At 75.0% G+C, this 54697-nt stretch carries 53 protein-coding genes and 1 pseudogene (2 of these 54 cut by a window edge); 24 read left to right on the top strand and 30 right to left on the bottom strand.

Going from position 1 to position 54697, the window contains the following annotated elements:
• Positions 1–541, bottom strand: partial view of an isocitrate lyase/phosphoenolpyruvate mutase family protein gene (locus AB0F68_RS18245; RefSeq protein ID WP_357339273.1) — the 5' portion only. 248 nt of this gene lie to the left of the window's left edge; only the first 541 of its 789 coding nucleotides appear in the window; the start codon lies at positions 539–541; its stop codon lies off the left edge, out of view.
• A gap of 53 nt (positions 542–594) precedes the next feature.
• Here AB0F68_RS18245 and AB0F68_RS18240 point away from each other — a divergent pair.
• Positions 595–1374 (top strand): annotated as a pseudogene (locus AB0F68_RS18240) (PLP-dependent aminotransferase family protein); the annotation flags it as partial.
• A gap of 133 nt (positions 1375–1507) precedes the next feature.
• On the top strand, positions 1508–1996 hold the full coding sequence (locus AB0F68_RS18235; RefSeq protein ID WP_357339271.1) for an aminotransferase class I/II-fold pyridoxal phosphate-dependent enzyme: 489 nt from the start codon (positions 1508–1510) through the stop codon (positions 1994–1996).
• A 339-nt stretch (positions 1997–2335) separates the two neighbouring features.
• Here the strand turns inward: AB0F68_RS18235 and AB0F68_RS18230 are convergent, their stop codons facing one another.
• The gene (locus AB0F68_RS18230) at positions 2336–3877 is read right to left on the bottom strand and encodes a DHA2 family efflux MFS transporter permease subunit (protein ID WP_357339269.1); all 1542 of its coding nucleotides are present in this window, start codon (positions 3875–3877) and stop codon (positions 2336–2338) included.
• A gap of 79 nt (positions 3878–3956) precedes the next feature.
• Here AB0F68_RS18230 and AB0F68_RS18225 point away from each other — a divergent pair, with 79 nt between their 5' ends.
• The 3 genes from AB0F68_RS18225 to AB0F68_RS18215 all read left to right on the top strand — a co-directional run bounded on the left by AB0F68_RS18225 (position 3957) and on the right by AB0F68_RS18215 (position 7192).
• The gene (locus AB0F68_RS18225) at positions 3957–4352 is read left to right on the top strand and encodes a helix-turn-helix domain-containing protein (protein ID WP_357339267.1); all 396 of its coding nucleotides are present in this window, start codon (positions 3957–3959) and stop codon (positions 4350–4352) included.
• Between the two features lie 80 nt (positions 4353–4432).
• Positions 4433–4978 carry a helix-turn-helix domain-containing protein gene (locus AB0F68_RS18220; RefSeq protein ID WP_357339265.1) on the top strand — a complete coding sequence of 182 codons (546 nt, stop codon included), beginning with the start codon at positions 4433–4435 and terminating at the stop codon, positions 4976–4978.
• Positions 4979–5011: 33 nt separating this feature from the next.
• A complete protein-coding gene (locus AB0F68_RS18215; RefSeq protein WP_357339263.1) occupies positions 5012–7192 on the top strand; it encodes an MMPL family transporter in 2181 nt (726 codons plus the stop codon).
• Between the two features lie 20 nt (positions 7193–7212).
• On the opposite strand, the gene AB0F68_RS18210 is transcribed toward AB0F68_RS18215, so the two are convergent.
• A complete protein-coding gene (locus AB0F68_RS18210; RefSeq protein WP_357339261.1) occupies positions 7213–8469 on the bottom strand; it encodes an erythromycin esterase family protein in 1257 nt (418 codons plus the stop codon).
• Between the two features lie 81 nt (positions 8470–8550).
• Between AB0F68_RS18210 and AB0F68_RS18205 the strand changes: the two genes are divergently transcribed.
• The gene (locus AB0F68_RS18205; protein WP_357339259.1) at positions 8551–8742 is read left to right on the top strand and encodes a DUF2795 domain-containing protein; all 192 of its coding nucleotides are present in this window, start codon (positions 8551–8553) and stop codon (positions 8740–8742) included.
• On the opposite strand, the gene erm is transcribed toward AB0F68_RS18205, so the two are convergent.
• Both erm and AB0F68_RS18195 read right to left on the bottom strand, forming a co-directional pair.
• Positions 8726–9556, bottom strand: a complete 831-nt coding sequence (erm, locus tag AB0F68_RS18200) for an ErmE/ErmH/ErmO/ErmR family 23S rRNA (adenine(2058)-N(6))-methyltransferase (protein WP_357339257.1) — start codon at positions 9554–9556, stop codon at positions 8726–8728. The two genes, AB0F68_RS18205 and erm, sit on opposite strands and share 17 nt — an antisense overlap.
• Before the next feature lie 448 nt (positions 9557–10004).
• A complete protein-coding gene (locus AB0F68_RS18195; protein ID WP_357339255.1) occupies positions 10005–10901 on the bottom strand; it encodes a Gfo/Idh/MocA family oxidoreductase in 897 nt (298 codons plus the stop codon).
• 163 nt (positions 10902–11064) lie between these two features.
• On the opposite strand from AB0F68_RS18195, the gene AB0F68_RS18190 reads away from it, so the two are divergent.
• Positions 11065–11469: a hypothetical protein gene (locus AB0F68_RS18190; protein WP_357339253.1), complete on the top strand. Its 405-nt coding sequence runs from the start codon at positions 11065–11067 to the stop codon at positions 11467–11469.
• A complete protein-coding gene (locus AB0F68_RS18185; protein WP_148430358.1) occupies positions 11462–11866 on the top strand; it encodes a hypothetical protein in 405 nt (134 codons plus the stop codon). Before AB0F68_RS18190 ends, AB0F68_RS18185 begins: the two co-directional genes overlap by 8 nt.
• Before the next feature lie 45 nt (positions 11867–11911).
• Here AB0F68_RS18185 and fabG read toward each other — a convergent pair whose 3' ends face one another.
• Positions 11912–12670, bottom strand: a complete 759-nt coding sequence (gene fabG / locus AB0F68_RS18180; RefSeq protein WP_357339250.1) for a 3-oxoacyl-ACP reductase FabG — start codon at positions 12668–12670, stop codon at positions 11912–11914.
• Between the two features lie 55 nt (positions 12671–12725).
• A complete protein-coding gene (locus tag AB0F68_RS18175) occupies positions 12726–14378 on the bottom strand; it encodes an alpha-amylase family protein (RefSeq protein ID WP_357339248.1) in 1653 nt (550 codons plus the stop codon).
• 71 nt (positions 14379–14449) lie between these two features.
• Here AB0F68_RS18175 and AB0F68_RS18170 point away from each other — a divergent pair, with 71 nt between their 5' ends.
• Together AB0F68_RS18170 and AB0F68_RS18165 are read left to right on the top strand one after the other, a co-directional pair.
• Positions 14450–15049 carry a DUF1349 domain-containing protein gene (locus AB0F68_RS18170; RefSeq protein ID WP_357339246.1) on the top strand — a complete coding sequence of 200 codons (600 nt, stop codon included), beginning with the start codon at positions 14450–14452 and terminating at the stop codon, positions 15047–15049.
• Between the two features lie 91 nt (positions 15050–15140).
• Positions 15141–15803 carry a DedA family protein gene (locus tag AB0F68_RS18165; protein ID WP_357339244.1) on the top strand — a complete coding sequence of 221 codons (663 nt, stop codon included), beginning with the start codon at positions 15141–15143 and terminating at the stop codon, positions 15801–15803.
• A gap of 13 nt (positions 15804–15816) precedes the next feature.
• Here AB0F68_RS18165 and AB0F68_RS18160 read toward each other — a convergent pair whose 3' ends face one another.
• The 4 genes from AB0F68_RS18160 to AB0F68_RS18145 form a co-directional block, all read right to left on the bottom strand.
• Positions 15817–17382, bottom strand: a complete 1566-nt coding sequence (locus AB0F68_RS18160) for a cellulose binding domain-containing protein (RefSeq protein ID WP_357339242.1) — start codon at positions 17380–17382, stop codon at positions 15817–15819.
• 132 nt (positions 17383–17514) lie between these two features.
• Entirely contained in the window at positions 17515–18939 is a 1425-nt protein-coding gene (locus tag AB0F68_RS18155; protein WP_357339240.1) for a carbohydrate-binding protein, read from the bottom strand.
• Positions 18940–19015: 76 nt separating this feature from the next.
• On the bottom strand, positions 19016–19759 hold the full coding sequence (gene yidC / locus AB0F68_RS18150) for a membrane protein insertase YidC (RefSeq protein WP_357339234.1): 744 nt from the start codon (positions 19757–19759) through the stop codon (positions 19016–19018).
• 96 nt (positions 19760–19855) lie between these two features.
• Positions 19856–20125 (bottom strand): DUF6412 domain-containing protein, encoded by a 270-nt coding sequence (locus AB0F68_RS18145; protein ID WP_357339348.1) that lies wholly within the window; start codon positions 20123–20125, stop codon positions 19856–19858.
• 311 nt (positions 20126–20436) lie between these two features.
• Here AB0F68_RS18145 and AB0F68_RS18140 point away from each other — a divergent pair, with 311 nt between their 5' ends.
• The 3 genes from AB0F68_RS18140 (at position 20437) to AB0F68_RS18130 (ending at position 24511) form a co-directional block, all read left to right on the top strand.
• On the top strand, positions 20437–21585 hold the full coding sequence (locus AB0F68_RS18140; RefSeq protein WP_357339230.1) for a glutamate--cysteine ligase: 1149 nt from the start codon (positions 20437–20439) through the stop codon (positions 21583–21585).
• Positions 21586–21624: 39 nt separating this feature from the next.
• Positions 21625–23004, top strand: a complete 1380-nt coding sequence (locus tag AB0F68_RS18135; RefSeq protein ID WP_357339228.1) for an FAD-dependent oxidoreductase — start codon at positions 21625–21627, stop codon at positions 23002–23004.
• An 85-nt stretch (positions 23005–23089) separates the two neighbouring features.
• On the top strand, positions 23090–24511 hold the full coding sequence (locus AB0F68_RS18130) for a WGR domain-containing protein (RefSeq protein WP_357339226.1): 1422 nt from the start codon (positions 23090–23092) through the stop codon (positions 24509–24511).
• Between the two features lie 43 nt (positions 24512–24554).
• On the opposite strand, the gene AB0F68_RS18125 is transcribed toward AB0F68_RS18130, so the two are convergent.
• Positions 24555–24719, bottom strand: coding sequence for a hypothetical protein (locus AB0F68_RS18125; RefSeq protein ID WP_357339224.1), 165 nt, complete (start codon positions 24717–24719; stop codon positions 24555–24557).
• An 88-nt stretch (positions 24720–24807) separates the two neighbouring features.
• Between AB0F68_RS18125 and AB0F68_RS18120 the strand changes: the two genes are divergently transcribed.
• Positions 24808–25680, top strand: coding sequence for an aminoglycoside phosphotransferase family protein (locus AB0F68_RS18120; protein WP_357339222.1), 873 nt, complete (start codon positions 24808–24810; stop codon positions 25678–25680).
• A gap of 41 nt (positions 25681–25721) precedes the next feature.
• On the opposite strand, the gene AB0F68_RS18115 is transcribed toward AB0F68_RS18120, so the two are convergent.
• A complete protein-coding gene (locus tag AB0F68_RS18115) occupies positions 25722–26315 on the bottom strand; it encodes an NAD(P)H-dependent oxidoreductase (protein ID WP_357339220.1) in 594 nt (197 codons plus the stop codon).
• 114 nt (positions 26316–26429) lie between these two features.
• Between AB0F68_RS18115 and AB0F68_RS18110 the strand changes: the two genes are divergently transcribed.
• Positions 26430–27263: a helix-turn-helix transcriptional regulator gene (locus tag AB0F68_RS18110; protein WP_357339218.1), complete on the top strand. Its 834-nt coding sequence runs from the start codon at positions 26430–26432 to the stop codon at positions 27261–27263.
• Here AB0F68_RS18110 and AB0F68_RS18105 read toward each other — a convergent pair.
• A complete protein-coding gene (locus AB0F68_RS18105) occupies positions 27189–28091 on the bottom strand; it encodes a DNA-formamidopyrimidine glycosylase family protein (RefSeq protein WP_357339215.1) in 903 nt (300 codons plus the stop codon). The two genes, AB0F68_RS18110 and AB0F68_RS18105, sit on opposite strands and share 75 nt — an antisense overlap.
• Positions 28092–28229: 138 nt before the next feature.
• Between AB0F68_RS18105 and AB0F68_RS18100 the strand changes: the two genes are divergently transcribed.
• Entirely contained in the window at positions 28230–28940 is a 711-nt protein-coding gene (locus tag AB0F68_RS18100) for a DMT family transporter (RefSeq protein WP_357339213.1), read from the top strand.
• Positions 28941–29058: 118 nt separating this feature from the next.
• Here the strand turns inward: AB0F68_RS18100 and AB0F68_RS18095 are convergent, their stop codons facing one another.
• The gene (locus AB0F68_RS18095; protein ID WP_357339211.1) at positions 29059–29421 is read right to left on the bottom strand and encodes a helix-turn-helix domain-containing protein; all 363 of its coding nucleotides are present in this window, start codon (positions 29419–29421) and stop codon (positions 29059–29061) included.
• Positions 29422–29525: 104 nt separating this feature from the next.
• On the opposite strand from AB0F68_RS18095, the gene AB0F68_RS18090 reads away from it, so the two are divergent.
• The 3 genes from AB0F68_RS18090 (at position 29526) to rocD (ending at position 32368) form a co-directional block, all read left to right on the top strand.
• Positions 29526–30164: an NAD(P)H-binding protein gene (locus AB0F68_RS18090; RefSeq protein ID WP_357339209.1), complete on the top strand. Its 639-nt coding sequence runs from the start codon at positions 29526–29528 to the stop codon at positions 30162–30164.
• Positions 30165–30338: 174 nt separating this feature from the next.
• The gene (ddaH, locus tag AB0F68_RS18085) at positions 30339–31154 is read left to right on the top strand and encodes a dimethylargininase (RefSeq protein WP_357339346.1); all 816 of its coding nucleotides are present in this window, start codon (positions 30339–30341) and stop codon (positions 31152–31154) included.
• Positions 31154–32368 carry an ornithine--oxo-acid transaminase gene (rocD, locus tag AB0F68_RS18080; RefSeq protein WP_357339342.1) on the top strand — a complete coding sequence of 405 codons (1215 nt, stop codon included), beginning with the start codon at positions 31154–31156 and terminating at the stop codon, positions 32366–32368. The genes ddaH and rocD overlap by 1 nt, the downstream gene beginning before the upstream one ends.
• A 60-nt stretch (positions 32369–32428) precedes the next feature.
• Here the strand turns inward: rocD and AB0F68_RS18075 are convergent, their stop codons facing one another.
• On the bottom strand, positions 32429–33577 hold the full coding sequence (locus tag AB0F68_RS18075) for an FHA domain-containing protein (RefSeq protein WP_357339207.1): 1149 nt from the start codon (positions 33575–33577) through the stop codon (positions 32429–32431).
• A gap of 238 nt (positions 33578–33815) precedes the next feature.
• Between AB0F68_RS18075 and AB0F68_RS18070 the strand changes: the two genes are divergently transcribed.
• A complete protein-coding gene (locus tag AB0F68_RS18070; RefSeq protein WP_357339205.1) occupies positions 33816–34595 on the top strand; it encodes a hypothetical protein in 780 nt (259 codons plus the stop codon).
• Positions 34596–34643: 48 nt separating this feature from the next.
• On the opposite strand, the gene AB0F68_RS18065 is transcribed toward AB0F68_RS18070, so the two are convergent.
• From AB0F68_RS18065 to AB0F68_RS18045, 5 genes are all read right to left on the bottom strand, one after another.
• Entirely contained in the window at positions 34644–35696 is a 1053-nt protein-coding gene (locus tag AB0F68_RS18065) for an acyl-CoA desaturase (protein WP_357339202.1), read from the bottom strand.
• A gap of 122 nt (positions 35697–35818) precedes the next feature.
• Positions 35819–39652, bottom strand: a complete 3834-nt coding sequence (locus AB0F68_RS18060; RefSeq protein WP_357339200.1) for a hypothetical protein — start codon at positions 39650–39652, stop codon at positions 35819–35821.
• A 47-nt stretch (positions 39653–39699) separates the two neighbouring features.
• Positions 39700–40020: a divalent-cation tolerance protein CutA gene (gene cutA / locus AB0F68_RS18055; protein ID WP_357339198.1), complete on the bottom strand. Its 321-nt coding sequence runs from the start codon at positions 40018–40020 to the stop codon at positions 39700–39702.
• Positions 40021–40075: 55 nt separating this feature from the next.
• On the bottom strand, positions 40076–41098 hold the full coding sequence (locus AB0F68_RS18050) for a 1-acyl-sn-glycerol-3-phosphate acyltransferase (RefSeq protein ID WP_357339196.1): 1023 nt from the start codon (positions 41096–41098) through the stop codon (positions 40076–40078).
• The gene (locus AB0F68_RS18045) at positions 41098–41931 is read right to left on the bottom strand and encodes a patatin-like phospholipase family protein (RefSeq protein WP_357339194.1); all 834 of its coding nucleotides are present in this window, start codon (positions 41929–41931) and stop codon (positions 41098–41100) included. Before AB0F68_RS18045 ends, AB0F68_RS18050 begins: the two co-directional genes overlap by 1 nt.
• 176 nt (positions 41932–42107) lie before the next feature.
• On the opposite strand from AB0F68_RS18045, the gene AB0F68_RS18040 reads away from it, so the two are divergent.
• Positions 42108–43547 (top strand): serine/threonine-protein kinase, encoded by a 1440-nt coding sequence (locus AB0F68_RS18040; protein ID WP_357339192.1) that lies wholly within the window; start codon positions 42108–42110, stop codon positions 43545–43547.
• 3 nt (positions 43548–43550) lie between these two features.
• On the opposite strand, the gene AB0F68_RS18035 is transcribed toward AB0F68_RS18040, so the two are convergent.
• The 9 genes from AB0F68_RS18035 to AB0F68_RS17995 form a co-directional block, all read right to left on the bottom strand.
• Complete coding sequence (locus tag AB0F68_RS18035; protein ID WP_357339332.1) at positions 43551–44612, bottom strand: glycosyltransferase family 4 protein; 1062 nt, start codon at positions 44610–44612, stop codon at positions 43551–43553.
• A 120-nt stretch (positions 44613–44732) separates the two neighbouring features.
• A complete protein-coding gene (locus AB0F68_RS18030; protein WP_357339190.1) occupies positions 44733–45404 on the bottom strand; it encodes a BON domain-containing protein in 672 nt (223 codons plus the stop codon).
• A gap of 133 nt (positions 45405–45537) precedes the next feature.
• Entirely contained in the window at positions 45538–47049 is a 1512-nt protein-coding gene (locus tag AB0F68_RS18025; protein ID WP_357339188.1) for a trypsin-like peptidase domain-containing protein, read from the bottom strand.
• 63 nt (positions 47050–47112) lie between these two features.
• Complete coding sequence (locus tag AB0F68_RS18020) at positions 47113–48669, bottom strand: ATP-binding protein (protein ID WP_357339186.1); 1557 nt, start codon at positions 48667–48669, stop codon at positions 47113–47115.
• Positions 48666–49367, bottom strand: a complete 702-nt coding sequence (locus AB0F68_RS18015; RefSeq protein ID WP_357339184.1) for a response regulator transcription factor — start codon at positions 49365–49367, stop codon at positions 48666–48668. Before AB0F68_RS18015 ends, AB0F68_RS18020 begins: the two co-directional genes overlap by 4 nt.
• 73 nt (positions 49368–49440) lie before the next feature.
• Positions 49441–50064: a PadR family transcriptional regulator gene (locus AB0F68_RS18010; protein WP_357339182.1), complete on the bottom strand. Its 624-nt coding sequence runs from the start codon at positions 50062–50064 to the stop codon at positions 49441–49443.
• A complete protein-coding gene (locus tag AB0F68_RS18005; RefSeq protein WP_357339180.1) occupies positions 50061–50900 on the bottom strand; it encodes a DUF4097 family beta strand repeat-containing protein in 840 nt (279 codons plus the stop codon). The genes AB0F68_RS18010 and AB0F68_RS18005 overlap by 4 nt, the downstream gene beginning before the upstream one ends.
• A gap of 110 nt (positions 50901–51010) precedes the next feature.
• The gene (locus AB0F68_RS18000; RefSeq protein ID WP_357339178.1) at positions 51011–51925 is read right to left on the bottom strand and encodes a lysophospholipid acyltransferase family protein; all 915 of its coding nucleotides are present in this window, start codon (positions 51923–51925) and stop codon (positions 51011–51013) included.
• Positions 51922–52698, bottom strand: coding sequence for a GNAT family N-acyltransferase (locus AB0F68_RS17995; protein WP_357339176.1), 777 nt, complete (start codon positions 52696–52698; stop codon positions 51922–51924). The genes AB0F68_RS18000 and AB0F68_RS17995 overlap by 4 nt, the downstream gene beginning before the upstream one ends.
• A gap of 172 nt (positions 52699–52870) precedes the next feature.
• Between AB0F68_RS17995 and AB0F68_RS17990 the strand changes: the two genes are divergently transcribed.
• From AB0F68_RS17990 to AB0F68_RS17980, 3 genes are all read left to right on the top strand, one after another.
• On the top strand, positions 52871–53527 hold the full coding sequence (locus AB0F68_RS17990) for a hypothetical protein (RefSeq protein WP_357339174.1): 657 nt from the start codon (positions 52871–52873) through the stop codon (positions 53525–53527).
• A 164-nt stretch (positions 53528–53691) separates the two neighbouring features.
• Complete coding sequence (locus AB0F68_RS17985; protein WP_357339172.1) at positions 53692–54630, top strand: ATP-binding cassette domain-containing protein; 939 nt, start codon at positions 53692–53694, stop codon at positions 54628–54630.
• Positions 54627–54697, top strand: partial view of an ABC transporter permease gene (locus tag AB0F68_RS17980; protein WP_357339169.1) — the start only. It continues 754 nt past the right edge of the window; 71 of the gene's 825 nt are visible here — the first part of the coding sequence; the start codon lies at positions 54627–54629; its stop codon lies off the right edge, out of view. The genes AB0F68_RS17985 and AB0F68_RS17980 overlap by 4 nt, the downstream gene beginning before the upstream one ends.

Raw genomic sequence — 54697 nt, 5'->3', positions numbered from 1 at the left:
CGGCCCCGGCCGCCCGGTAGCGGCGGGCCCGGCGCACCGCCTCGGCGAGCCGCCCCGACGCCGGCCCGTACGCCCGCAGGTGCACGTCGACCCGGGCGTTGAGCACCAGGTCGACACCCGCCGCCCCGGCGGCCGCCCGGATCCCGGCCAGCAGGTCGGCCTGCTCCTCGACGTCGTGCAGCGCCCCGGTACGCGGGTCGGAGTCCTCGATGTTGCAGCCCACCGCCCCGGCCGTCAGCAGCCGCTCGACCAGCTCGGCCGGGCGCAGCGCGTACCCCCGTTCCAGGTCGGCGGTGACCGGGACCGGCACCGCGGCGGCGATCCGGGCGACCGCGGCGAACATCTCGGCCACCGGCGTGGCCTCGCCGTCGGCGTGGCCGAGCGACTCGGCGACCGCGGCGCTGCTGGTGGCGACGGCCGGGAAGCCCGCCGCGGCCACGGCCCGGGCGGACCCCGGGTCCCAGGCGTTCGGCAGGATCAGCGGCTCCCCGGGGCGGTGCAGCGCGCGCAGCGCGGCGGCCCGCCGGCTCAGCTCGGTCATGCGCTCAGTGTCGCCGCGCCGGCGGCCCGCCCGTAAGCTCCAATTCCGTGCCGATGGACTGGGCCGATCTCGGCGTCGACCTGCACCTGGAGCTGGACGCCAGCGGCGGCCGGCGGGCCGGGCTGGAACGGGCGCTGCGGGACGCCATCCGCGACGGCCGGCTCGCGCCGGCCACCCGGCTGCCGGCCACCCGCACCCTCGCCGCCGAGCTGGGCCTGTCCCGGGGCACGGTGAGCGCCGCCTACGACCAGCTGGTCGCCGAGGGTTGGCTGGTCGCCGGGATCGGCGCGGGCACGGAGGTCAGCGGGCTGCGCCGGGCCGCGCCGCCGCCGGCCGCGCCGCCGCCCGGGGCCCCGACCTTCCGGTACGACCTGCGCCCCGGCAGCCCCGACGTCGGGCTCTTCCCGGTCACTGCCTGGCTGCGGGCCACCCGGCGGGCGCTGGCCGTCGCGCCCGCCGAGGCGTACGGCTACGGCGATCCGCGCGGCCGTCCGGAGCTGCGCCGTTCGCTCGCCGGCTACCTGGGGCGGGCGCGGGGCGTGCTGGCCGACCCGGAACGGATCGTGGTCACCACCGGCTACGTCCAGGCCCTGGTGCTGCTCACCGGCGTGCTCCGGGACGCCGGCACCCCGACGGTGGCCATGGAGGACCCCGGACTGGCGTTCCACCGGGAGGTGGTCCGCCGGCACGGCGGCACCGTGCTGCCGCTGCCGGTGGACGGGCTCGGCGCCCGCACCGACCTGCTCGGCGCCGGGCCGCTGGCCCGGGTGGGGGCCGCCGTGGTGACCCCGGCGCACCAGTTCCCGACCGGGGTGACCCTGCACCCGGCCCGCCGGCACGCACTGGCCGAGTGGGCCCGGGCCACCGGCGGCCTGGTGATCGAGGACGACTACGACGGCGAGTTCCGCTACGACCGGCAGCCCGTCGGCGCGGTCCAGGGCACCGGCCCCCGAGCAGGTCGCGTACGTGGGCACGGCGGCGAAGACGCTCGGACCGGCGCTGCGGCTGGCCTGGCTGGTGCTGCCGGCCCGCCTTGTGGAGCCGGTGGTGGAGGCCAAGCGCCACCTGGACCTGCAGAGCGAGACGATCGGCCAGCTCGCGCTCGCCGAGCTGATCGGCGACCACGGCTACGACCGGCAGGTCCGCACCGTCCGGCGCCGCTACCGGCAGCGGCGGGACCTGCTGCTGAACCGGCTGGGCGACCGGTCGGCCGTGGCCGGGGTGGCGGCCGGCCTGCACGCCACCGTCCACCTGCGACCGGGCGGCCCGACCGAGGGGGCGGTGCTGGCTGCGGCCGCCGCGCGCGGGCTCGCCGTAGGCGGGCTGGCGATGCACCGGCACCAGCCGGAGAGCGGACCTCCCGGCCTGGTGGTCGGCTACGCCCGCCCGCCCGCGCACGCCTACCCGGCCGCGGTGGACCTGCTGGCCGGCGTGCTGCGCGACCTCGACGCCTGACCGGTGGGGCGCGGCGGAGCACCCGGCACTGCCGCTCTCCTGGTGCCGGCCCGGTGTGACTCCCGGCCGACTACGAACTTGATGTTGTGAACGACTCACCGTGCCGCCAGCCGCCCTGCCCCCGCCCGGACCGGCCAGGGTCCGGCCCGGCCCGGCCAGGGTCCGGCCGATTCATCCACGACATCAAGTTCGTAGCGGGCGAAGGTGACCCCGCCGCCGCGTCCATGACGCCCCGGGCTCAGTACCCGCTCGATCTTGGCGAGTTTCCGTTCGTCACGAACGGCAACTTGCCAAGATTCGCTCGCGGCACCTGCGGAGGGGGCATCGACGCCCGAGGAGTCAGTGGGCGGGGCAGGTCACGGTGCTTGCTCCGGCAGGCTGCGCGGCAGGGGTGGGGTGCGCGGCGGGGCTTGGGAGCGCGGCGGGGCTCGGGAGCGCGGTCGCGTTCGGGAGCGCGGCGGGCGTGGGGAGCGCGGCGGGGCTGGGGCGGCGGGTGGGCCGGGCGGTGAGGAGGGCGACCAGCAGGGCGGCGGTGACCAGGGCGGCGGCGACCGCGAAGGCGGACCGGTAGCCGAGGGCGAGGGCGGCGACCTGGTCGGTGCCGGCGGCGCGCAGCGCGTCGGTGCGGCTCGCCGCCAGGGTGGCCAGCGCCGCCAGCCCGAGCGCCCCGCCGACCTGCTGGGTGGTGTTGGCCAGCCCGGAGGCGAGCCCGGCGTCGGCGGGCTCCGCGCCGGCCATGGCCAGGGTGGTGACCGCCGGCAGGGTGAGCCCGCCCGCGACGCCGAAGACCAGCAGCGCCGGGAGCACGTCGGCGGCGTAACCGGCCGCCACCGGGAGGCGGGCCAGCAGCAGGAATCCGGCCACGGCGAGCACCAGCCCGGCGACCAGAACGGTGCGGGCGCCGAACCGGGCCATCAGCCGCCCGGCCAGCCCCAGCGAGACGGCCGCGATCGCCAGCGGGGTGGGCAGGAAGGCGAAGCCGGTGGCGGCCGGGTCCAGCCCGAGGACGAGTTGTAGGTGCAGGGCGAGCAGGAACTGGAAGCCGAAATAGGCGGCCACCATGAGGAACTGGGTGACGTTGGCGGCGACCAAGCCGGGCGCGCGCAGCACCCGGGGCGGCAGCAGTGGGGTGGCGGCGCGCCGCTGCCGGGCGGCGAAACCGGCGAGCAGCGCCGCGGCGAGCGCGCCCGCGCCGAGGGTGCGCGGCGAGGTCCAGCCGTGCTCGCCGGCGCCGACGATGGCCAGCACCGCGGCCATCAGCCCGGCCGTGGCCAGCACTGCGCCGAGCAGGTCCAGCCCGGCCCGCAGCCCGGGGCCGCGGTCCGGCGCGATCAGGCGTACGGCGCCGGCCACGATCGCCACGCCGATCGGCAGGTTGATCAGGAAGATCGACCGCCAGCCGGCCAGGTCGGTGAGGACGCCCCCGACGAGCAGGCCCAGCGAGGCGCCGGCGGCGCCGGTGAAGCTGAACACGGCGATGGCCCGGGCCCGCTCGGCCGGCTCGGGGAAGGTCCGGACGATCATGCCGAGGCTGACCGCGGTGGTGAGCGCGCCCCCGACGCCCTGCGCGAACCGGGCGGCGACCAGCGCCCCCGGCCCGGTGGCGACCGCGCAGAGCAGCGAGGCGAGGGTGAACAGCGCGACCCCGGCCAGGAAGACCCGCCGCCGGCCGAGCAGGTCGCCGAGCCGCCCGGCGAGGAGGAGCAGCCCGCCGAAGGCGACCAGGTACGCGTTCACCACCCAGGCCAGTCCGGCGGCCGGGAAGCCGAGGTCGGCCTGGACGGCCGGCAGCGCCACGGCGACGATGCTGCCGTCCAAAATGATCATCAGGCTGCCGGCGCAGAGCACGAGCAGCGCGGGCCAGCGGTTGGTCCCCGTCATCGGAACGCCTCCTTGGTGCACGGTTTGTTACTGAGGCCATCGTCTGTGACCATGAGGCGGAGCGGAAGGAGGCACTTTGATGTCCCAGGGGAACAGGTGTGTGTCCATCCAGGCCGAGCAGGCGCGGGCCTGCACCGTGCGGGAGGCGCTGGACCGGGTGGGCGGCAAGTGGAGCATCGGCATCCTGATCGCCGCGTCCCAGGGGCCGATCCGCTTCACCGAGCTGGAGCGGCAGGTGGAGGGGATCAGCCGCCGCATGCTCACGCTGACCCTGCGCAACCTGGAGCGGGACGGCCTGCTGCACCGCCACGTCCACCCCACCGTGCCGCCCCGGGTCGAGTACACCGCCACCCCGATGGCCCAGGAGCTCTACGAGTCGCTGGTGGCGCTGACCCGGTGGGCGGAGCGGCACCGCGAGGGGATCAGCGCGGCGCGGGCGGCGTACGACCGGGAGCACGGCGCGCCGGCCGGCTGAGCACCCCTGTGGTGAAGGCCACGCAATCCGTCTGACCGATCGGTCAGGTGCTGACCGATCGGTCAGGCATGCTGGAGGGCATGGCTCGAGCGGTACCGGAGACCCACAGCGAGATCCTCGCGGCGGCGGCGCGACGCTTCGCCGTCACCGGCTACAAGGGCACCTCGCTCCAGGACATCGCCCGGGCGGTGGGCTGCTCCAAGGCGACCGTGCTTTACCACTTCGCCAACAAGGAAGCCCTGCTCTGCGAGCTGATGGCACCCGCGATCACGGTGCTGGAGGCACTCGACGCCCGGCTCGCCGGCACCACCGGCGCTGCCGCCCAGCAGATCGCCGGCGAGGGCTTCGTCGACCTGGCGGTGCGCTTCCGGCGGGAGATCGCGCTGCTTCGGGGCGAGTTCCCCGACCTGCTCCAGCAGCCCGCGTTCACGCACATCCAGCAGATCTCCGAACGGCTCATCGCGGCGTTCGCCGGCCACTCCGACCGGCCCTCCGCACGGATCGCCGCGTTCGTGGTGCTCGCCGGCATCGCCGAGACCTGCGCCGAGTTCATCGACATCCCCGACGACGAACTGCGACCCGCCCTGCTGGCCGTGGTCCGGCGGGCCCTCGAACCCGTCACCTGATCCCCGTTCCGACCCCGAGGACAAGGAAACCTCATGGCGACCCTGCTGTACCGGCTCGGCCGGGCATCGTTGCGCCGACGGCGACTCGTCGCCGTCGTGTGGCTCGTCGTACTCGTCGGCCTCGGCCTCGCCGCGGCCACGCTGAAGGGCCCGACGGCGAGCAACTTCACCATGCCGGGCACCGAGTCGCAGAAGGCGATCGACCTGCTCGCCGACCGGTTCCCGGCGGCCAGCGGCGCCACCGGCACCATCGCGGTCAAGGCGCCCCAGGCCGGCCAGCTCACCACGCCCGAGGGGCGGGCGGTCGTCAAGCAGGTCACCCAGGAGGCGGCCACGCTGCCCGGGGTGGTCGGCGCGGTCGACCCGTACCAGGCGCAGGCGCTGACCCCGGACGGCCGGTACGCGCTGATCCAGGTGCAGTTCCAGGGCCGGGCCGACGACGTGACCGACGCCCAGCGCGACGCGTACGAGAAGGTCGGCGCGCAGGCCGAGGCGCAGGGCTGGCAGATCGCCCCCGGCGGTGAGGTGCTGAACGCCGAGCCGGAGGTCGGCTCCACCGAGGCGCTCGGTGTGCTGGTCGCGGCGATCGTCCTGATCCTCACCTTCGGCTCGCTGGTCGCGGCCGGCATGACCATGCTGAACGCGCTGATCGGCGTCGGCGTCGGCATGGCCGGCCTGTACGCGCTCAGCGGCGCGGTCGAACTGACCAGCACCGCGCCGATCCTGGCCCTCATGCTCGGCCTCGCGGTCGGCATCGACTACTCGCTCTTCATCACCTCCCGGCACCGGCAGAACCTGCTCGACGGGCTGTCCCCCGAGGAGGCGGTCGGCCGGGCGGTCGGCACCGCCGGCTCCGCCGTGGTCTTCGCCGGCGCCACCGTCGTGGTCGCGCTCGCCGGCCTGGCCGTGGTGGGCATCCCCTTCCTCACCGTGATGGGCCTGGCCGCCGCCGGCACCGTCACCGTGGCCGTGCTGGTGGCCATCACGCTGGCCCCGGCCCTGCTCGGCTTCGCCGGCCGCAAGGTGCTCCCCCGCAAGCTGCGCGGGCGGGACGCGGTGGCCTCCCCGGCCACCGGCTCGGAGGACCGGTCGGGCTTCGGCTTCCGCTGGGCGCACTGGGTGACCCGGCTGCGCATCCCGGTCATCCTGGTCGGCCTGCTCGGTCTCGGCCTGCTCGCCGTGCCCGCCCAGGATATGCGGCTGGCGCTGCCGGACGCGGCCACCGCCGCCGAGGGCACCCCGGCCCGGGCCAGCAACGACCTGATCCGGGAGGGCTTCGGTCCCGGCTTCACCGGCCGGCTCGCGGTGGTCGTCACGGCCGACTCGCCGCAGGCCACCCGGGCCGCCCTGCCGCAGGTCACCGCGCTGATCCAGAAGACCGACGGGGTGCTGGCGGTGGCCCCGCCGCAGCTCGACCAGACCGGCCGCACCGCGCTGCTCGGGGTGATTCCGAAGACCGGGCCGACCGACGCGGCCACCGAGACGCTGGTGCACGACATCCGCGCGCAGGTCGGCGGCATCCAGAACGTCGACGTGCTGCTGACCGGTGTCACGGCGATCGGCATCGACGTGTCGGAGAAGCTCTCCGACGCGCTCCCGGTCTACCTGCTGCTGGTGGTGGGCCTGTCGGTGCTGCTGCTGATGCTGGTGTTCCGGTCGATCCTGGTGCCGGTGAAGGCGGCGCTGGGCTTCCTGCTCACCGTGGCGGCCACCTTCGGCATCACGGTCGCGGTCTTCCAGCAGGGCCACCTGGCCGACCTGGTCGGGCTCGACACCCCGGGCCCGCTGGTCAGCTTCCTGCCGATCCTGCTCATCGGCATCCTGTTCGGACTGGCCATGGACTACGAGGTCTTCCTGGTCTCCCGGATGCGCGAGGACTTCGTGCACGGCGACACCGCCCGGCAGGCCACCATCAACGGCATGGGCCACGGCGCCCGGGTGGTCACCGCCGCCGCGCTGATCATGATCTCGGTGTTCGGTGGCTTCGTCTTCCTGGACGACCCGGTCATCAAGTCGATGGGCTTCGCGCTCGCGATCGGCGTCGCCATCGACGCGTTCGTGGTCCGGATGACCATCGTTCCGGCGGTGATGTCGCTGCTCGACAACGCCGCTTGGTGGCTCCCGCGCTGGCTCGGCCGGATCCTGCCCAACGTGGACGTCGAGGGCGAGGGCCTGCGCGCCCACCTCGCCGAGCGCGAGCCCGCCCAGGTGTGATCGGGGACCTGCCCGGCCGGTCAGACGCCGGCCGGGTAGGTCTCCATCTCGCCGGGCGTGGTCAGCGCCGGCAGCGGGTGCAGCGCGGTCGCCTCGTCGCACCAGATGAACGAGTCGTAGCGCTCGCCCAGCCGGGTCGGCACGTAGTTGCCCCAGGACTCGAAGCTCGGGTCGTAGACCACCCCGATGGCCCGGTGGTCGGTCGTCCCGGTCACCCACTCCGGCTGGTCCTCGCCGCCGAAGACGAGCACCGCGCGTTCCGGCATCAGCTCGTGCAGGCGCCGCTCCACCGAGCCCTCCCGGGCCGGCGGCACCGTCATCGCCTCGGCGGGCGAGCCCCAGCGCGGCGCGGCGACCACCGTGCCCCGGTAGCTGCCGAAGCCGACCAGCACCACCGCGTCGCGGCCGTGCCGCTCCCGGCCCAGCTGGCCGATGTTCACCAGCCCGTCCGCCGCCATGTCGGTGGCACGGGCGTCGCCGACGTGGGTGTTGTGCGCCCAGACGATCCCGCGCGCCTGCGGGCCGTAGCGGTCGAGCAGCCGGTCCAGGGTGTCGGCCATGTGGATGTCGCGGATGTTCCAGGACTCCGGGCCGCCGCTCACCATGGCCCGGTAGTAGCGCTCCGCGCCGGCCACCACCTCCGCGTTCTGCCAGGCCGCGAAGCGGTCCGCGCCGTCGGTGGCGGCCTGTTCCCGGGTACGCGCCAGCAGCCGGACCACCTCCTCCTCACAGCGGGCCGAGACGAAGCGGCTGGCCATCCCGTAGTCCTCGACCCGCTTGCCGTACGGCTCGAAGCAGCGGTACGCCTCCTGCGCCGCCTCCAGCGAGGCCGGGTCCTCCTCGCCCAAGTAGTCGAAGATGGCCTGCATCGACTCCCAGAGGCTGTAGACGTCCAGCCCGTGGAAGCCGGCCCGCTCCCCCTCGGGGCGCTCCAGGTTCCACGCCCGCAGCCAGCGGCAGAACCGGGCCACCTCGGCGTTGGCCCACATCCAGGTCGGCCAGCGCTCGAAGCGTTCCAGCGCGGTTTGGGGATCGGCCAGCCCGCCCAGGGCGCCCACCACCGAGCAGTTCACCCGGTCGCAGTCCGGCCAGTCCCCCTCCACCGCGACGAAGTCGAAGCCCTGTTCGGCGATGAGCCGCCGGGTCAGTTGCTCGCGCAGCCGGTAGTAGTCGTAGCTGCCGTGCGTCGCCTCGCCGATCATGACGATCCGCGCGTCCCGGACGCGTTCGAGCAGCGGGTCGAAGTCGCTCGGCGCGCCGAGCCGCTGTACCAGCATGCCAGCGGCTACCCGGGACCCGTCCGGGCAAACGGTCAGGCCGGCGGGCATGGCGCCCGGCCCAGCGGGTAGCCCGCCGGCATGACCGTCACCGGGGTGCAGTTGCAGGAGTTCCTGGCCGGGCTCGACTACCCGGTCTCCCGTGCGGACCTGATCCGCTGGGGCCAGGAGAACGGCGTCAGCACCGAGATGTTGCAGATGCTCAAGGCGTTGCCGGCGGAGGAGTTCAACAACCCCGCCGAGCTGGGTGACGCGCTCAACACCCTGGTCTGAGCCCTGCCCTCCCGGGGTCCACCGCGTGCAGCAGCCGGAACAGCACCAGCCACTGTTCGGGCCAGACCAGCCCGACGGGGGCGTCCGGGGCGATCCGGGCGGCCCGCAGCGCGCCGTCGACCCGCCGGCGGGGGTATCCGGTGCGCAGCGAGGCGGCCAGCGAGCCGCCGACCCCGCCGAAGCCCAGCTCCACAAGCCGCCGGTACGCGGGCAGCGCCGCCGCGGGCAGCAGCGGCTCCGGGCGGCGGTCCAGCCGGAGGATTCCGCCGTCGGCGGCGGGCACCGGCCGGAACGCGCCCCGGGGCACCCGGCCGGCCAGCCGCCAGTGGTGCTCGGGCCAGGTGAGCACGGTGAGCCGGCTCCACCGGCCGTGGTCGCCGGTGCGCTTGCGGGCGTAGTCGAGCTGGGTGAGCAGGGTGGCCGACCGCAGGCCGGGCGCGGCGAGGCACCAGCGGACCACGGCGGCGGTCAGCGACCAGGGGATGTTGCCGACCACCGCGAACGGCTCGTCGGGCGGGACGGCGGCCAGGAAGTCGGTCGCCCGGACCCGGACGTGCGGCAGGTCCGCGCAGGCCGCGGCCAGCTCCGGCAGGACGGCCGGGTCGACCTCGTACGCGACCAGCCGGCCGCACCGGGTGGCGAGCGGCCGGGTCAGCTGGCCGCGCCCGGCGCCCACCTCCAGCAGCAGGTCGTGCCGGTCGGGGCGGGCCGCCCGGACCATCCGCGCGACGGCGGCCGGGTCGGCGAGGAAGTTCTGGGAGAGTACGCGACGGGACCGGTCGCGTGCGGTGGTACGGATTCGGCGGGGCGCCACGGGATCGTCCTGTCTGTCGCCGGACGGCGACGGGAACGGACAGGCGCGCGACGAAGCCAGCGTCTGTCCGAGCGGATCGGGACTCGGACGACCCTGGACGTCGGCGGGCACGCGGCACCGGGCCGCCGGACCCGCGTAGAGGCGGGCGGCGGCGAGCACGCGATGACTTCGATCCGCGACGGGCGGCGCGGCCCCGCCCGCCGGGCCCCCACATCGGGGCAGGCGGCGCGTGGGCGCGCGGCAGCGCTGGCCCGGTCAGGGGCCGGCGGTGCGGACGGTCAGGTCAGGCGCGGTGGGCGTACCGGCCGGCCAGGGCCGGACGCCGGACCCGCGGGCGGGCGACCAGGAGGAGCCCCCGCGCGGCCGGCGTGACGGCCACGTCGATCAGGGCGTGAATGCACATGCCGGCCAGGCTAGCGGCGACCCGGCCGGCCCGCGACGGAATTCCTCAGAGATCGACGGTGCGCCGCTGGCTGCGTGCGGTCTCGGCGGCATCGAGCACCGCCACCACCTCCCGGCCGAACCGGACGTCGCAGCGGTGGTCGCGGGTGCCCGCGTCGACCTCCTCCAGCAGCTGGTCGATGGCCGTGCCGAACGCCTGGAGCACGCTGCCGTCGCCGGGCGGGACGGTCTCGGTGCCGTTCTCGCCGAAGAAGACGAAGTCCCGGGTGACCGCCTCGGGCGGCGCGTCGAGGGTGAGCGAGAGCGTGCTGGTGGCGCCGCCGTCGTGGGTGAGCAGCAGGTGCACCAGGCCGCTCGGGCCGTCCATGGCGGCGACCCGGGTGACCCGGCCGAGCACCGGCAGGATCAGCGACAGCGCGTGCGGGCCGATGTCCCAGAGCGCGCCCCGGTCGCGCCGCCACTGCGAGCTTCCGTACGGGTTCCCGGGCTGGAAGATGGAGGCGAACATGGTCGCCCGGGCGTGCTGCCAGCCGCCGGCCGCCGCGGTCGAGGCGAGGAAGCCGGTCACGTTCGGGTGGAACCGCTGGGTGAAGAAGACCACCGAGGCCACCCCGGACGCCTGCGCGGCGGCCACCACCCGGTCGGCCTCGGCGAGGCTCAGTGCCAGCGGCTTGTCCAGCAGCAGGTGCCGCCCGGCGGCGGCGGCCCGCACGGCGATCTCGGCCTGCACGTCCGGCGGCAGCGCCACGGCGATCGCGTCGCAGGCGGCCAGCAGCTCGTCCACGTCCTCGAAGACCGGTACGCCGTGCCGGGTGGCCAGCGTGCCGGCCTTCACCGGGTCACGCCCCCAGACCCCGGCCAGCTCGGCCCGCGGGTGCGCGTCGATGGCCGCGGCGTGCGTCTCCGCCGCCCAGTGACCGGTGCCGAACAAGCCGAACCGCACCACGGACCCCCTGCTGTCGTCCTCCGCCACGGCGTACGCCGGTGGCCGTGATCCACGCTAGTCGCCCGGCCCGGCCGGCGCGCCGCGACCCCGCGGGAGAGCCGGGCGACGGTGGCTACTACGAGGATTAGTAGGCTGTGCCGGTGAATGGGACTGCGCCGGGATGGCGTCGATGACCAGCGCTGCGGCGGCCGGCTCGCCGGTGGACGGGCTCCTCGCGACGGCCTCGATCGTGCTGTCGCTCCTGATCGCGGTCTGGGCCCTGGTGGCGGCGGTACGCCACCGGGCGCCGGACCGGCTCCAGTTCGTCGGCCTGGCCGTGCTGGAGGTGGCCCTGCTGGCGCTCGCCGTGGTGGCGCTGGTCGCCCTCGGCGGCGGCGAGCGGCCGGGCGAGCCGGGGGCGTTCTTCGGCTACCTGGTGACGCTGGTCTGCCTGCCCCCGCTGGCCTGGGTGCTGGCCCGGATGGAGCCGACCCGGTGGGGCTCGGCCATCGTCTGCGCCGTCTGCCTGGTCACCCCGGTGGTGGTGGTCCGGTTGCAGCAGACCTGGGAGGTCGTCGGTGGCTGAGCAGCGGGCGACGAACCGGGGGCCGGGCCGGTTGCTGATCGCGGTCTACATCCTCTTCGCCATCGCCGCGACGTCGCGGGCCGGGCTCCAGATCGCCACGAAGTTCGACGAGGCGCCGGTGGCGTACCTGCTCTCCGCGCTGGCCGCGCTGATCTACATCGTGGCGGCGGTGGGGCTGGCCCGGGCCGGGCACACCGGCCGCCGGGTCGCGCTGGCCTGCTGCTCGGTGGAGCTGGTCGGGGTCGTCGGCGTCGGCATCCTCAGCCTGGCCGACAAGGAGTTGTTCCCGGACGAGACGGTCTGGTCGGGCTTCGGCAGCGGCTACGGCTACATCCCGCTGGTGCTGCCGGTGCTCGGCCTGTTCTGGCTCTGGCGCACCCGACACGACCCCGCCTGACCGCCCGCCCCGCCCGGCGCGGCCGGGCGGGACGGCTCGGCCCGGTCAGTCCTTGGGGCCGCCGGCGACGTAGATGACCTGGCCGGAGACGAAGGACGCCCCCTCGCTGGCCAGGAACGAGATGGTGTGCGCCACGTCCTCCGGGCGGCCGGTGCGGCGCACCGGGATCTCGGCGGCGGCGTGCTGCTGGAGCGCCTCGAAGTCGACCTTCATCCGGGCCGCCGTGGCGGCCGTCATGTCGGTGACGATGAAGCCCGGCGCGACCGCGTTGACGGTCACCCCGAACGGGCCCAGCTCGATGGCGAGGGTCTTGGTGAAGCCCTGCAGGCCCGCCTTGGCGGCGGAGTAGTTGGCCTGGCCCCGGTTGCCCAGCGCCGAGGTGCTGGAGAGGTTGACGATCCGGCCCCACTTCCGCTCGACCATGTGCTTCTGGGTGGCCTGGCTGAACAGGAACGCGCCGCGCAGGTGCACGCCCATGACGGTGTCCCAGTCGACGTCGGTCATCTTGAACAGCAGGTTGTCGCGGAGCACGCCGGCGTTGTTGACCAGTACGGTCGGCGCGCCCAGCTCGGCGGCGACCCGCTCCACGGCGGCCTCCACCTGGGCCCGGTCGGAGACGTCGGCGCCGACGCCGAGCGCCCGCCCGCCCGCCGCGGCGACGGCGTCCACGGTCTCCTTGGTCGCCGACTCGTCGATGTCGACCACGGCGACGGCCATGCCGTCGGCGGCCAGCCGTCGGGCGGTGGCCGCGCCGATGCCGCGCGCGGCTCCGGTCACGATGGCGACGCGGGGCTCCTCCGACATGATTACCTCCCGGTAACTTGGGCTCGATCGAAGGAGCTTAACGCCGGGCCCGCCGTCAGAGGCCGCTGCCCCGGCAGATCCGGATCCACCGGTAGCCGTAGCCGGCGAGCTTCAGCCGGTCGAGCTTGCCGACCTCCTCGTAGTTGCGGTCGGTGAGCACGTCGATCGGCAGGTCGGCCTCGGGGGCGAGGACGCTCAGGTCGACCTCGACGTCGTCGGTGCCGAGGTTGTGCAGGAAGACCATGGTGCCGGTCGATCCGTCGGCCCGGTGCGCCAGCACCCCGGGCGGCATCGGCACGTCGATGTGGCTGGTGGTCCCCGAGCCGATCTCCGGGGCCTCCCGGAGGGTACGGATCATCCGCTCGAACCAGCCCAGCAGCGACCTCGGGTCCTTGCGCTGGGCGGTCACATTGACCTTCTGGTAGCCGTACTCGCCCTTGTCGATCACCGGGCGGACCAGCTTCTCCGGGTCGGCGGTGGAGAAGCCGGCGTTCTCCTTGTACGACCACTGCATCGGGGTGCGGATCGCCTCCCGGCCGGGCAGCGAGAGGTCCTCGCCCATCCCGATCTCCTCGCCGTAGCGCAGCACCGGCGTGCCGCGCAGCGAGAACTGGAGCGCGTACGCCAGCTCGATGCGGCGGCGGTCGTTGCCGAGCATCGTGGCCAGCCGGCGGCGGATGCCCCGGCCGTAGAGGCGCATGTCCTCGTCCGGGCCGAACTGCTCGTACACCTGGTTGCGCTGCTCGGCGGTGAGCCGGGACAGGTCGATCTCGTCGTGGTTGCGCAGGAAGGTGGCCCACTGCCCGCCCTGGGGCAGGGCCGGGGTGTCCCGCAGCGCCTCGATCACCGGCTCCGGATCGTGCCGGGCGAGCGCCAGCATCAGCCGCCCGTTCATCATGAAGTCGAAGAGCATGTGGATCCGGTTGGCCGAGCCGCCGCTGTCACCGAAGTAGACCGGCAGCTGGTCCGGCTCGACGTTCGCCTCGGCCAGCAGGACCGCGTCGCCCCGCCGCCACTGCACGTGCTGGCGCAGCTCGGTGAGGAAGTCCATGTCCTTGGGCGAGCTCGGGTTGCCCGGCTCGGTCAGCTCGATGATGAACGGCACCGCGTCCATCCGGAAGCCGGAGACGCCGAGCTGGAGCCAGAACGACATGATCTTCTTGATCTCGGCGCGGACCTCGGGGTTGGCGACGTTCAGGTCCGGCTGAAACTTGTAGAAGCGGTGGTAGTACCAGGACTTCGCGGTGCGGTCGTAGCTCCAGGTCTCGTTCTGCTCGCCGGGGAAGACCATGCCCTGGTGCCGGTCCGGCGGCGCCTCGTCGCTCCACACGTACCAGTTGCGGTAGGGCGAGTCGGGCGAGGAGCGGGCCGACTGGAACCAGGGGTGCTCGTCCGAGGTGTGGTTCACCACCAGGTCGATGATCACCCGGATGCCCCGGTTCCGCGCCTGGTGCAGCAGCTCGGCGAAGTCGCCGAGGGTGCCCAGCTTGGGGCTGACGTTGTAGAAGTCGGTGACGTCGTAGCCGTCGTCCCGGTTCGGCGACGGGTGGATCGGGTGCAGCCAGAGGCAGGTCACCCCGAGCCGCGCGAGATAGTCGAGGCGGCCGATCAGGCCGCGGAAGTCACCCACCCCGTCGCCGTTGGAGTCCGCGAACGTGTCGACGTCGAGGCAGTAGACCACCGCCTCCTGGTACCACCTGTCACCCATGACCGGGTAACTTCTCCGGTTGCCGACCCCGGCAAACCCACGGCCGGCCCACCGGCCGGTACGGTGCCGGCATGATTGCCGACACCCTTGCCCTCGACTGGTCCGCCGGCACCTGGCTCAACCCGCCGGAGCGGACCGAGACCACCGGCGACGCGCTGCTGGTCGAGCCGAGTGGAGGCAGCGACTTCTGGCGACGGACCAGCTACGGCTTCGTGCACGACGACGGCTCCGCGCTGCTCGCCCCGTTTCCCGTGGACAGTGCCGTGGAGGTGAGCTTCCGGCTCGACTACACCGCCCAGTTCGACCAGGCCGGGGTGCTGGTCCGGGTGGACGAGCGGCGGTGGACCAAGGCCGGCGTGGAGGTCAGCGACGGGCAGCCGCAGGTCGGCGCGGTGGTCACCGACGAGCTGTCGGACTGGTCGGTGGCCCCGGTGCCGGACTGGTCGGGGCGGGACGTGACGGTCCGGGTCAGCCGGGCCGGTGACGCGCTGACCGTCCGCGCGCGGGTGGACGCCGAGCCGTGGCGGCTCGTCCGGGTGGCACCGCTGGACCCGGGGGCCGCGGCGGCGGCCGGGCCGTACTGCTGCTCGCCCACCCGCGGCGGCCTGGTGGTCCGCTTCACCGGCTGGCGGCGCGGGCCGGCGGACGCCGCGCTGCACCCGGAGGACTGATCCCGTGGTCCGTGGGGCCGATCACCGGCAGGTGTGACCGGCCCTGCTCGGGGTACCAGTTCCGGATCCCCGGCACCGCGGAAGGACGCCCATGGCACTCGCCCAGAACGTCGACCCGAACCAGTTCACCGGGCTGACCGGCTGGGTGGCGACCGTGATCGACTCGTTCGGCGCGGTCGGGGTGGCCCTGCTGGTCGCCCTGGAGAGCATCGTCCCGCCGATCCCGAGCGAGGTCGTGCTGGCCATGGCGGGTTATCTGGCCGCCGAGGGCCGGTTCAACGTGGTGCTGATCGTGCTGGCCGCGACGGCCGGCTCGCTGCTCGGCGCGCTGGTGCTCTACTGGCTCGGCGCGGCGCTCGGCGAGGAACGGCTGAAGCGCTGGCTGGACCACATCCCGCTGGTGGACCGGGACGACCTGGAGAAGGCCGACCGCTGGTTCGAGCGGCACGGCCGTTGGGCGGTGCTGTTCGGCCGGGTCGTGCCGGTGGTGCGCAGCCTGGTCTCCGTGCCGGCCGGCGCGAACCGCATGCCGCTGGGCGAGTTCATCCTGCTCACCACGCTGGGCAGCGGGGTGTGGAACGCGCTGATCGTCGGGCTCGGTTTCGCCCTCGGCACGCGCTGGCAGCAGGTCGACCGCTACAGCCACTGGTTCAACTACGCGATCTTCGCGGTCTTCGCCGTGATGATCGCGAGCTGGGTGGTCAAGAAGGTACGCCGGCGGCGCGCCCGGCAGTCGGTGACCGCCGGGCGCTGACCGCGGTGCGGGATCAGAATCCCGCGGTGATGGTGGTGAACTCCCAGGTGTTCTGCGCGATGCCGGAGCAGTTGGAGACGACGCCGCCGCCCGGGCAGGGCCGGTCCCGGTTGACCGACCAGAAGGTGAACCGGGCGAGCCCGCGGGCCTTGGCCCAGTCCCGGATCTGCGTCCAGGTGGCCGGAGAGGTCAGCTCCTGCTGGTCGGAGAGGCCGTTCATGCCGGAAATGCCCATGTGGGCGTAGGCGGTGGCGTCGGACCAGCCGAAGGCGGTCTTCAGCGCGTTCTTCAGGCCCTCGGCCGCGTTGACGGTGCTCTGGTACATGTTCGCGCCGCCGCCGAAGTCGAACGGCATGATGGTGAAGACGTCGATGTTGGCGCCCTTCGCCGCGGCCTGGTTGATCAGCCGGGTGCCGTAGTACGACGGCCCGGTGGTCGAGGTGCCGAAGGTGACGATCGTCTTGATCCCCGGGTTGTTCTGCTTGACGATCTTCAGGGCGTCGAGGATCCGGTCCTGCACCACCTCGTTCTCGAACTCGTCGCTGTTCTCGATGTCGATGTCGATCGCCTTGAGCCCGTAGGCGTTGATGACCTGCTGGTAGGCGCCGGCCAGCGCGCTGGCCGAGGAGCAGTTCGGGCCGAGCTTGTTGCCGCTCCAGCCGCCGAAGGACGGGATGACGTCACCGCCGGCCGCCTTGATCGCGGCGATGGTGTTGGCGTGCGCGCCGCCGGTGAGCGGGCCGCTGCCGTCCCAGGCCGGGGTGCAGCCGCCGCCGGAGAGCACGAACGCGATGGTGAACCACTTGATCCCGGTCGCGCCCATCACCGTGGCCGGCGCGGGCGGGTCGCCCCAGCCCGGGTAGAGGTACGGCGCGGCGGCCATCACGCCGCCACCCCCGCCGGTGCAGCCGGTGGTGGTGGCCGACACCGCCGCCGACTTCGCCGACTCGCCGCTGGCGTTGTACGCGGCCACCGTGTAGCTGTGCCCGGTGCAGGCGCTCAGCCCGGAGACGGTGGCCGAGGTGCCGGTGACGGTGGCCTTCACGGTGCCGCCCTCGTAGACCCGGTAGCCGGTGACCGTGCCGGATACGGCGTTCCAGGCCAGCGCGATCGAGGTGTTGGTGGTGCCGGTGACCCGGAGGCCGCCGGGGGTGGCCGGAGCGCCGGGGTTGCCGCCGCCCCCGCCGGTGCACGAACCGCCGTTGACCGTGCAGTTGGTCGGGTCGCCGGTGCCGTTGACGATGAAGCCGAAGCTGGTGCTGGCGCCCGGGGCGAGGGCGCCGTTCCAGGACTGGTTCAGCGCGGTGACGTGCTGGCCGGAGGTGGTCAGCCGGGCGTCCCAGAACGAGCCGAGGGTGCTGCCGGCGGGCAGGTCGAACTGGACGTTCCAGGAGGAGATGCTGGCCGAGCTGTCGTTGGTGACGGTGAATTTGGCCTCGTACCCGCTGCTCCAGGTGGAGGTGCGGACGAAGGCGGCGGTGGCGGCGGAGGCGGGCGGCGCGGCCAGCACGGTGCCCGCCACCAGGGCGGCGGCGAGCGCGGCGGCGAACGTCGCCAGGCGGGTGGAGCGGAGTCTCACGGCGTCCTCCAGGACGTGGTGGTGGAGGGTGGGCATTTACGACCGTCGACGTGCGCTCATTATTAAGACTGTTAACTGTTTCTGTCCAGAGGCAGACCGGGGGCCCCTGCGGGGACCCCCGGCCCGGCCGGCTCAGTGCCGGAAGATGAACCAGTTGACGTTGACGAAGTCGGCCGGCTGGCCGCTGCTGAAGGTCAGGTAGACGGTGTGCCGGCCGGTGACCGCGGCGACGTTGCCCGGCACCGAGCGCCAGCTCTGCCAGCCACCGGTGTTGGCGACCGCGAAGCTCCCGATCGGCGGGTTGGTCGGGCTGTCCACCCGGACTTCGACCAGCCCGCTCACCCCGGCCGGCGCGCCGGAGGCGACCCGGGCCACGAAGTCCTTCGGCGGCGTGGCGCCGAACTCCACGTTGTCGTAGCGGGCCCAGTCGCCGTTGGCCAGCCAGCCGATGTCCTGGCCGCCCTCGCCGCACGCCTCCACCTGCACCCCGTTCTGCCCGCTGAACGCCTCGGCCTGGATGGTCGAGTACGCGTCCACCACCCCGCCGGGCGGCGGGGTGGTCGGGGTCGGCGACGGCGTGCCGCCGCCACCGCGGGTGTAGGCGGCCACGTAGTCGACCACCATCGGCCGGCCGGAGACGGTCGACGCGGTGGGCGTGGCCGAGCCGGCCACCCCGTTCGGGAAGCCGCCGCCCATCGCCACGTTGAGCAGCATGAAGTAGCCGCTGTGGTTGGTCATCTGACCCCAGTACGGCTCGCCGACCTGGTTCTGGCTGACGGTGTGGAAGAGCTGGCCGTCGACGTACCAGCGCAGCTGCTGGGGACTGATCGAGGCGTCCCACTCGAAGCGGTAGGTGTGGAACGCCGACTGGCAGGTGCTTCCCGGGCAGGCCCGGGAGTTGCCGATGCCGTTGAACTCGTTGCACGGGCCGCCCGGGGCGACGCCGCAGTGCAGCACTCCCCAGACCGAGTTGATCCCGTTGACGTTCTCCATCACGTCGAACTCGCCGACGCCCGGCCAGTTCTGGTAGTTGCCCCGGTACGGGGAGCCGAGCGCCCAGAACGCCGGCCAGTAGCCGGCGGCCTGCGCGCCGGTCACGTTCGGCATCTGGATCCGGCCCTCCAGGGCCAGGACTCCTCCGGCCGGCGGCTTGAAGTTGGCGCGGACCGTCTCGATCCGGGCCGAGGTCCAGCGGCCGGCGGCGTCCTTGAGCGGGGTGATGCGCAGGTTGCCGGCGCCGTCCTGGGCCAGGTTGGCGGTGCTGGCGGTGTAGGTCTGGATCTCGCCGGTGCCCCAGTTGGCCGGGCCGCCCGGGTAGCTGGTGCCGGTGTCGATGATCCAGTTGGCGGAGGAGGGCAGGGTGCCGGCCGCGCCGGTGAAGTCGTCGCTCCACACCAGACTCCAGCCGGCGGGCGGCGGCGGCACGGCGGCGTGCGCGGTCATCGTGACGGTCGCGAGGGCGGTGGTGGTGGCGAGCACGGCGGCCGCCAGGGAGAGCCGCCGGCGCGACCGGCGCACGGCGGAGGGGGCGGCCTCGGCCGCCGGGACAGGATTCATCGGGGTGCCTCTCTGCGGGGACGGGCAGGAGAGAGCGCTCTCTGAGGCGTTTTCTACGCGCCCGCCCCCGCATTTGTCAACGTGCGTCGATGCCTTCCGGCTGGGGCCGGCGCAGCACCGCCTGCTCCAGCGCGGTCCACGCCGTCGTGGTGACCAGGTAGAGCACCGCCGCGAGCGGCACCACCAGCGCCACCAGCACCGTGGTGTAGGGCAGCAGCGGCACCAGCCGGCCGAGCACGGCGGCGCCCGGACCCTCGGTCGGCGCACCGGCGATGGTGCCGGTGGCCGCGGCCGCCCGGCGCGCCCGCCGCGCCGACCACCAGGCCAGCACGAGCAGCGCCGCCAGCAGCACCCCGAAGACCGCCACCACCGGGCCGGTGAGCCCGTCGCCGAGGTGCCACCCCAGGGGTACGCCGGCGAGCTTCTCGTCCAGCAGGTGCGGGTGCCCGTCGCCGGTGGCGAAGAGGCGGTACATCACCAGGAAGAACGGGGCCTGCAACAGCGCCGGCAGGCAGCCCGCCACCGGGCCGGCCCCGGCCCGGCGGTAGAGCGCGAACAGTTCGCTCTGCAGGCGGCCGGGGTCGTCGGCGTACCGCCGTTGGAGGTCGCGGACCTCGGGGGCGAGCGCCGTGCGGCGCCGCTCCCCGCGGAACTGGGCCAGGCTGAGCGGCGAGATCAGCAGCCGGACCCCGACGGTGAACAGGACGATCGCGGCGGCCGTGGCGGCCCCGCCGGTCAGCGGGGCGAGCGTGTCGGCGAGCCAGGTGACGACAGTGGCGGCCGCGGAGGTCGCGGTGTGCAGTGGTGCGAAGGCGAGCATGGGGAAACCCCTCGGTCCGATTCCGGATGCCCGGACGGGACGACGCGTCCCGGCGGGGCGGATGACGACGGAACCGGCCGCGCGGCGACGAGGCGGCTACGCGGCCGAGGGGCGGAACCCCGGCGCGCGGGGACGCGGCCGTCCCGGGGCGTCCGGGTCGACCTGCCGGGGCACCCGGCGGTGCCGGGCCCGGGCCCGCAGGGCGACGGCGCGCCGGCCGCCGGGCGGCGTGGGCAGCGCCCGGACCCGCAGCGCGAGCAGCGTGGCGAGCAGCAGCGCGGCGGCCACCGCCGCACCGGCGAGCAGGCCGGTGGGACGGTCCGCGAGCAGGGTGAGGGCGTACGCCCACGTCCCCGTCACCAGCATCCCGACCACAGGCCGACTCTAGAACCCGCTGTCACGTCCCGGACCCGATCGCCCGCCAAGCCGCCCGGCCGGTGTCGGTCACCGTCCGCGACGTGGGCCCGGGCCCTCTCCGTTGCCGTCGGCGCGCGCCGGACCGGCTCGCCGTCGGGGCGGGATTCCCGTCCCGGAGCCGGGATCCGTGGCCACCAAAGGGGGACGACACCGGCGCGTACGCGACGACACGCCGCCCCGGGCGTTTCCCGCGGCCGACACGGTGGGTAACAGGGCGTCGACCGGGCGGCACCGTGCCGCGACCGGTACGGAGCAGGACGGTGGTCTCGATGAGCGGGTCAGTGGCGGAGCGGGAACGGAGCGCCGCACCGAGCGGCACGGACCTGCTGACAGTCGGCGTGGAGGAGGAGTTCCTGCTCGCCGACCCGCACACCGGGGCCGCCGTGCCCGCCGTGGACCTGGTCATGGAGCAGGTGCCGGCCGAGCTGCGGGGCCAGGTGGAGCGGGAGTTCCAGACCAGCCAGATCGAGATCGGCAGCCCGCCCGGCCTGGAGCTCTCCTCGATCCGGCACTCGCTCGGGGTGCTCCGCGCCGAACTTGCCGCCGCCGCCGAGCGGGCCGGCGTGCGGCTGCTGGCCATCGGCACCGGGCCGGTGGAGGGGCCGGTGCCGCCGGTGGTGGACAAGCCCCGCTTCGACCGGATGATCGAGCGGTTCCGGCTGCTCGTGCCGGGGCCGGGCAACAACGGCATGCACGTGCACGTCGGCATCCCGAACGCGGAGACCGGGGTGCGGGTGCTCAACCACGTCCGGCCCTGGCTGCCGATCCTGCAGGCGGTCACCGCCAACTCCCCGTTCGCCAGGGGCGAGGACACCGGCTACGCGAGCTGGCGCTCGGTCGAGTGGGAACGCTGGCCGTCGGTGGCGCCCACCCCCTGGCTCGACTCGCACGAGCACTACGAGCGGCTCATCCGGCAGCTCATCGCCAGCGGCGTGATGCTCGACGAGGGAATGCTCTACTGGTACGCCCGGCTCTCCGCCAAGTACCCGACCGTGGAGATCCGGATCGGTGACGTCTGCCCGTCGGTGGACGACGCGGTGCTGGTCGCCGCCCTGGTCCGGGCCCTGGTGGCGACGGCCATGACGGAGATCGCCGAGGGGCGGCCGGCCATCAACACCGACCACCACCTGCTGGTCGCCGCGCACTGGCGGGCGGCCCACGACGGGTTGGAGGGCGAGGGCGTCGACCTGACCGACGGCGAGCTGCGCCCGGCCTGGGAACTGCTGGACGGGCTGGTCGAACGGGTCCGCCCGGAACTGGAGCGGCACGGCGACCTCGACCGGGTGACCGACCTGCTGGGCGGGCTGCGCCGGCACGGCAGCGGCGCGGCGCGGCAGCGGGCGGTGTTCGCCCGTACCGGCAAGCTGATCGACGTGGTCGCGGACGTGGCCCGGCAGACCCGCGGCTGAGCGCCCGCGCGAGCCGGGCGCGCGTGACAGGATGGCGTCGTGGCGGAGCGGATGGTCGTCGTCGGTGGGGACGCCGCCGGAATGGCGGCGGCGTCCCAGGCCCGCCGCCGCCGCGACCGGGACGACCTGGAGATCGTGGCCTTCGAGCGGGGCCGCTTCACCTCCTACTCGGCCTGCGGCATCCCCTTCTGGATCAGCGGGGTGGTGCCGGAGCGGGACCAGCTCATCGCCCGCGACCCGGCCACCTTCCGGGACAGGTTCGACATCGAGGTCCGGCTGCGGCACGAGGTCACCACCATCGACCTCGACCGCCGCGAGGTGATCGCCCGGGACCTGACGGGAGGCGGCGAGGTCCGCGCCGGCTTCGACACCCTGGTGTACGCCACCGGCTCGACCCCGATCCAGCCCGGGTGGGCCCGCGGCGGGCTGGCCGGGGTGTTCGGCATGCAGACCCTCGACGACGGCACCGCCCTGCTGGACTGGCTGGAACACGAGCCCCGGCCCCGCCGCGCGGTGGTGATCGGCGGCGGCTACATCGGGGTCGAGATGGCCGAGGCCCTGCTGCACCACGGGCTCAAGGTCGACCTGGTCGAGCAGGCCGACCAGCCGATGGCCACCGTGGACCCGGACATGGGCGAGCTGGTTGCCGAGGCGATGCGCAGCACCGGCATCGGCATCCGTACCGGCCTGACGGTCACCGGCCTCGAGGGGCGCGACGGCCGGATCGCCGCCGTGGTCACCGGCGAGGGGCCGATCCCGGCCGACGTCGTGGTGCTGGGCCTGGGCGTACGCCCGAACACCGCGCTCGGCGAGGCCGCCGGCCTGCCGATCGGTCCGTCCGGGGCGATCCGCGTCGACCGGCGGATGCGGGTGCCCGGGGTGCCCGGCGTCTACGCGGCCGGCGACTGCGTGGAGACCCTGCACCGGGTCAGCGGCATGCCGGTGCACATCCCGCTCGGCACCCACGCCAACAAGCAGGGCCGGGTCGCCGGGGTCAACATCGGCGGCGGGTACGCGACCTTCCCCGGCGTGATCGGCACGGCCGTGACCAAGGTCTGCGAGCTGGAGGTCGGGCGGACCGGCCTCCGCGAGCGGGATGCCACCGCGGCCGGCTTCGAGTTCGTCGCCGTGCTGGCCGAGTCGACCAACCGGGCCGGCTACTACCCGGGCGCCCGGCCGATGACCGTGAAGCTGCTCGCCGAGCGGCCCAGCGGCCGGCTGCTGGGGGCGCAGATCGTCGGCTGGTCCGAGGCGGCCAAGCGGATCGACGCGCTGGCCGTGGCGCTGTGGAACAACATGACGGTCGACGACATGACCGCGCTCGACCTGGGCTACGCGCCGCCGTACGCCCCGGTCTGGGACCCGGTGCTGATCGCCGCCCGCAAGGCAGTCGACGCCCTCACCCACTCCGGCCGCTGACCGGACGACCCAATCTTTGTCGGGGGGCGGCGTTAGCTTGGGCGGGCTGTCGCCGGTTCCGGCCCTTCCCCTCGGAGGCACCCCCATGTCGCAGGAGACGACCTACCTCGAACTGTCCGAAGTGGACGGAGGAGCGCACAAGTTCTACGAGGTCGTGGTCGACGACACCACGATGACCGTGCGCTACGGCCGGATCGGCGACCAGGGCCAGGTGAAGTGCAGCAGCTACCCGGACAACGCCCGTGCCCGGGCCGCCGCCGCGAAGAAGATCGGCGAGAAGGTCCGCAAGGGATACGCGCCCGCGGTGCCCGGCGTACGCCAGAAGCGGACCGTCTCCCGCCGGCAGATCGTCAGCACCCGCTCCACGGCCCGCACCGCCCCGGTCCTCTGGCGCTACGCCTCGGGCGCGCCCGCGTTCGGCATCTTCATCGACGGGCAGAGCTGCATGGTGGGCAACGAGCACGGCGTGATCACCACGCTGGACCACGACGCCCGGGTGCTGCACCAGCTCCGGCTCCCCGACGGGGTGAAGTGCATCGTCGCCGACGACGCCTGGATCTACGCGGGCTGCGACGACGGCAACGTCTACGACCTCTCCGGCAAGGTGCCCCGGGTGGCCTACGCGATCGCCCCCGACATCGACATCTACTGGCTCGACATCCACGACGGCGTGCTGGGCGTCTCCGACCGCGAGGGCGGCATCGCCGCCGTCGACCACGAGGACGAGTTCCTCTGGCGGCGGCCGGGGTGGGGCCGGTCCGCCTGGATGGTGCGCTGTGACACCGACGCCCTCTACCACGGCCACTCACAAGGGGTCACCGGCTACGACTGGCGGACCGGGCGGGAGCTGTGGCACACCCGCACGGGAGCGGTGCTCTTCGGCTGGCAGGAGCGCGACGCCGTGTTCGCCGGCACCGGCACCCGCGAGGTGGTGCGGCTGCGCAAGGACGGGCGGGCCGAGCGGGCGTACCGGTGCGATGCCCCGGTCTTCTCCTGCGCCACGGCCGAGGGCGGCCGATACGTCTTCGCCGGCGACAGCGCCTCCTCGATCTACTGCTTCGACGAGGCCGGCAACCGGTTGTGGAAGCTCGGCACCGGCTGCGGCTCGGCGTACTCGATGCAGTACCACGACGAGCGGCTCTACGTGGTCACCACCGGTGGCTACCTGGCCTGCATCGACGCCAGCGAGCCGGCGATCCGGGCCGCCGAGGCGGGCAGCGTGCCGGAGGTGGTCGACGTGAAGGCCCCGGCCCGGCTGCCCGAACCGGCCGCCTGGACCAGCGTGGAGGTGACCACCGACGACCGGTCCGGCGTGGTGGTGCAGTGCGTCGAGCAGGGCGGCCGGATGCGCATCCACGTCCTCTCCGACGGCTACCGCCGCGACTGGTCGGTGCAGTTCCCGAAGGGGATCCGCGAGCCGGGGGCGCGCTACCTGGTCACCGCGGTCCGGGAGTCCGGCCGCGGCGGCTTCTACCGGGCCTACGGCGACATCCGCCGGCTGGGCTGAACGGCTCCGGTCCGGGGGCGGTGCGGGACCGCCCCCGGACCGGTCACCGGCAGGTCCAGCGCACCGGCCGGACCTGGTCGTCGGACTCGAGCTTCCCGCCGAGCACCCGGCCGTCGTCGCTGAAACTGGTCACGTACGCGAGCCGGCGCGGCGCCGGCAGGCGGGCGGTGACGTACTCGATGTATTCCTGGTCCGATGCGTCCGGCATCCGGCCACCTCCGTGGGGTTCGCTGTTCCAGGCGGCATCGAGCCGGAAACGGTTGTACGCGACCGCCACCGGCACCCAGGATGGTCGGATGCGTCTGGAGATCCCCGAGGGGCTGCGCTGGACGGAACGGTATCCGGCCGGCCGGGAATGGCTCGCCACCCTGCCGGACCGGCTGGCGGAGTGCGTCGCGCGCTGGGAGCTGAGGGTCGGCCCACCCTTCGAGTACGCGTTCGCGTCGCTGGCGATGCCGGCGGAGCTGCCGGACGGCACCCCGGCTGTGCTCAAGCTCCAGTACCCGGACGACGACAGCGTGCACGAGGCGACCGCGCTCGCTCACTGGGGCGGCCGGGGCGCGATCCGGTCGCTGGCCCACGACCCGGAGCGCCGGGCGCTGCTGGTCGAGCGCTGCCTGCCGGGAACGCCGCTGCACGGGCTGCCGCCCGACGCGGCGCTCGACGTGGCGGTCGGGCTGCTGCCCCGGCTCGGCGTGCCGGCCGGCCCGCCGTTCACCCCGCTCGCCGAGGAGGCGGCCGGCTGGGCCGAGCGGCTGCCGGCCAAGTGGGAGCGGCTGAACCGGCCGTTCGAGCGGCGGCTGCTGGACGCCGCGCTCGGGCTCCTCGCCGAGCTGGTGCCCAGCCAGGGCGAGCAGGTGCTGGTCAACCAGGACCTGCACGCCGGCAACGTGCTGGCGGCCACCCGCGAGCCGTGGCTGGTCATCGACCCGAAGCCGCTGGTCGGCGAGCGGGAGTTCGCGGCGGTGCCGCTGGTGCGCGGCCCCGAGCTGGGGCACTCCCCCGCCGCGGTCCGGCACCGGCTGGACCGGCTCAGCGCCGAGCTGCGCCTGGACCGGGAGCGGGTGCGCGGCTGGGCGGTCGTGCACACGCTGGCCTGGAGCATCGGCGAGGACGAGGTCTTCCCGCAGCAGGTCGAGACGGTCCGCTGGCTGCTCGCCGGGGCGTGACCGGGTCCCGGGGGCCCCGGTCACGCCCCGAGGCGTGGCGGTCAGGCCGGGTACGGGGCCGCCTCGCGTGCCGCCCCCAGGGCTCCGGCCCACCAGGCGAGCTGGTCCAGCAGGGTCTTGGCGTATCCGGCCGCGGCGGGGTCGAGCGGCTGGCCGTCCGCCCACCCGGTGAAGTAGTTCGGGAAGGCCAGCCCGTCGCGGATCGTCACGGCGTGCAGTTCGGTGAGCACGTTCTCCAGGTGCAGGACGGCGTGCCGGCCGCCCGCCGCGCCGCCGTAGCTGACGAAGGCCACCGGCTTGGCCGTCCACTGGGTGAAGTGCCAGTCGATGGCTGCCTTCAGCGCGGCCGGGTAGCTGTGGTTGTACTCCGGCGTGACCAGGATGAACGCGTCCGCGTCCGCCAGCCGGGAGGTCAGCGGCCCCATCGCCGCCGGGCGCGGGTACGCGTCGCCCGCGAACTTCGGTGACTCCGCCGGCAGTGCCAGCGGGATCTCGATCTCGGCGAGGTCGACGACGTCGACATCGAAGCCGCCGTGCTCGCGCGCCCGCTCGGCGACCCAGGACGCGACGACCGGTCCGAACCGGCCCTCGCGGACGCTTCCGATGACAATGACCAACCTGTGCTTCTCGTTCATGCGGTCCACGGTCCGCCGCCGCGACGGCGGCAACCAGACCGGCTGCAGGCTGGGCCCCGCAGGGCCACGCTGCGCCGGCCGGGGCGGCCGGAAATCCGACCTAGACTCTCACCCATGGGTACGCCACTGGGCGACTTCGTCCGCGCCAAGCGCGACAGCCTCCAGCCGGAGTCCTTCGGCCTGCCCGACCGGGGCCGGCGCCGCTCCCCGGGCCTGCGCCGCTCGGACCTGGCCGCCCGCGCCGGGGTCAGCGTCGAATACCTCACCCGCATCGAGCAGGGTCGGGACCGCAACCCGTCGCACGCGGTGCTGAACGCGCTCGCGGACGCCCTGAGCCTGGACGCCCGGGAGCGAAACCACCTGCGCTACCTCGCCAAGATCACCGGTGGGGCCTGCCCCGGGCACCGGCCGCCGGCGCCGCCCAACCGTGAGGTCCGGCCGACCGTGCGGGAGACCCTCCGGCTGCTCGAACCCGGGATGGCCTTCGTCACCAACCGCCTGGGCGACGTGCTCGCGTACACGAGCGCGTTCGAGCTGGTGATGGGCGGGATCGGCCTGCTCGACGCCGAGGCGCCGAACCTGACCCGCTACGTGTTCACCGATCCGCGCGCCCGCACGGTGTTCCCCGACTGGGACCAGGTGGCTGACGAGCGGGCCTTCGACCTGTGGCTCGGGCCGTCCGCGGAGGCCTCCGAGTGGTTCCAGGTCCAGCTCGCCCCCGTCGCCGGGCCGGAGTTCACCCGACGGCTCCAGCAGCACCTGCCACCGCCCCAGGTCGCGCTCCGGCTCGACCATCCCGCCGCGGGCGAGCTGCGCTGGCACCGGGAGAAGCTGGAGCTGCCGAGCACCGACGCCCAGGAGCTGGTCGTCCTGCTACCCGCCGACGAGACGACCGCGCAGGCGGTCGAGCGGCTCCGGCACGGACGCCCGCTTCGCGCGGTCGGCTGACCGGGCCGACGGGCGCCGCCGGCCGGCCTGGCAGGTCGGGCACCAGTAGAGGTTGCGGCCGGCCAGCTCGCCGCGGCTGACCTCGGTGCCGCAGACGTGGCAGGGCGCGCCGGGGCGGCGGTAGACGTACACCTCGCCGCCGTGCCGGTCGACCCGGGGCGCCCGCCCCATCGCCTCCGGCAGGTGATCGTCCCGCACGGTGTCGATCCGGCCCCGCTCGACGGCGACGGTCATCAGGGCGACCAGGTCGGCCCAGAGCTCCGCCCAGCCGGCCGGGCTGAGGTCCCGCCCGGGCAGCAGCGGCGGCAGCCCGGCCCGGAACAGCGCCTCGACCACGAAGATCAGGCCGGTGCCGGCCACCACCGACTGGTCCAGCAGCAGCGCCGCCAGCGGGGTGGGGCTGCGCCGGATCCGGGCGTACGCCCGCTCGGGGTCGGCGTCGGCGCGCAGCGGGTCGGCGCCGAGCCGGTCGCGCAGCGCGGCCACCTCGGGAGGGGTGAGCAGTTCGCACGCGGTCGGCCCGCGCAGGTCCAGCCAGTGCCGGTCACTGCTCAGCCGCAGCCGGATCTGCCCGACCGGGGGTGGCGGCTCGCCCGGGCCGTCGGTGACCTTGCCGTAGAGCCCCAGGTGGACGTGCAGGGTCAGCTCGCCGGCGTAGTGGTGCAGCAGGTGCTTGCCGTACGCCTCGGTGCCCTCCAGGAGGGTGCCGGTGAGCCGGGCCGCGCCCTCGGCGAAGCGGCCCTGCGGGCTGGCGGCGTGCACCTTGTCGCCGGCGAAGAGCTCGGCGTGCCGGGCCGCCAGGCGGTGGATGGTGTGTCCCTCTGGCACGACGGCAACGGTAGCCCGCCGGCCCGGACGCCGCCGACCAGGAGAGGCACTGGGCGTCGACGGGTGTCGACCTGTCCGCCACGGGGTAACTCCTGACTGTGAAGCGCGGTCTCCGCGCCGGAGATCAGGAGGTGTCCAGTGAAGATTCTGTCCCGCCGGAGCGGTCCGGCGCGAACCGATGACGTGAACGGCGACGGGGTGGTCGACGACCGCGACCGGGTCGGCGATCGGGCGGACGACCGGCCAGTGGTGACCGGCCGCGACGAGGAGCGGACCACCTACCGCAGCACCGCCAGCGCGACCGACGACGAGCGCGCCACCGACGCGGAGCGGCGCGCGGCGGATCGGGCCGCGGCGGCCCGGGCGGCCACCGCCCGCCCGACCGGCCCGGACGGCCGGCGCACCCACACCGTCGAGCCGGACCCGACCCTGGAGCGCACCGTCGACCTGGACGGAGACGGCCGGCCGGACCGGACCGTCGACCGGGATCCGGCGGTGGAGCGGGTGGAGCCGGTGACGACGAAGCGGCCCCGGGCCAGCCTGCTCGCCACCCTCGGTCTGATCGTGTCGGTGGTCGGCGCGCTCTTCGTGCTCTCCGGCACCCTCGCCGGCTACGGCATCGGCCTCGGCGCGGTCGGCGCGGTGCTCGCCGTGTTCGGCCTGATCGCGACCCGCCGCCGGCACGTGGCCGGCAAGACCGACGCGTTGATCGGCGTGGCCGTCGGCCTCGCCGCCGTGGTGCTCGGCATCGTGGCGATGACCGGCCAGTTCGACTGGCCGACCACCGACGGCGACTGGGTGGGCCGGTTCCGGGAGTGGCTCGACTCACAGTTTGCGGATCTCTTCTGACGGGCAGTTTCCCGGTCGCCGGCGCAGCGCCGGCACGCCCGATCAGCTCTGGTGGTTCACCAGCCGGGCACACCTCTTTCGGGGGCGGCGGTTCGCCGCCCCCGAAGTATGTCCGGGGTCAGTCGGCGGCCGCGGCCACGCCCTCGCGGGCGTCGAGCAGTTCCTCCCAGTGCTCCCGGGCCCAGGCGCAGGCGACGTCCATCGGGCCGAGCAGGCTGCGCCCCAGCGGGGTGAGCGCGTACTCGACCCGACCGGGCAGGACGGCGCGCCGGACCAGCCCGTCGGCTTCGAGCCGGCGCAGCGACCGGGTCAGCACCTTGGCGGTGATGCCGCGCAGCGGCACCCGCAGCTCGGAGAACCGCCGGGGCCCGCTCTCCAGGCAGCGGACCACCATCCCGGCCCACTTGTCCCCGAACCGGATCGGTGACAGGTCCGAGGGGCAGAGCTCGTCGAACATCTCCGGGTCCAGCGGCGCGGCCATCCGCCCACCGTAATCGGTATCCGGGTGGAAACCGGCCCCCCGGGTAGCGTCCGCCCGGACGGCCGGCGACCCCGCCGGCCAGGGCGACGAGGAGAGGTACGTCGATGAGCAGGATCATCATCTTCGGGGCCGGCGGCCGAGCCGGCCGGGCGACGGTAGGGGCGGCCCGCGACCGGGGCCACGAGGTGACCGCCGTGGTCCGCGACCCGGCTCGCCACCCGGACCTGGCGGCCGACGGCGGGGTGCGGGTCACCGCTGGGGACGTCACCGACGCTGACCGGGTGGCCGGCCTGATGGCCGGGCACGACGCGGCGGTGCACGCCGCCGCCGACCTGGCCGCGCCGCCGGACGTCTTCTTCCCGGCCGCGGCCCGGGCCACGCTGGCCGGGTCGCGTCGGGCCGGGGTGGGCCGGCTCGTGGTGGTCGGGCTCGCCTCGGTGCTGCCGACGGCCGACGGCGTGCCGCTCATGGACACGCCGGGCTACCCGCAGGAGTACCGGGGCTTCTACCTGGGGCACGCGGCCGGCGCCGAGGTGCTGCGCCGGACGGGTGGGGACGTCGACTGGCTGGTGCTCAGCCCGGCCGGCGACTTCGACCACGGCGGGACGCCCGCGGGCCGGTACCGGTTCGCCCCGGCCCGGGCCGAGAGCCGGATCACGTACGCGGACCTGGCGCTGGCCCTGCTCGACGAGATCGAGCGGCCGGGGCACCGGCGGGTGCACCTGGGAGTGGAGCGCGGCTGACAGCGTGAACGCAACGATCCGCCGGCCGCGGCCAACCAGACGCAACGATCTGTCGCCGTACGCAACTTCTTGCGGTGGATGTCGTCGGCCAGGGGCGCATACCGTTGGACCACGGCGCCAGCCCGTGGGCCAAGGTGGCCGGGCGCGCCCGACCCCTGGGAGCACGACATGACGATGGACGCCACCCGCCAGCGCTTTCTGATGTGCCGGCCGACGTACTTCGCCGTCGACTACGCGATCAACCCGTGGATGGACCCCACCGCCCCGGTCGACGCCGACCTGGCGATCCGGCAGTGGGAGCAGCTCCGCCAGACCTACCTCGACCTGGGCCACGAGGTCGAGCTGATCGACCCCGTCGGCGGCCTGCCGGACATGGTCTTCGCGGCCAACGGTGGCACGGTGATCGACGGTAAGGCCATGGCGGTGCAGTTCCGCGACCCGCAGCGCGCCGACGAGGCGCCCGCCTACCGGGCCTGGTTCGAGGCCGCCGGCTTCGAGATGTACGACCCGAAGCACGTCAACGAGGGTGAGGGCGACGTCCTGCTGGTCGGCGACCACCTGCTCGCCGGCACCGGCTTCCGCACCGCGCACGCCTCCCACGCGCAGCTCCAGGAGGTCTTCGGCTACCCGGTGATCACCATGCAGCTCGTGGACCCGCGCTTCTACCACCTGGACACCGCGCTCACCGTGCTCGACGAGCGGACCGTGGCGTACCTGCCGGAGGCGTTCTCCCCGGGCAGCCGGGCGGTGCTGCGCCGGCTCTTCCCGGACGCGGTCCACGCCACCATGGCCGACGCGGAGGTGCTGGGGCTGAACGCGGTCAGCGACGGGCGGCACGTGGTGCTGCCCGCGCAGGCCACCGACCTGGCCGCGAAGCTGCGCGACCGGGGCTACGAGACCATCGGTATCGACCTGTCCGAGCTGCGCAAGGCCGGCGGCGGACCGAAGTGCTGCACGTTGCGACTCCGTCAGGGAAAGGCAGTCAAGTGATCATCGACGACATGCTGCGGACGCCCTCCGCGGTACGGGACGCGGAGCGTCACACGGCGCACAACTACCACCCGCTGCCCGTGGTGATCTCGTCGGCCGAGGGCGCCTGGCTGACCGACGTGGACGGCCGGCGCTACCTGGACTGCCTGGCCGGCTACTCGGCGCTGAACTTCGGCCACCGGCACCCGAAGCTGATCGAGGCCGCGCACGCGCAGCTCGACCGGCTCACGCTGACCAGCCGCGCGTTCATCCACGACCAGTTCGCCGACTTCTGCCGCGAGCTGGCCGCGCTCTGCGGCAAGGAGCTGGTGCTGCCGATGAACACCGGCGCCGAGGCGGTGGAGACCGGCATCAAGGTCGCCCGCAAGTGGGGCTACCAGGTCAAGGGCGTGACCCCGGGCCAGGCCAACATCGTGGTCGCCGAGGGGAACTTCCACGGCCGGACCACCACGATCGTCAGCTTCTCCACCGACGAGGACGCCCGCGCCGACTTCGGGCCGTACACGCCGGGCTTCACCGTGGTCCCCTACGGCGACCTGGCCGCGCTGACCGCCGCGATCGACGAGAACACCGTGGCCGTGCTGCTCGAGCCGATCCAGGGTGAGCAGGGCGTCGTGGTGCCGCCGGAGGGCTACCTGCCGGGCGTGCGCCAGGTCTGCACCGACCGGAACGTGCTCTTCATCGCCGACGAGATCCAGTCGGGCCTGGGCCGCACCGGCGCCACGTTCGCCTGCGAGCAGGAGGGCGTCGTCCCGGACATGTACCTGCTGGGCAAGGCGCTCGGCGGCGGCATCGTGCCGGTCTCGGCGGTCGCCGCTAACGCCGACGTGCTCGGGGTGCTCAAGCCGGGCCAGCACGGCTCGACCTTCGGCGGCAACCCGCTGGCCTGCGCGGTCGCCACCGAGGTGGTCCGGCTGCTGGCCACCGGCGAGTTCCAGCGGCGCTCGGCCGAGCTGGGCGAGCGGCTGCACGCCGGCCTGCGTGGCCTGGTCGGCAAGGGCCTGGTCGCGGTCCGGGGCCGGGGCCTCTGGGCCGGGCTGGACATCGACCCGGCGCTGATGACCGGCCGGGAGGCCTGCGAGCGGCTGATGGAGCGGGGCGTCCTGGCCAAGGACACCCACGGCTCGACCATCCGGCTCGCCCCGCCGCTGGTGATCACCGAGGAGGAGATCGACCACGCGGTGGCGCAGCTCGCCGCCGTGCTGGCCGGCTGATCCGCGTACGCGAGAAAGGGCGCCGGGACCACGACGGTCCCGGCGCCCTTTCGCGTCGCGTCAGGGACGCGGCAGCCGCATGGCCATGGTCGGCGCCTCGGCCATCACCGAGGTCGGGCTGAACTTGGCGTCGCTGGCCACCTCGTCGGCGCGGCCGATCTGCACGCCCGGGTAGAGCTCGACGAGGTCGCCCTCGCCCACCACCCGGGACTGCTGCGGGGCCAGCGTGATCCGGTCCGGCTCGGCCATCGAGCCGCCCGGCCGGATGCCGGAGCCGTTGGTGCTGGTGTCGGTCACCACCACCTCGCCCACCCGCAGCTCGAACCGAACGTGGTTACGGCTGATCCAGCGCCGCGCCTCGTCGTTGAGCCACTGGCCGAGCACGATCCCGCCGGTGGCCTCCGGCGCCCGCCCGACCAGCACCGGCTGGGTCTCGGTGAGCACGAACCGCCGCCGGACCAGCCCGCCGATCCGCACCGCCAGCACCGCGGTACGCGGCCGCGGCCCGGCGTCGCCCAGCCGGGCGCCGTGCCGGGGGCAGGTCGGTACGCCGTTGCGCAGCGTGGGTGGCGGCTGCCCGGCCGGGGCCCGGTCCACCCGGGCCAGGTCGGCGAAGGCGCCCCCGCCCCCGCCGCCGCCGAACAGCGCGCACCCGGGCTCGGGGCAGCGCCACTGCCGGGCGAGCAGCTTCGTGCCGGCCGGCGAGCGGCTGCCGGAGACCGGGCTCTGCCCGCCACCGACGTGCGCGATGAAGACCGGGCCGCCGGCCCCCGGCACCGGGGCGAGGACCCGGCCGGGCTGGCCGAGCCACGGCCAGCGGCCGCCCAGCCCGTCGAACCGGACCCGGCTGAGCACCGGCAGGCCGAGCAGGTCGGCCACCTCCAGCATCCGGTCGCCGGGGTGGTCGAGCACCTCGACCAGGCCGTCGTCGGCCCAGCGCCGCACGACCATCCGCTCGTTGGAGGTCAGGTCCGCGTCGGAGAGCAGGGCCCGGTGCACGATCGCGTAGACCGGGACGCTGTCCTCCTCCAGCTGCCGGGACAGCGCGTCGATCACCATGCCGAGCCGCAGCAGGCTGGCCGGCCGCCCGCCGTCCAGGTCCTGCCAGCGGATCACCTCGGCCAGGTCGACCACGGCCCGGGCCAGCGAGGGATCGGTGCAGACCCGACCCTCGATGGCGTCCAGCACCTTGCTGATCTCGAATCTCATGCCGCGCTCCGGACAGTGTCGTCGATCCGCCGGGTCGGGGCCGGCCGCCCCGCCTCGGCTCGCACCGCCGCCGCGGTGAGCAGGTCTGCCATGCGACGACCCTACCGGCAGCGCCGACGGGCGCCATTTCACGCACGCCGGAATCGACCCTCGCCGCTCGCCGGTGGCGGCTAGGCTGACCGCCGGCCCGGCCGGGAACGGCCGCGCCGCCCACCCTTCGCTGAGGAGACGAACCACGATGCAGACACGACGGCTGGCGACCACGGGGCTCGCGCTCGTCACCGTCCTCGGTCTCGGCCTGACCGGATGCGGCAGCCGGACCGGCGCGGACGCGTCAGCCGACCGGGGCGCCGCCGCGGCGTCGGCGAGCCCGACGGCCGAGCCGACCGCCGAGCTGACCGCGGCGATCCAGCGGCTCAACGAGCAGAGCATGCGGGTCAAGGTCAGCTCGTCGATGCTCACCGCCACCGGGGTTGCCGACCCGACGGCGCGGACCATGGACGTAACCCTCAGCCTCGGCGAGCTGGGCGGGGTGCACAGCCTGGTGATCGGCAACGACGCCTACCTGAAGCTGAGCGGGCTGCTCGGCAAGCAGCTGGGCGGGTCGAAGAAGTGGCTGCACATGGCCGCCGGCAACCTCTCCGGCGGGCAGCTGGGCCTCATGCCGGCCGACGACCCGGGCGGGGTGAAGAAGCTGCTCTCGGCCGTGGTCGACGTGCGGCGCACCGGCGACCGGTCGTACGCCGGCACGCTCGACTACACCCGGACCGGGGCCGACCCGAAGTCGCTGGCGGCGGCGGGCGACAAGGCGAAGGCCGTCCCGTTCACCGCGACCGTGGACGAGGGGGGTCGGCTCACCGTCTTCGAGATGGACCTGGGTCCGATCAACCCGATGCTCGGCAAGATGACGGCCAGCTACACCGACTTCGGCGCGCCGGTGCGGCTCAGCAAGCCCGCGGCGGCCGACACCGAGGAGGCCCCGGCGGAGCTCGCCCAGGCCTTCACCGGCGGTTCTTGAGCGGGTGCCGGGCGGGGGCGACCAGCGCCTCCGCCCGGTCCGGCCGGCTCAGCCCTGCCGCAGCGGGCGGCCCACCTCGTGCAGGTGCGCCAGCGCCTGCCGGTACGACTCGAACAGCCCCGTCTCCGCGTACGGGATGCCCTGCTCGGCGCAGTAGGCGCGGACGATCGGCCGGGCCCGCCGCAGGTTGGCCCGGGGCATGTTCGGGAAGAGGTGGTGCTCGATCTGGTAGTTGAGCGCACCCAGCGCCACGTCGACGAAGCGCCCGCCGCGCACGTTGCGCGAGGTCAGCACCTGCTTGCGCAGGAAGTCGAGGTCGTCCTCGGCGGTGGGCATCGGCATGCCCTTGTGGTTCGGGGCGAACGCGCAGCCCATGTAGAGGCCCCAGAGCCCCTGGTGGACGGCCGCGAAGAGCAGCGCCCGGCCGGGCGACATGACCGCGAACAGCAGGCCGAGGTAGCCGACGGCGTGCCCGAGGAGCAGCAGCCCCTCCACCGCGCGGCGCCGGACCGGGGTGCGCCACCGGCCGTCCGGCTCCCGGCCGACCACCGCCCGCACGCTGGCCACGTGCAGCGCCAGCCCCTCCAGCAGCAGCAGCGGGAAGAACAGCCACGCCTGCCGCCGGGCCATCCACCGGCTCACGCCCCGGGTCGCCGTCGCCTGCTCGTACGTCCAGACCAGCGCGCCCGCCCCGACGTCCGGGTCCTCGTCGGCGTGGTTCGGGTTGGCGTGGTGCCGGTTGTGCTTGTCCACCCACCAGCCGTAGCTCAGCCCGACCGCGAGGTTTCCGGCGACCAGGCCGGCAGCCTCGCTCGGGCCGCGCCGGCGGAACATCTGCCGGTGGCCGGCGTCGTGCCCGAGGAACGCCACCTGGGTGGTGGCGACCGCCATCACCGCCGCCAGCGGCAGCTGCCACCAGGAGTCGCCGACCGCCACCACCACGGCCCAGCCGGCCAGGAAGGCGCCCAGGGTGAGCGCGATCCGGGCCGCGTACCGGCCGGGTCTGCGGTCGAACAGGCCGGCTGCGGCGACCCGGCGGGACAGTCGCGCGTAGTCGCTGCCCCGCCGTGCCGCCGGTGCCGTCAACGTCGATGAGGTCATCCGATCCCCGCTCCCCCGTCGGTGTGTGCCACGCCGGCGGCGCGACTCTGTGTAACCGAGTCTGCCCGGATCGACTGCGCTGGGTAATCCCGGCAACCCCCCAGCTCGGGGTGGTGCTAGCCCTACCCCATCCGGCCCACCGCGGCCCGGAGCCGGTCCAGGTCCCGGCGGCGCCGCTCGTAGGTGGCGGCGAGGGCGATCAGCGCCAGGCCGCCCAGGCCCAGGAAGATCCAGCGGGGCAGCAGGTCCCAGCCCCGGGCCAGCTCGTGCAGGGCCAGCGGGACCAGGGTCGCCGCGCCCAGCAGGACCGGCGCCTGCCAGCGCCGGACCGCCCCGCCGAGCACCGCGCCGAGCGCCGCCAGGCCGAGGGCCAGCCGGCGGGCCGGCTGCGGGTCCGGCGCGGCCAGCACCGAGACCAGGCTGGGCAGCAGCGCCGCGCCGAGCCCCGGGCCGAGCGCCAGCCAACTGTTCAGCCCAGGGCGGGACCGCAGCGCGAGCAGGCCCGCGCCGAGGGCGAGCGCCGCGGCCGGCAGGGTGTACGCCTCCAGCACCGCCACCCCACCGGCGGCCAGCAGCAGCCAGCCGCCGAGCAGCTCGCTGCCGCCGGCGACCGCGGCGAGGCCCCACCGCCGGGCCGGCGTCTCGTCCCGGCGCAGCACCCGGACCGCCACGGCCACGCCCCACAGCACGCAGACCGCCGCCGCGTGCCGCAGCGCGCCGCCGGTGAGCAGCAGCGCCAGCAGGGCCACCGCCTGCGCCGCCGCCTCCAGCGCCACCGCCGCGGTCGCCGCGCTCATGCGATCCGGACGGGTCGCATCGCCCGCCCGGGCCGGACCGGCAGCATCAGCCGCGCCCGCCGGACCGATCCCATCACCGGCACCCGCCGGACCGGCCGAATCACCGGCACCCGCCGGGCCGGCCGAATCACCTGCACCCGCCGGACCGGCCGAATCACCCGCACCCGCCGGACCGGCGGAATCACCGGCGCCTTCCGGACCGGTCGGCCGCACCCCAGCCGCGCCGGGCGCGTCGGCGGTCCGGGCGCGCAGCGCCGGCGCCGCGTGCAGGGTCACCACCGCGACGGCCAGCACCGCGAACCCGGCGGTACGCAGCGGCAGCCCGCCGGCCAGCGCCGCGGTGAACGCGAAGCCCGTGGCCGCCGCCACGGCGCCCAGCCAGCCGACCAGCCGGACCTCGGCCGGCCGCCCGGCCGCCCCCGCCACGGCCGCCGCGACGACCAGCACCCCCAGCCCGGCCAGTGTCCCGGCCCGGGTGGCGAGGAGGCCGCCCAGCCCGAGGGCCGTGAGGGCGAGCCCCAGCGGCAGCAGGACCGGCAGCGCCGCCGGGCGCGGACCGGCCAGCGCGGCCAGCAGCAGCGCGGCCACCCCGGTCCCGAAGACCAGGGCGGGCACCACCGGCCAGGGCGCGCCGGCCGCCGCCAGCAGCATCGGCAGGGCCACCGCGCCGAACGGCAGCGCGGCCAGCGCGGGCAGCCAGCGGCCGCCGCTCCGGGGGCTCCCGCTCGGCGCGTCCGACGCCGCGCCGCGACCCGGCGCCGTCGCGATCCGGGCGTACGCCGCCGCGGCCACCCCGAGCAGCAGCAGCACCAGACCGGGGCGGGCCGCCGCCGGCGCGGGCTCGACGGCGGGCACCCCGGACCAGGGCCGGACGGGCAGGTCCAGCAGCACCGCCAGCGCGACCGGGGCGGCGGCCACCAACGCCAGGCCGGTCAGCGCGGCGCCCACCGCCCGCGGGGCGGGACCGGGTCGGGCGCCGCCCCCGGCAGCCAGCGCCAGCAGCGCCCCGACGGCGGCGTAGAGCGCCACCGGTTCCGCGCCCGGTACGACCAGCGGCCCGAGGCCGACCGCCGCGAGCGCCACGGCGAGGCCGGTCGAGGCGTACCCGTGCAGGTCGGGCCAGTGGCGGCGGACGGCGAGGACGGCGACCACCGGCACCCCGACGGCGACGGCCGCGCCGCGGAGCTGCCACCAGGGCGGCGCGCCGAGGCCGAACAGCGCGACGGCCACCACCGCCGGCACGGCGAGCAGCGCCACGGCCAGCGCCACCCCGGCGATGACCGGCTGCGCGCCCCGGCCCCGGCGGCCCCGCGCCGCCACGGTCGTGCCGAGCGCGGCCAGGACGGCGAGCGTGGCGACCGCGCCGGCCGGCGCGGCGCAGGCGACCAGCAGGGCGTGCCCGAGCAGGCCGGCCGCGGTGAGCGCGGCGCCCACCACGGTCGGGTACCGGGGGCGCGGCCGGGCGACCACCGCGAGCAGCAGCACGGTGGCCGCGGCCAGGTCGGCGACCAGCACCAGCGGCCACGGGGTGGCCACCACGGCCGGCGCGGCCAGCACGGCCAGCGCGCCGCCGACCACCCCGACCAGCGGCCGGGCGGCCCGGGGCGCGAGCAGGGCAACCGCCCCCGCGGTGAGCAGCACGGCCACCGGGAGCTGCCATCCCCAGGACGGGACCGGCGCGGCCCGCCCGCCCTGCCAGGCCGGGAACGCGGCGGCCGCGGTGCCGGCGGCGATCAGCCCGGTGAGGACGGTGACGACCTGACCCAGGCCGGCGGCCACCAGGAGGGCGCCGAGCCGGGGGCCGGTCCGCGGCCCCGCCGGCAGCGCCCGGACCGCGCCGGCCAGCGCGACCAGCACCAGCCCCGCCGCCAGCAGCAGCAACCCGGGCCGCAGCGCGGCGACCGGCCGGATCAGCGCGGCGGCGAGCACCACCACCAGCAGCCCGCCGGTGACGACCCGGTAGGTCCGGCCGCCCGCCGCCAGCGCCCCGGCGACCAGGGCGAGCGCCACCACCAGCAGCGGACCGCCGGCCAGCAACGGGGTGCCGGCCGCGCGCCCGAGGACCAGCGGCACCAGCGCGCAGCCGGCCGCCAGGGCCAGCGCGACGCCGTGCCCGACCCAGCCGAGCACCCATCCGGCGCGCCGGGCCGGCGACGCCCCGGCCGGGAGCGGCGCGGTCGCGCCGGGCGACGGTGCGGCGGCCGGCCCCCCGCCGGCCGCCGCTCCCCCGATCCGCGCCCCCGGGTCGGGCTGAACCGGCCCCCCGCCGGCCAACCCGACCCCACCGGTCCCCACCGGCGCCGGGACGCCGCCGGCCGGCCCGGCCCGGCCGCCCAGGGCGACCACCACCACGAGGTCGCCCAGTGCCAGCGTGGTCAGGACCAGCGCCCAGCCGGCGGCGGACGGCTCGGCGGCCGCCGCGGCCAGGGGCAGCACCGGCTGGGCGGTCAGCAGCGCCGCGAACCAGGGCACGGTCAGCCGGCTCAGCCGCGCGTACCCGGCCGCGACCGCCGCGCCGATCCCACCGACCAGCGCGGTGTACCGGCTGCCCGGCCAGCCGGCCACCCCGAACAGGTCCACCGACCAGGCGGCGTACCCGTCGAGGAGCACCAGGAGCAGGCCCACCGCGGCGAACGTCTCGGCGGTGCCGCGCAGCCCGCGCGCCCGGGCCACCAGCGGCGCGGCGAGCGCCAGGGCGGTGACGGCGAGCAGGATCAGCGCCCGCCCGGTGACCCCGAACGCGGCCCAGGCGACCGCGGTGAAGACCACCGCCGCGGTGCCGAGCAGCAGTCCACCGAGGACGAAGAGCAGGCCCTGCACGGCGCGGGTGGAGGTCTCCGCGCCGCCGGGGCGTACCGGTGCGGGGGCCGGCTGCGGGCGCACCGGCGGGGCGGGCACGACCGGGCGCGGCGCCGGGATCTCCAGGCGGATCCGGGCGGCCAGCTCAGCCCGCCGCTGCCGGGCCGTGGACAGCCGCCCGGCCAGCTCCTGGTACGCGACCCGGGCCGCCTCGACCCGCGGGGTCAGCCCGGCGATCTCCCGGTCCAGCCCGACCACCTCGGCGGCCGGCGGGTACGGGGGCCGGCCGCAACCGGGACAGCCGGAGGCGAGGTCGGCGGGAGCGCCGCAGCCGGGGCAGGGGTAGCCGGTGTTCTCCACCCCGCCAGCATCGTGACCGGCCGGGCGGGCGGACAGAGTAGGCGTACCTAGGGGCGGGTGTGGTCGTGCACCCAGGCCGCGTAGTCCGGGTTGCCGCTCTCCACCCGGGTGACCAGAATCTCCGGCACCTCGTACGGGTGGTTGGCGCGGATCTGGTCGACCAGCGCGTCCACCCGGTCCGGCGCGGTCTTGAGCTGGACCGACCACTCGGCCGTGGTCTGGATCGCCGACTGCCACCAGTAGGTGCTGTCCACCTGCCCGCCGACCTGGGCGCACGCCGCCAGCCGGCCGGCGACGGCCGCGGCCGCCAGCACGTCCGCGACGGCGCGGGCGTCCACCACCGTCGTCACCACGCAGATCTGCTCCACCAGCGCACCCTACGTGGCGCTCCGGCCGGTCCGCTGCACGCGCACCGTACCGGTCTCAGTCGGCGGTCGCCCCGTCCCGGTTGGCGGCGATCCACCGGTCGATGCGGGCCCACCAGTCGAACAGCCAGTCGATGCGCTCCTGCCTCCCGACCGGCACCTCCTCGGGCGGGACCGACCAGAACCGCATCACGATCCGCTTGTCCATCGGCAGCTCGCGCCACACGTCGGCGACGGTGACCATCTGGTCCAGCCCGGTGTGCGCCACGAAGATCACCCCGGCGTCCGGGGCGGCGTCGAGGGCGGCGAGCAGCCCGCCCGGCTGCGGGGCGAGCACGTGCCGCATGCGTTCGGCACGCAGCGCCATCCGCTCCAGGCCGAGGGCGCGCAGCCGGGCGATGGCCCGCAGCCGGCGCTTCGGGGTGAAGTTGCCGCCCTCCGGAAAGATCACGAACGCGTCGTCGTCGTCCAGGCCGGTGGCGAGGTGGCCGACCTGCCGGATCGCCGACTCCCGCCCGTCCGGGCCCGGCGCGATGAACCGGTTGGGCAGGCGGTTGAGCAGGACGTCGATCGCCGGGTCCCACTGGAGGGTCTCCTTGAGCACGATCCGCGGCTCCCGGTGGAACCAGTTGACCAGCGCGTGGATCAGGATGAACGAGTCGCCCGGCCCGGCGTGCCGGCAGAGCACCAGCTCGGGGCGGCCGGGCAGCGCGGTGTCCGGGTCGGTGCCCACCACGTCGATGCGCAGCCGCAGCGTCCACCGGGCCTGCCAGAACAGCACCCGCAGGAAGTGGCCGGCGAGCACGTAGTGGGCCCGTTGGAAGGCCGGCGACCGCTTGTGCGCGCCGAAGCCCGAGGCCAGCCAGAGCACGAAGAGGGCGAGCAGCGCGGCCGCGTCCCAGACCAGGTAGACGGTGCCGATCCAGAGCAGCCGCAGCGGGCGCAGCCGCCCCGGCACGAGCGGCGACGCGGCCAGGGCCAGCAGCGCCCAGGCCGGCAGGGTGGTCACCACGATGACGGCGAGCAGCACCACGCCGGGCGCGAGCAGCATCCGGCGTAACCACCGCGGCGGCAGTGGCATCAGCGCTCCAGCGCGGTGTCCAGGTAGCGGCGCGAGGCGGTGTACGCCCGGCTGATCCGCCGCCCCACCGCCGCCATGTCCCGGTACGCCCACGGGCTGTCGTCACGCGGATCGAGGCCGCCGGTCGGCAGCACGTGCACCGCCACCCCCTCCGGCAGCGCCGCCATCTCCCGGGCGAACCGGTGCCGGCGGGCGATCTCGAACGCCACCTGGGCGATCTCCCAGGGCCGGCGGGGCGGGCTCAGCTCGCGCTCGATCCGGCCCACCTGGAGCACGAAGATCTGCGTCGCGCCGGCCACGACGGCCTCCCCGACCGGGATCGAGTTGACCACCCCGCCGTCGATGTAGTGCAGCCCGTCGATCTGGGCCGGCGGCAGCAGCCCGGGCACCGAGGCGGAGGCGAGCACCGCCGGCACCACCGGTCCGCTGTGGAACCAGTGCTCGGCGGCACGCTCGATGTTCGCCGCGCAGCAGCGGAACGGCACCTTCAGGTCGGCGAAGGTGGTGTCCGCGCCCAGTTCGCTCTCCAGCAGCCGGCGCAGCGGCCGGGGCGAGTGCAGGTGGGTACGCGCCGCGAAGCGGCGCAGCTGCCGGGCGACCGAGTCGCCGTACACCTCGCTCGCCTCCGGCGATGCCCAGAGCCGGACCAGCCGGTCGGTGACCGCCTCGCTCGGGTCGGCGGCGACCAGGGCGCCGTTGACCGCGCCGATGGAGGTGCCGAGCACCATGTCGGGCTTGATCCGGGCCCGGAACAGGGCGCGGAGCATGCCCACCTCGACCGCGCCGAGCACTCCCCCGCCGCCGAGCACGAACGCCACCGGACCGCCTGCCATGCCGTTCATCCTGGCACGCGCCGCGCAACCCGCCCTCGGAGCCGTTCCCGGCCGGCCGTGCCGGTCACCAGGCGCGACCGGCCCGGCGCGGGACGCGATCAGGGAACGGACACCCGTTGACACGCCGGACACATTCGCGCAACCTGATACCGCTCCCAAGCCCAGGCAGGTGCGATGTGAAGGCGACGCTGCACGCCGGCCGGCTGCTGGCCCGCAGGTACCGGCTCATCGACCAGATCGGGGCCGGCGGCATGTCGGTGATCTGGCGGGCCCGCGACGAGGTGCTCGACCGGGTGGTGGCGGTCAAGGTGCTCGCTCCCTCACTCGCCGCCGACGCCCGGTTCCGCGACATGGTGCGCGAGGAGGCCCGCTCCGCCGCCCAGCTCGTCCACCCGCACGTCACCGCCGTGCACGACTACGGCGAGACGGTGGCGCCGGACGGGTCGATCACCTCGTTCGTGGTAATGGAGCTGCTCAGCGGCGAGGAGCTGGAGCACCGCCTCACCGAGGGGCCGCTGCCCTGGCCGGCGGCGGTGGAGACGGGCGCGCAGGTGGCCGAGGCGGTGGCCGCCGCGCACCGGCTGGGCATCGTGCACCGCGACATCACCCCGGCCAACGTGATGATGACCCGGGTCGGCGCCAAGGTGCTCGACTTCGGCATCGCCACCCGGGTCGGCGCGCCGGACGAGGACGAGGACGGCGGCACCTTCGGCACCCCGGCGTACGTGGCGCCGGAGCGGCTGGACGGGTCGCCGGCCCAGCCGGCCACCGACGTCTACTCGCTGGGGGTGCTGCTCTTCGAGACGCTGACCGGGCAGCCGCCGTACCCGGCGGACACCTGGGAGCAGCTCAGCGCGGCGCTGGCCGAGGGTGCCGCGCCCACGCTGGACGGCGTACCCGGGCTGCCCGCGCCGGTCGCGGAGATCTGCCTGCGCTGCCTGGCCCGCGACCCGCGGCGGCGGCCCACTGCGCACCAGGTGGCGGCGGTGCTCCGCGACCAGTTGCTGCCCGCCGACCCGCAGGCCGCCACCATGCTGGCCCCGACCGTGACCCTGCCGGCCCTGCCCACCCCGGCGCCGGCCCCGCCCGCGGACCCCGCGCCCGGCCCGGCCGGGGCGTCCCGGCGCCGCCGGGCGCTGCCCCTGGTGGCGGTCGGCGTGGTGGTGGTCGCGGGCGCCGCGCTGCTGGTGCCCGCCCTGGTGCCCGACGACGAGGGGCCGCCGCGGGTGTCGCCGACCGCCGGGCCCGTGCTGGCGCCGTCCACGGCGCCGAGCCACGGCACGCCGGCCACCTCGCCGCCGGCCGGCCCCACCCGCCGGCCGGCGACCGCCGCGCCGACCCCGCCGGCCGGCACCGGCCTGGTCGAGGCGGCGCACCGGGTGGAGGGGCTGATCGAGGCCGGGCTGGCGGACGGCCAGATCCGCGGCGACGTCGGCGTGGACCTGCGCAACCTGCTGCGCAACGCCACCGCAGCGACCGGCGACGGCGCGCTGACCGCCGCCGTGGACCGGCTCCGCGGGAAGATCGCCGACCGGCAGCGCGAGGGCAGCATCAGCCCCGGGTACGCCCGGCAGCTCGACGCCGCCGCCGCGGAACTGGCGACGGGACGCACCTGACGGTCAGCGGGTGACCGGCCGGGCGGGCTCGCGCTGCCCCGCCAGGTCGGCCCGGTCGGCCAGGAAGCTCCGGTACACCGACTCGTAGCCGACGGCCATCCGGTCGACCGAGAAGTGTTCCGCGACGTGCATGATGCAGTCGCCCGGGTCGAGACGGGACGCCTCGCGCAGCGCCGCCGGCAGCTCCTCCGCGCGGTCGCGGACGAACCCGGTGACCCCGTCCCGGACCAGCTCCGGCACGGCGCCCCGGCGCAGCGCCACCACCGGCGTGCCGGTCGCCATCGCCTCCACCATCACCATGCCGAACGGCTCCGCCCACTGGATCGGCATGATCAGGCAGCGGGCGTCGAACAGCAGCCGCTGGGTGGCCTCCCGGTCGGCGTTGAGCACCACGGTGACGTCCTCCTCCAGCAGCGGCTCGACCACCTGCTCGAAATAGCGCCGCTCGGCGGGCTCGTTGCACTTGCCGGCCAGTGTGAGCGACAGGCCGGCCGCCCGGCAGGCGCGGATCGCGACGTCGGGGCCCTTGTCCGGGCTGAACCGGGCCAGCCAGAGCACCGGCCCGCGGCCCGGGTTGCGCTTGCGCGGGACCTCCCGCAGCGCCATCGCGTTGTGCACCGTGCCCACCCAGGGCAGGCCCGGGTTGGCCCGGCGCTGGGCGTGCGAGATCGCCACCAGGCCCACCCCCTCGTCGGTGTTGCTGAGCACGGTGCCGTACTCGCCCACCGGGTTGCCGTGCACGGTGGCCACGGTGGGCACCCGGCGGCGGCCGGCGAGCAGCGGGCCGATCGTGGTGTGGTCGTGCACCAGGTCGAAGTCGGCCGGGTCGACCAGCCGGTTGACGTGGGCCAGGTGGGCCAGCTCGGGCAGCGACTCACCGAGCCGGGCGTACTGCAGGTCCGCGCAGGTGGAGACGAAGTCGCCGGCGGTGCCGTTCTCCTGGCCGGCGCCGAACAGGGTCACCGCGTGCCCGCGGTCGACCAGGGCGTCCACCAGCCCGGCCACCAGGTGCTCCAGGCCGCCGTAGCCGGCCGGCGGCACGGACAGCCAGGGCGGGACCACCATGGCGATCCGCACGGGCCCGGCCCGCGGGCGGTCCGACGACGGCTGGTTCACGGCCACGAGTCCTCCCCGATGTCCCCCGGCGTCGGCGGTTTCCCGACGCTCCGGGCGGTAAACGGTGCCTCAACCGGCCACCAGGATCCGGTCGTGCACCTCCCGCACGCCCGGCGTGGCCCAGGCCGCCCGTTCGGCCTCCTCCCGCTGCCACCACGAGCGGACCACCCCGTCGAGCAGCACGGTGTCCCCGCTGACCCGCACCTCGATGCGTTCGGTGCCGGTCCGCCGGAGCAGCACCCGTTGCAGGTCGCGGCGGTTCTGCTCGTCGCTGGGCGGGATGGGCGGGCGCACCTCGACCAGGTTGGTCACCCCGCGTACGCCGCGCAGCCGGCGCAGCTCCCGCTCGGCGGTGCGGCGCTGGAAGCCGTACTCCACCTCGCCGCGGAGCATGACCCAGCCGTCGGCGACGGTCACGTCCAGCCGCTCGGCGGGGACGAAGCTGTCCCACTCCAGGGCCCGGCTGGCCGCGATCGCGATGTCGGCGTCGGTGCGCTCCTCGGTCGCCGGCAGCCGCACCTCCAGGTCGCTGGCGACGGCGCGGACGCCGCGGACCCGGTGCGCGCAGCGCTCGGCGGCCCAGCGCCGGGCGTAGCTGTCGACCTGGCCGGTCAGCGTGACCACGCCCTCGGCGACGGTCACCCCGATCTCGGTCGGCCGGGTCTGCGCGTCCCAGTCCAGCTCGGCGAGCACGTCCCGCTGGATGTCCTGGTCGGAACGGACGGCGGAGGTGGTCGTCATGCCCCGAGGGTGCCGCCGGACGGGGTGAGCCGTCCTCACCCGGACCGGGTGGGGACGGAAAATGGGCGGCGGGTGACGGAACCAACCCCCTTGGCTCCGTCACCCGCCGCCCGTGGAGGAGGCAGGTCTTCGGTTATGACGTCTCGGCGAGCGTCACGGTTGCCGTCTCGCTCGAACCGTTTCGCTTGTACTGGACCTCGACCCGGTCCCCGACCTTGCCGGCCTGCACGGCGCCGACGAGATCGTTGGAGTCGTTGATCACCTTGTCGCCGAACTTGGTGATCACATCGCCGCGCTGGAGCCCGGCCTTCTCGGCCGCGCTGCCCGCGACCACGTCGGAGACCAGCGCGCCGCCGTCCTCCGCGCCGGTCACGCTGACCCCTAGGGACGGGTGGCTGACCTTCTCGCCGCGCTGGAGCTTCTCGGCGACGTCCTTGGCCTTGTTGCTCGGGATGGCGAAGCCCACCCCGATGTTGCCGTTGCTGCCCTGGCCGGCGGTGGCGATGGCGGTGTTGATGCCGATCACCTCGCCCCGGGTGTTGACCAGCGCGCCGCCGGAGTTGCCCGGGTTGATCGGGGCGTCGGTCTGGAGCAGGCCGGAGATCGAGCTGGCGGCCTGCTGCGGGTTCTGCTGCTGGCCGCCCTCGCCGGCCTGGATGGTCCGGTCGCGGGCGCTGAGGATGCCGGCCGTGACCGAACCCTGCAGGCCGAGCGGGCTGCCCAGGGCGAGCACCTGGTCGCCGACCTGCATGCCGTCGCTGTCGCCGAACTTGGCCGCCTTGAGGTTGCTCACCCCGCTGGCCTTGACCACGCCCAGGTCGGTCTTCGGGTCGGTGCCGACGATCTTCGCCTGGGCGGTCTTGCCGTCGGCGAAGACGACCTTCACCGTGTCGCCGCTGGCGGAGGCGACCACGTGGTTGTTGGTCAGCACGTAGCCGTCGGCGCTGAGGATCACCCCGGAGCCCTCACCGCTGTCCGTCATGATCGTGACGATGCTGTCCTGGACGGCGGCCGCGATCTTCGGCAGGTCCGCGCTGTTGAGCACGGGAGCGGCCGAGTAGGTGCGGGTGACGGTCCCGTCGCCGTCGAGGGCGAGGGCGAGCGCGCCGCCCGCCACGCCGGAGCCGAGCATCAGGGCCAGCGCGAGGGCGCCCGCGCCGATGAACCGGCCGGCCCGGCTGGGCCGCGCCGGCTGCTGCGGGCCCCACGGCGGGACCGGCTGCCCGGCCTGGTGGACCTGGTGCGGGTGCTGCTGCGGGTACGTCTGGTGCGCCTGGTACGGCGGGACCGGCCCGCCGGCCTGCGGGTAGCCGGCGCCGCCCTGGTGCGCCCAGCCGCCCTGCTGCTGGCCCCCGTACCAGGGGTGCGGCTGCTGCGGCTGCTGCGGCTGCCCGGAGACCGGGTACGGCGTGGTGGCCGGCGGCGCGTACGGGCTGGCGGGCGGGGCCTGCGGCTCGGCGTGGCCGGCGGGGGCCGGGACGGCGGTTCCGGCGGCCGGGGAGTCGGCCGGAACCGGCGCGGCGGCCGGGGTGACGGTGGGCTCCGTCTGCCCGCTCTCGGCGCGGGGCAGCTCGGCGGTCGGGAGCGACGGCTCGGCGTCGGCGGGGGCCGGCGACCGCTGCGGATCGGTTTCGTGGTCGGTCATGACTCCTACCTTCTCCCCTGGCACTGCGACCAGCCTGGAACGCGCCTGAATGTTTTCTGAAAGTCACTCGCCGGGCTCGGGCGCCTCGGGCAGCAGCGGCAGCTTCACCCGGAAGGTGGCCCCGCCGCCCGGCGTCTCGGCCACCTCGACGGTGCCGTGGTGCGCGGCGACCAGCGCGGCGACGATGGCCAGCCCGAGCCCGGTGCTGGTCGGCCCGCCGGCCCGCCGGGTACGCGCCGCGTCCACCCGGTAGAACCGCTCGAAGACCCGTTCGGCCTGCTCCGGTGTGAGGCCGGGACCGGTGTCCGCCACCTCCACCACGGCCAGGTTCCCCGGCTCCGCCCGCAGCCGCAGGGTCACCGCGGCGTCCGCCGGGGTGTGGGTGAGCGCGTTGGTCATCAGGTTGCCGATCACCTGGCGCAGCCGGGCGTCGTCGCCGAGCACCACCAGCGGACCGGCGCCCGGCTCGATCTCCAGCGTGATCGCCCGGTCCGGCTCGACCGCCCGCGCCGCCTGGACCGTGTCCGAGGCGAGCACCGGCAGCTCGACCGGGGCCAGCGCGATCGGCCGCTCCCGGTCCATCCGGGCGAGCAGCAGCAGGTCCTCGACCAGCAGCCCCATCCGGGACGCCTCGTCCTCGATCCGGCGCAGCAGGCCGGCGGTCTGCTCCGGCTCCCGGGCCGCGCCCTGGCGGTAGAGCTCGGCGAAGCCCCGGATGGTGGTCAGCGGGGTACGCAGCTCGTGCGAGGCGTCCGCGATGAACTGCCGCATCCGCTCCTCGGAGCGGCGGGCCCGTGCCTCGGACGCCTGCGCCGCCGCGGCGGCGTCCCGGGCGCTCACCTCGGCGCTGCGCGCCGCCGCCTCGGAGGCGGCCCGCGCGGTGAACGCCGCTTCGATCTGGGCGAGCATGGCGTTCAGCGCCCGCGAGAGCCGGCCCAGCTCGGAGGTGGGGCAGGCCCGCCCCTCCTCCGGGTCGGGCACCCGCCGGGTCAGGTCGCCGCCGGCGATGGCCGCCGCGGTCCGCTCGATCTCCACGAGGGGCTTGAGGCTGGTCCGCACGATGCCCGCGCCGACCGAGGCCAGGATGATCAGGACCGCCCCACCCACCAGCAGGTCGATCCAGACGAGCTGCCCGACCGACTGGTCGACGGCGGTGAGGTGCTGCCCGAAGGCGATGACCCGGCCGTCGGGCAGGTCGGTGTAGAGCATCCGCCACCGGGTCCGGCCGTCCATCGAGCGGACCGTGAACGGCTCACCCACCTGCTCCTGGTAGCCGGCGAAGTCGGCGGGGAAGGGCGGCAGCTCCTCGTCCCGGAGGCCGGTGTAGCGGGTGGGTGTTTCCACCGGCTGGCCGGGCGCCGCCTGGGCGGCTACGTAGTCCGAGGGGATATTGATCTTGACCGGGTTGCCGCCGGCCTGGTCCAGCGACCGGGCCACGTTGGTCGCGCCGCCGCGGAGCTGGTCGTCCACCTGACCGATGAGATAGTCGCGGAGCAGGAACGCGGTCAGCCCGCTGATCACCACCAGGGCCACGGCGACCAGCGCGAGCACCGAGGTGACCAGCTTCACCCGCAGCGGGACGCTGCGCAGCCAGCCCTTCGCGTCGTCGACGGCGCTCACGCCGCCGGCTTGCGCAGCACGTACCCGACCCCGCGCAGGGTGTGGATCAGCCGGGGCTGGGTGTTGTCGACCTTGCGCCGTAGGTAGGAGATGTAGGACTCGACGATGTTGTCGTCGCCGCGGAAGTCGTAGTTCCAGACGTGATCGAGGATCTGCGCCTTGGAGAGCACCCGGTTGGCGTTGAGCATCAGGTAGCGCAGCAGCTTGAACTCGGTGGGCGACAGCTGCACCCGCTGGCCGGCCCGGTGCACCTCGTGCGTCTCCTCGTCCAGCTCCAGGTCGGCGAAGGTGAGCCGGGAGGGGGCCTGCTCGCCGGTGGCGGTGCGCCGCAGCACGGCCCGGATCCGGGCGGTCAGCTCCTCAAGGCTGAACGGCTTGGTGACGTAGTCGTCGCCGCCCAGGGTCAGCCCGCGGATCTTGTCGTCGGTGGCGTCCCGGGCGGTCAGGAAGACCACCGGGGTACGCGTGCCACCCTCGCGGAGCATCCGGATGACCTCGAAGCCGTCCAGGTCGGGCAGCATCACGTCGAGCACGACCAGGTCGGGACGGTGGTCCTTGGCGGCGTTGATCGCCGCGCTGCCGCTGGTCGCGGTGGCGACGTCGAATCCGGCGAAGCGCAGGCTCGCGGAGAGCAGCTCGAGGATGTTGGGATCGTCCTCGACGACGAGCAGTCGGGCCTCGGTCTGGGTAGCCACCATGGCACCCATCATCCGCGCTCCGGCTGCGCCTGCGCTGGGTGGACCCTGGAAACAACCTGTGAGCCGCCGCCCCCTAGCGGAGCAGTCGGCGCAGCCCCTCCAGCGCCCCGTCGAGCAGGCGGATGGCCGTACGGAGCTGGGTGTCGGTGAGCCGGCCGGCCCGCACCAGCGCGCCGACCTCCACGGTGAACGCGGCCAGCCGCTGGTCGAACTCGGCGAGCAGGGGCGACTCGGCGGTCGGGCGGGGGGCGCCGTTGCTCGGCGGTCGGGTCGTCGCTGGCGGGGGCGCCCAGCGGGCCTGGCGGGTCTGCCGGGCCGCCTCGCGCAGTTCCCGCTTCAGGTCCCGCACCGAGCCGCGTACCTCGGTGCGGATCTCGCCGGCCAGCGCGGAGAGGTCCTCGACGGAGGCGGTGATGTCCGATTCCAGGGTGGCCAGCTCGTCGGCGCGCTGCCGCAGCTCGGCGCGGCCGGCTTCGGTGATCTCGTAGACCTTGCGGCCGCCGGCGGCGGTGTGGCTGACCAGCCCCTCCACCTCCAGCCGCTGCAGCCGGGGGTAGATGGTGCCGGCGCTGGGCGCGTAGAGGCCGAGGAAGCGGTCCTCCAGCAGGCGGATCAGCTCGTAGCCGTGCTTCGGCCCGTCGTCGAGCAGCTTGAGCAGGTAGAGCCGGAGCCGCCCGTGACTGAACACGGCGGTCACGGCAGCTCCTCCAGGTCGTCGGCGTCCTCGACGGGACGGGCGAGCAGCGCGATGCTGCCGGAGGTCGCGGACGCCCACAGCTTACCGGCGCCCCCGCCGAGCACCCCGTGGCTGTCCTGCACCGCGCCGAAGCCGTGCTGGCCGCCGCAGACCTGCGGGAAGCCGCTGGTGATCCGGCCGGAGGTGGTGTGCAGGTGGACGGTGAGGTCGCTGTCCTCGCGGACCCGGACGGTGATGCTGCCGGAGATGGCGCTGAGCCGGATCTCGCTGCCCCGCGGGTTGTCCAGGTCGCAGGTGATCGATCCGGAGACGGCGTGGGCGCGCACCCGCTCGGGCGCGCTGTCGGCGAGGATCAGCTCGCCGGAGACCGTCTCCAGGTTGAGGTCGCCGCCGACGCCGAGCGCCTCCACCGGACCGGAGGTGACCTTCGCGGAGGTGTTACCGCGCAGCCCCATGAGGGTGACCTGGCCGGAGGTGACGTCGACCCGGGTCTCCCGGCGCAGGCCGGAGACGACCAGTGAGCCGTCCACCAGTTGCAGGTCGGCCAGCACGTGGGCGGGGACGGCGATGGAGACCTCGGCCCGGAACCGGCGGCCGAGCTGGCCGAGCCACCAGAGCACTCCCGGCCAGCGGGGCGGCCGCTCGTGGCCGACGCTGAGCCGACCGTCGCGCAGCTCGACGCGGACCGGCCGGCTGCTGACCCGGGTGACGTCCACCCGGGCCGGTCCGTCGGTGCCGACCACGTTGAGCCGGCCGCTGATGAGTCGGACGTCCAGCCGGGTGACCGGCTCGTCCAGGGTCAGCCGTTGCGGGCTGTCGACCATCCAGGTGGTCATGGCGTCCTCCCCTCGGTGACGCGCCGGTCGGCGGCGCGTCGAGTGACGGGAGAATCATAACGCGATACATCGCGACTGAACAAGACTGTCGCGACTGTGTCGCGAACGCGTCAGGCCACCAGGTCCAGCCCGGCCTCCGCCCCGACGGGCAGCGGCGCCACCGGCCGGACGATCCGCACGCCGGTCGCCGTGCTGCGCCGCGCGGGCGCCCGCACCGGGGTCAGGTGGGTCGCCGACTCGGCCGCCCGGGCCAGCATCCGGCGGTCCGCCCCGGTGGCCGGGTGCAGCGCGGCGGCCACGGTCACGGCCACGGTCAGGTCCCGGGCGGACAGCACCCGACGGACCGATTCCCAGAGCGTCTCCTCACCGAGGAAGGCCGGCAGGGTGCTCGGGTCGCCGGCGTACCGGTAGCCGAGCCGCAGCGGCACGACCGGCGCGCCGGCGTCCACCGCGGCCTGGAACATGGCCGGCCGGAAGCCCCGGCCGGGCCGGCAGCCGGCCGCCGCGCCGCACCAGGTCGTGCCCTCCGGGAACACCGCCACCGAGTGCCCGGCGCGCAGCGCGGCGGCCACCCGCCCGACCGTGGCCGGCAGGTCGCGCGGCCGGGACCGGTCCACGAAGACCGTCCCGGCCGCGGCGGCCAACGCGCCCACCACGGGCCAGTCGCGGACCTCCCGCTTGGCCAGCATCCGGGCCGGGGAGACCGCGAGCACCGCGAGGACGTCCAGCCACGAGAGGTGGTTGGCGACCAGCAGCGCCCGCGGGCGGGGCAGCCGGCCCCGGACCATCAGCCGCACGCCGAGGGCACGCAGCGTCCCCCGTGCCCAGCCGCGCAGCGCGGCCCGCCGGTCGCGGGCCGGCAGGAGCGGCAGCAGCGCGGCCAGGCCGACCCCGGCCAGCAGCATCCCGAGTACGCCGAGCAGCCGCCCCACCCGGCGCGGCAGCGACACGTCCGGCGCGGTGGCTTCCGGCAGGCAGCCCGGCCCGCAGCCCGAGGCGGGGCGCCACAGCCCGTCGCCGGTCACGACGCCGCCTCGCCGAGGAAGTGCCTCAGGTGGCGCGGGTTCATCCGGTCCAGCGAGAACAGCACATAGAAGTCGGCGCACGCGAAGTCCGGGTCGTACGCCGGCTCCCCGCAGACCCAGGCGCCCAGCCGCAGGTAGCCGCGGAGCAGCGGCGGGACCAGCGCGCGGCGCTCGGCGGGCGACAACCTCACCCCGGCGGTGGCCGGAGCCTCGGCGAACCAGGGGCGGCGGGGTGTCACCCGCAGTGGTGGCGGGGCGAGGTGGCCCGCGATGACCTGGGACCAGACCTCGGCCACGGCGATCCCGCCGTCGGCCACCGGCACCGAGGCGCAGCCGCCCAGCCACCGGGAGCCGCGCAGGTGCAGGTAGCGGCTGATCCCGGCCCACATCAGGTTGATCACGGCGCCGGAGCGGTGGTCCGGGTGCACGCAGGACCGGCCCGCCTCGACCAGGTCGTCGCGGAGCGGGGCCAGCGGAGTCAGGTCGAACTCGCCGTCGGCGTACCGGCGGTCGGTGCGTCCGGGCGGCAGCAGCCGGTAGGTGCCGACCACCTCGTCGGTGCCCTCCCGCAGCACGACCAGGTGATCGCAGTGGGCGTCGAACTCGTCGGCGTCGAGCCCGGCGGCCCCCGGGTGCAGGGTGGCGCCGAGTTCGCTGGCGAACACCTCGTGACGCAGGCGTTGCGCGGCCGCGACCAGCGTCGGGTCGTCGGCGATCAGCAGGGTGTATCCGCTGGTCGTGAGGGGTGCGCCAGCGGCGTGCAGAACGGCCATGGATATCTGTGTAAGGGGCCCGGGTGCCGGCGCCGGGGATGAGGGGTGTCGATCCGGTGAACGCCGGTGGGCGCTGCGGAACGCCCCCTCACCCGCGGCGGGCCGGCGCCGGCGTGCGAGGCTGCCGGCCGGGCCCCGGCGCCGGGGCAGGCGGTCGAACCGGAGGTGCCACATGATCATCGAGTCCCGTTTCCACGGACCGGACGGTTCGGGCAACGGCGGCTGGAGCGCCGGGATCTTCGCCGCCGCGCTGGACGACCGGGGGCCGGTGGAGGTCACCCTGCGCAAGCCGCCCCCGCTGGAGACCCCGCTGACCGCGGTCGACGGCGAGGTCCGCGACCCGGACGGCCAGGTGATCGCCCAGGTACGCCGGGTCGAGCCGGTCCGCGCCGTGGTCCCGCCGGTGGACCGGGCGACGGCCGAGGCCGCCGCGAAGGCGTACCCGGGCCTGGTGGACCACCCCTTCCCCGGCTGCTACGTCTGCGGGCCGGCGAACCCGGCGGGGCTGCGGATCTTCCCGGGCCGGCTGCCGGACGGGCGGAGCGCCGCGCCGTTCCGCGCCCCGGCCGAGGTGGTGCCGGCGACCGTCTGGGCAGCGCTGGACTGTCCCGGCGGCTGGGCGGTGATCGCGCCCGGCCGCCCGTACGTCCTGGGCCGGATCGCCGCGCAGGTCACCGCGCTGCCGCAGCCGGGCGACGAGTGCGTGGTGACCGGGGCGAGGGTCGGCGGCGCCGGACGCAAGGCCGAGGTGCACTCCACTCTCTACGGTCCGGACGGCACGCTGCTCGGCCAGGCGCGGGCCACCTGGATCGCGCTGCCGCCGGCCTGACCTCTCCTCCCTGGGGATGATCCGCTCCTGCCCCCGGGGGAGGAGGGTGTACGCATCCCGCTTGATTGACCCCCTTGCGCGGGGTTGGAAGGCTGTGCTCGGCGCCCCCGCAACGGCGCCCCACCGGCGCGCCCTGAAGCCCGCCGTGGCATGAGAGGAGAACGATGTCCGACGGGCAGTGGAGCCCCAACGCCGGGACCGGCCAGATCGTGGTGTCCGGACTGACGAAGGAATACAAGAACGTCCGGGCGGTGGACAACCTGTCCTTCACCGTCGAGCCGGGCCGGGTCACCGGTTTCCTCGGCCCGAACGGCGCCGGCAAGACGACCACCCTGCGCATGCTGCTCAACCTGGTCACGCCCAACGCGGGCGAGGCCACCATCGGCGGCCACAGGTACGCCGACCTGCCCGACCCGCTGCGCACGGTCGGGGCGGTGCTGGAGGCGTCCAGCGCGCACAAGGGCCGCACCGGGATCAACCACTTGCGGGTGATCTGCGCGGCGGCGGGCCTGCCCCGCCAGCGTGCCGACGAGGCGCTCGCCCTGGTCGGGCTGACCCCGGCCGCGAAGCGCAAGTTCAAGGGCTACTCGCTCGGCATGAAGCAGCGGCTCGGGATCGCCGCGGCCATGCTCGGCGACCCGCGGGTGCTGATCCTCGACGAGCCGGCCAACGGCCTGGACCCGGAGGGGATCCGCTGGATGCGCGGCTTCCTCAAGGGACTGGCCACCGAGGGGCGCACGGTGCTGGTCTCCAGTCACCTGCTCTCCGAGATGCAGTTGCTCGCCGACGACGTGGTGATCATCGCGGCCGGCAAGCTGGTCCGGCAGGGACCGGTCGAGCAGGTGATCGGCTCGATGACGCACGGCGCCCGGGTGCGGGTGCGCACCCCGCAGGCCGACGAGCTGACCGCGGCGCTGCGCGAGCAGGCCGCCACGGTCAACGCCGACGGGCACGGCGCGCTGCTGGTGACCGGGGCGGACGCGCCGACGGTCGGCCGGGTGGCGCTCGCCGCCAAGGTGGAGCTGCACGAGCTGACCGCCGAACGCCCCGACCTGGAAGGTGTCTTCCTGGAGCTGACGGCCGGAAAGGCGGAGATCCGATGAACCTGGTCCGATCCGAGCTGCTCAAGATCCGTACCACCAACACCTGGTGGGTCTTCGCGCTGATCAC

Origin of the sequence: Micromonospora sp. NPDC023966 (genome assembly GCF_040639095.1) — a bacterium.
Taxonomy (GTDB): Bacteria; Actinomycetota; Actinomycetes; order Mycobacteriales; family Micromonosporaceae; genus Micromonospora.
The sequence above is the reverse complement of the archived record's forward strand: the minus strand, read 5'-3'. Positions and strand labels throughout refer to the sequence as shown.

Bases quoted from the DNA above. Each gene is read 5' to 3' on its own strand.
- AB0F68_RS18230 (WP_357339269.1), bottom strand. From the start codon at position 3,877: ATGACGGGGACCAACCGCTGGCCCGCGCTGCTCGTGCTCTGCGCCGGC.
- AB0F68_RS18225 (WP_357339267.1), top strand. From the start codon at position 3,957: ATGTCCCAGGGGAACAGGTGTGTGTCCATCCAGGCCGAGCAGGCGCGG.
- AB0F68_RS18220 (WP_357339265.1), top strand. From the start codon at position 4,433: ATGGCTCGAGCGGTACCGGAGACCCACAGCGAGATCCTCGCGGCGGCG.
- AB0F68_RS18215 (WP_357339263.1), top strand. From the start codon at position 5,012: ATGGCGACCCTGCTGTACCGGCTCGGCCGGGCATCGTTGCGCCGACGG.
- AB0F68_RS18210 (WP_357339261.1), bottom strand. From the start codon at position 8,469: ATGCTGGTACAGCGGCTCGGCGCGCCGAGCGACTTCGACCCGCTGCTC.
- AB0F68_RS18205 (WP_357339259.1), top strand. From the start codon at position 8,551: ATGACCGTCACCGGGGTGCAGTTGCAGGAGTTCCTGGCCGGGCTCGAC.
- AB0F68_RS18190 (WP_357339253.1), top strand. From the start codon at position 11,065: ATGGCGTCGATGACCAGCGCTGCGGCGGCCGGCTCGCCGGTGGACGGG.
- fabG (WP_357339250.1), bottom strand. From the start codon at position 12,670: ATGTCGGAGGAGCCCCGCGTCGCCATCGTGACCGGAGCCGCGCGCGGC.
- AB0F68_RS18175 (WP_357339248.1), bottom strand. From the start codon at position 14,378: ATGGGTGACAGGTGGTACCAGGAGGCGGTGGTCTACTGCCTCGACGTC.
- AB0F68_RS18170 (WP_357339246.1), top strand. From the start codon at position 14,450: ATGATTGCCGACACCCTTGCCCTCGACTGGTCCGCCGGCACCTGGCTC.
- AB0F68_RS18165 (WP_357339244.1), top strand. From the start codon at position 15,141: ATGGCACTCGCCCAGAACGTCGACCCGAACCAGTTCACCGGGCTGACC.
- AB0F68_RS18155 (WP_357339240.1), bottom strand. From the start codon at position 18,939: ATGAATCCTGTCCCGGCGGCCGAGGCCGCCCCCTCCGCCGTGCGCCGG.
- yidC (WP_357339234.1), bottom strand. From the start codon at position 19,759: ATGCTCGCCTTCGCACCACTGCACACCGCGACCTCCGCGGCCGCCACT.
- AB0F68_RS18145 (WP_357339348.1), bottom strand. From the start codon at position 20,125: ATGCTGGTGACGGGGACGTGGGCGTACGCCCTCACCCTGCTCGCGGAC.
- AB0F68_RS18130 (WP_357339226.1), top strand. From the start codon at position 23,090: ATGTCGCAGGAGACGACCTACCTCGAACTGTCCGAAGTGGACGGAGGA.
- AB0F68_RS18125 (WP_357339224.1), bottom strand. From the start codon at position 24,719: ATGCCGGACGCATCGGACCAGGAATACATCGAGTACGTCACCGCCCGC.
- AB0F68_RS18120 (WP_357339222.1), top strand. From the start codon at position 24,808: ATGCGTCTGGAGATCCCCGAGGGGCTGCGCTGGACGGAACGGTATCCG.
- AB0F68_RS18115 (WP_357339220.1), bottom strand. From the start codon at position 26,315: ATGAACGAGAAGCACAGGTTGGTCATTGTCATCGGAAGCGTCCGCGAG.
- AB0F68_RS18110 (WP_357339218.1), top strand. From the start codon at position 26,430: ATGGGTACGCCACTGGGCGACTTCGTCCGCGCCAAGCGCGACAGCCTC.
- AB0F68_RS18095 (WP_357339211.1), bottom strand. From the start codon at position 29,421: ATGGCCGCGCCGCTGGACCCGGAGATGTTCGACGAGCTCTGCCCCTCG.
- AB0F68_RS18090 (WP_357339209.1), top strand. From the start codon at position 29,526: ATGAGCAGGATCATCATCTTCGGGGCCGGCGGCCGAGCCGGCCGGGCG.
- ddaH (WP_357339346.1), top strand. From the start codon at position 30,339: ATGGACGCCACCCGCCAGCGCTTTCTGATGTGCCGGCCGACGTACTTC.
- AB0F68_RS18075 (WP_357339207.1), bottom strand. From the start codon at position 33,577: ATGAGATTCGAGATCAGCAAGGTGCTGGACGCCATCGAGGGTCGGGTC.
- AB0F68_RS18070 (WP_357339205.1), top strand. From the start codon at position 33,816: ATGCAGACACGACGGCTGGCGACCACGGGGCTCGCGCTCGTCACCGTC.
- AB0F68_RS18065 (WP_357339202.1), bottom strand. From the start codon at position 35,696: ATGACCTCATCGACGTTGACGGCACCGGCGGCACGGCGGGGCAGCGAC.
- AB0F68_RS18050 (WP_357339196.1), bottom strand. From the start codon at position 41,098: ATGCCACTGCCGCCGCGGTGGTTACGCCGGATGCTGCTCGCGCCCGGC.
- AB0F68_RS18045 (WP_357339194.1), bottom strand. From the start codon at position 41,931: ATGGCAGGCGGTCCGGTGGCGTTCGTGCTCGGCGGCGGGGGAGTGCTC.
- AB0F68_RS18035 (WP_357339332.1), bottom strand. From the start codon at position 44,612: ATGGTGGTCCCGCCCTGGCTGTCCGTGCCGCCGGCCGGCTACGGCGGC.
- AB0F68_RS18030 (WP_357339190.1), bottom strand. From the start codon at position 45,404: ATGACGACCACCTCCGCCGTCCGTTCCGACCAGGACATCCAGCGGGAC.
- AB0F68_RS18025 (WP_357339188.1), bottom strand. From the start codon at position 47,049: ATGACCGACCACGAAACCGATCCGCAGCGGTCGCCGGCCCCCGCCGAC.
- AB0F68_RS18015 (WP_357339184.1), bottom strand. From the start codon at position 49,367: ATGGTGGCTACCCAGACCGAGGCCCGACTGCTCGTCGTCGAGGACGAT.
- AB0F68_RS18005 (WP_357339180.1), bottom strand. From the start codon at position 50,900: ATGACCACCTGGATGGTCGACAGCCCGCAACGGCTGACCCTGGACGAG.
- AB0F68_RS17995 (WP_357339176.1), bottom strand. From the start codon at position 52,698: ATGGCCGTTCTGCACGCCGCTGGCGCACCCCTCACGACCAGCGGATAC.
- AB0F68_RS17990 (WP_357339174.1), top strand. From the start codon at position 52,871: ATGATCATCGAGTCCCGTTTCCACGGACCGGACGGTTCGGGCAACGGC.
- AB0F68_RS17985 (WP_357339172.1), top strand. From the start codon at position 53,692: ATGTCCGACGGGCAGTGGAGCCCCAACGCCGGGACCGGCCAGATCGTG.